At 39.3% G+C, this 55052-nt stretch carries 44 protein-coding genes (1 of these 44 only partly in view); 33 read left to right on the top strand and 11 right to left on the bottom strand.

What is annotated here, in order from left to right; translation table 11 throughout:
- Window positions 1–157 precede the first annotated feature (157 nt).
- From CLV38_RS05715 to CLV38_RS05705, 3 genes are all read left to right on the top strand, one after another.
- A complete protein-coding gene (locus CLV38_RS05715) occupies window positions 158–1336 on the top strand; it encodes a class I SAM-dependent rRNA methyltransferase (RefSeq protein ID WP_106192670.1) in 1179 nt (392 codons plus the stop codon).
- A gap of 174 nt (window positions 1337–1510) precedes the next feature.
- Window positions 1511–2215, top strand: a complete 705-nt coding sequence (locus CLV38_RS05710; RefSeq protein ID WP_106192668.1) for an ABC transporter ATP-binding protein — start codon at window positions 1511–1513, stop codon at window positions 2213–2215.
- Window positions 2216–2245: 30 nt separating this feature from the next.
- Window positions 2246–5230 carry an ABC transporter permease gene (locus CLV38_RS05705; RefSeq protein ID WP_106192666.1) on the top strand — a complete coding sequence of 995 codons (2985 nt, stop codon included), beginning with the start codon at window positions 2246–2248 and terminating at the stop codon, window positions 5228–5230.
- Between the two features lie 226 nt (window positions 5231–5456).
- On the opposite strand, the gene CLV38_RS05700 is transcribed toward CLV38_RS05705, so the two are convergent.
- Complete coding sequence (locus CLV38_RS05700; RefSeq protein ID WP_106192663.1) at window positions 5457–6425, bottom strand: Gfo/Idh/MocA family protein; 969 nt, start codon at window positions 6423–6425, stop codon at window positions 5457–5459.
- 230 nt (window positions 6426–6655) lie between these two features.
- On the opposite strand from CLV38_RS05700, the gene CLV38_RS05695 reads away from it, so the two are divergent.
- The 15 genes from CLV38_RS05695 (at window position 6656) to rlmD (ending at window position 25458) form a co-directional block, all read left to right on the top strand.
- Window positions 6656–7255: a glycoside hydrolase family 73 protein gene (locus tag CLV38_RS05695; protein ID WP_170068825.1), complete on the top strand. Its 600-nt coding sequence runs from the start codon at window positions 6656–6658 to the stop codon at window positions 7253–7255.
- A gap of 25 nt (window positions 7256–7280) precedes the next feature.
- On the top strand, window positions 7281–7970 hold the full coding sequence (locus CLV38_RS05690) for a beta/alpha barrel domain-containing protein (RefSeq protein ID WP_106192658.1): 690 nt from the start codon (window positions 7281–7283) through the stop codon (window positions 7968–7970).
- Window positions 7971–7995: 25 nt separating this feature from the next.
- On the top strand, window positions 7996–10071 hold the full coding sequence (gene pbp4, locus CLV38_RS05685) for a penicillin-binding protein PBP4(5) (protein WP_106192655.1): 2076 nt from the start codon (window positions 7996–7998) through the stop codon (window positions 10069–10071).
- A 106-nt stretch (window positions 10072–10177) separates the two neighbouring features.
- Window positions 10178–11530: a hemolysin family protein gene (locus CLV38_RS05680; protein WP_106192653.1), complete on the top strand. Its 1353-nt coding sequence runs from the start codon at window positions 10178–10180 to the stop codon at window positions 11528–11530.
- An 83-nt stretch (window positions 11531–11613) separates the two neighbouring features.
- Window positions 11614–12201, top strand: a complete 588-nt coding sequence (locus CLV38_RS05675) for a DUF2179 domain-containing protein (RefSeq protein ID WP_425427774.1) — start codon at window positions 11614–11616, stop codon at window positions 12199–12201.
- Between the two features lie 19 nt (window positions 12202–12220).
- Window positions 12221–13339, top strand: a complete 1119-nt coding sequence (locus CLV38_RS05670; protein ID WP_106192651.1) for a 5-(carboxyamino)imidazole ribonucleotide synthase — start codon at window positions 12221–12223, stop codon at window positions 13337–13339.
- 11 nt (window positions 13340–13350) lie between these two features.
- The gene (locus CLV38_RS05665; protein ID WP_106192648.1) at window positions 13351–13998 is read left to right on the top strand and encodes a GntR family transcriptional regulator; all 648 of its coding nucleotides are present in this window, start codon (window positions 13351–13353) and stop codon (window positions 13996–13998) included.
- A gap of 176 nt (window positions 13999–14174) precedes the next feature.
- Window positions 14175–16430 carry a DNA helicase PcrA gene (gene pcrA / locus CLV38_RS05660; RefSeq protein WP_425427773.1) on the top strand — a complete coding sequence of 752 codons (2256 nt, stop codon included), beginning with the start codon at window positions 14175–14177 and terminating at the stop codon, window positions 16428–16430.
- An 18-nt stretch (window positions 16431–16448) separates the two neighbouring features.
- Entirely contained in the window at window positions 16449–18470 is a 2022-nt protein-coding gene (gene ligA, locus CLV38_RS05655) for an NAD-dependent DNA ligase LigA (protein WP_106192643.1), read from the top strand.
- A 22-nt stretch (window positions 18471–18492) separates the two neighbouring features.
- The gene (locus tag CLV38_RS05650; RefSeq protein WP_106192640.1) at window positions 18493–19701 is read left to right on the top strand and encodes a CamS family sex pheromone protein; all 1209 of its coding nucleotides are present in this window, start codon (window positions 18493–18495) and stop codon (window positions 19699–19701) included.
- Window positions 19702–19732: 31 nt separating this feature from the next.
- Window positions 19733–20038, top strand: coding sequence for an Asp-tRNA(Asn)/Glu-tRNA(Gln) amidotransferase subunit GatC (gene gatC / locus CLV38_RS05645; protein ID WP_106192638.1), 306 nt, complete (start codon window positions 19733–19735; stop codon window positions 20036–20038).
- Entirely contained in the window at window positions 20035–21504 is a 1470-nt protein-coding gene (gatA, locus tag CLV38_RS05640; protein ID WP_425427775.1) for an Asp-tRNA(Asn)/Glu-tRNA(Gln) amidotransferase subunit GatA, read from the top strand. The genes gatC and gatA overlap by 4 nt, the downstream gene beginning before the upstream one ends.
- Window positions 21505–21507: 3 nt before the next feature.
- Window positions 21508–22941, top strand: a complete 1434-nt coding sequence (gene gatB, locus CLV38_RS05635; RefSeq protein WP_106192633.1) for an Asp-tRNA(Asn)/Glu-tRNA(Gln) amidotransferase subunit GatB — start codon at window positions 21508–21510, stop codon at window positions 22939–22941.
- 28 nt (window positions 22942–22969) lie between these two features.
- Window positions 22970–23977, top strand: a complete 1008-nt coding sequence (locus CLV38_RS05630; protein WP_106192630.1) for a diacylglycerol kinase — start codon at window positions 22970–22972, stop codon at window positions 23975–23977.
- An 89-nt stretch (window positions 23978–24066) separates the two neighbouring features.
- Complete coding sequence (rlmD, locus tag CLV38_RS05625; RefSeq protein WP_106192627.1) at window positions 24067–25458, top strand: 23S rRNA (uracil(1939)-C(5))-methyltransferase RlmD; 1392 nt, start codon at window positions 24067–24069, stop codon at window positions 25456–25458.
- A gap of 22 nt (window positions 25459–25480) precedes the next feature.
- Here rlmD and CLV38_RS05620 read toward each other — a convergent pair whose 3' ends face one another.
- Window positions 25481–26980 (bottom strand): recombinase family protein, encoded by a 1500-nt coding sequence (locus CLV38_RS05620; RefSeq protein WP_106192625.1) that lies wholly within the window; start codon window positions 26978–26980, stop codon window positions 25481–25483.
- Window positions 26980–27147, bottom strand: coding sequence for a hypothetical protein (locus CLV38_RS13720; protein WP_170068824.1), 168 nt, complete (start codon window positions 27145–27147; stop codon window positions 26980–26982). The genes CLV38_RS05620 and CLV38_RS13720 overlap by 1 nt, the downstream gene beginning before the upstream one ends.
- Window positions 27148–27849: 702 nt before the next feature.
- Here CLV38_RS13720 and CLV38_RS05615 point away from each other — a divergent pair.
- The 3 genes from CLV38_RS05615 (at window position 27850) to CLV38_RS05605 (ending at window position 29746) form a co-directional block, all read left to right on the top strand.
- Window positions 27850–28173, top strand: coding sequence for a helix-turn-helix domain-containing protein (locus tag CLV38_RS05615; RefSeq protein ID WP_170068823.1), 324 nt, complete (start codon window positions 27850–27852; stop codon window positions 28171–28173).
- Window positions 28174–28297: 124 nt separating this feature from the next.
- The gene (locus CLV38_RS05610) at window positions 28298–28633 is read left to right on the top strand and encodes a helix-turn-helix domain-containing protein (protein ID WP_106192620.1); all 336 of its coding nucleotides are present in this window, start codon (window positions 28298–28300) and stop codon (window positions 28631–28633) included.
- A gap of 90 nt (window positions 28634–28723) precedes the next feature.
- Window positions 28724–29746: a hypothetical protein gene (locus tag CLV38_RS05605; RefSeq protein WP_106192618.1), complete on the top strand. Its 1023-nt coding sequence runs from the start codon at window positions 28724–28726 to the stop codon at window positions 29744–29746.
- A gap of 1707 nt (window positions 29747–31453) precedes the next feature.
- Here the strand turns inward: CLV38_RS05605 and CLV38_RS05600 are convergent.
- From CLV38_RS05600 to CLV38_RS05580, 5 genes are all read right to left on the bottom strand, one after another.
- Window positions 31454–31807, bottom strand: coding sequence for a hypothetical protein (locus CLV38_RS05600; protein ID WP_106192616.1), 354 nt, complete (start codon window positions 31805–31807; stop codon window positions 31454–31456).
- A 482-nt stretch (window positions 31808–32289) separates the two neighbouring features.
- Window positions 32290–32853 (bottom strand): recombinase family protein, encoded by a 564-nt coding sequence (locus CLV38_RS05595; protein ID WP_106192613.1) that lies wholly within the window; start codon window positions 32851–32853, stop codon window positions 32290–32292.
- Window positions 32854–32865: 12 nt separating this feature from the next.
- On the bottom strand, window positions 32866–33552 hold the full coding sequence (locus CLV38_RS05590) for a hypothetical protein (RefSeq protein WP_106192610.1): 687 nt from the start codon (window positions 33550–33552) through the stop codon (window positions 32866–32868).
- A 305-nt stretch (window positions 33553–33857) separates the two neighbouring features.
- Window positions 33858–34289: a hypothetical protein gene (locus CLV38_RS05585; protein WP_106192608.1), complete on the bottom strand. Its 432-nt coding sequence runs from the start codon at window positions 34287–34289 to the stop codon at window positions 33858–33860.
- Window positions 34290–34313: 24 nt separating this feature from the next.
- On the bottom strand, window positions 34314–34571 hold the full coding sequence (locus CLV38_RS05580; protein ID WP_106192605.1) for a hypothetical protein: 258 nt from the start codon (window positions 34569–34571) through the stop codon (window positions 34314–34316).
- Window positions 34572–34816: 245 nt separating this feature from the next.
- Here CLV38_RS05580 and hsdR point away from each other — a divergent pair, with 245 nt between their 5' ends.
- From hsdR to CLV38_RS05535, 9 genes are all read left to right on the top strand, one after another.
- Entirely contained in the window at window positions 34817–37192 is a 2376-nt protein-coding gene (gene hsdR / locus CLV38_RS05575) for an EcoAI/FtnUII family type I restriction enzme subunit R (protein WP_106192602.1), read from the top strand.
- Between the two features lie 29 nt (window positions 37193–37221).
- Window positions 37222–38691 (top strand): class I SAM-dependent DNA methyltransferase, encoded by a 1470-nt coding sequence (locus tag CLV38_RS05570; protein WP_106192600.1) that lies wholly within the window; start codon window positions 37222–37224, stop codon window positions 38689–38691.
- Window positions 38692–40161, top strand: coding sequence for a restriction endonuclease subunit S (locus CLV38_RS05565; RefSeq protein WP_106192597.1), 1470 nt, complete (start codon window positions 38692–38694; stop codon window positions 40159–40161).
- Window positions 40162–40305: 144 nt separating this feature from the next.
- Window positions 40306–41253 (top strand): hypothetical protein, encoded by a 948-nt coding sequence (locus tag CLV38_RS05560; RefSeq protein WP_106192595.1) that lies wholly within the window; start codon window positions 40306–40308, stop codon window positions 41251–41253.
- Window positions 41254–41622: 369 nt separating this feature from the next.
- On the top strand, window positions 41623–42498 hold the full coding sequence (locus tag CLV38_RS05555) for a DUF6671 family protein (RefSeq protein WP_211295427.1): 876 nt from the start codon (window positions 41623–41625) through the stop codon (window positions 42496–42498).
- A 506-nt stretch (window positions 42499–43004) separates the two neighbouring features.
- Window positions 43005–43865, top strand: a complete 861-nt coding sequence (locus CLV38_RS05550; protein ID WP_106192592.1) for a DegV family protein — start codon at window positions 43005–43007, stop codon at window positions 43863–43865.
- A gap of 279 nt (window positions 43866–44144) precedes the next feature.
- Window positions 44145–45029, top strand: a complete 885-nt coding sequence (locus tag CLV38_RS05545; protein WP_106192590.1) for a DUF4085 family protein — start codon at window positions 44145–44147, stop codon at window positions 45027–45029.
- Window positions 45030–45298: 269 nt separating this feature from the next.
- Window positions 45299–46453, top strand: coding sequence for a macrolide family glycosyltransferase (locus CLV38_RS05540; RefSeq protein WP_106192587.1), 1155 nt, complete (start codon window positions 45299–45301; stop codon window positions 46451–46453).
- Between the two features lie 331 nt (window positions 46454–46784).
- A complete protein-coding gene (locus tag CLV38_RS05535; RefSeq protein ID WP_106192585.1) occupies window positions 46785–48305 on the top strand; it encodes a carboxylesterase/lipase family protein in 1521 nt (506 codons plus the stop codon).
- 203 nt (window positions 48306–48508) lie between these two features.
- Here CLV38_RS05535 and CLV38_RS05530 read toward each other — a convergent pair whose 3' ends face one another.
- From CLV38_RS05530 to CLV38_RS05520, 3 genes are all read right to left on the bottom strand, one after another.
- Window positions 48509–48949, bottom strand: a complete 441-nt coding sequence (locus CLV38_RS05530) for a phosphatase PAP2 family protein (RefSeq protein ID WP_170068822.1) — start codon at window positions 48947–48949, stop codon at window positions 48509–48511.
- A 126-nt stretch (window positions 48950–49075) separates the two neighbouring features.
- Entirely contained in the window at window positions 49076–51091 is a 2016-nt protein-coding gene (locus CLV38_RS05525; protein WP_106192579.1) for a right-handed parallel beta-helix repeat-containing protein, read from the bottom strand.
- Window positions 51092–51496: 405 nt separating this feature from the next.
- A complete protein-coding gene (locus CLV38_RS05520; RefSeq protein WP_170068821.1) occupies window positions 51497–52711 on the bottom strand; it encodes an HD-GYP domain-containing protein in 1215 nt (404 codons plus the stop codon).
- Between the two features lie 175 nt (window positions 52712–52886).
- Between CLV38_RS05520 and CLV38_RS05515 the strand changes: the two genes are divergently transcribed.
- The 3 genes from CLV38_RS05515 to CLV38_RS05505 all read left to right on the top strand — a co-directional run.
- Window positions 52887–53498 (top strand): N-acyl amino acid synthase FeeM domain-containing protein, encoded by a 612-nt coding sequence (locus tag CLV38_RS05515; RefSeq protein ID WP_106192574.1) that lies wholly within the window; start codon window positions 52887–52889, stop codon window positions 53496–53498.
- Window positions 53495–54253, top strand: coding sequence for a ThiF family adenylyltransferase (locus CLV38_RS05510; protein WP_106192571.1), 759 nt, complete (start codon window positions 53495–53497; stop codon window positions 54251–54253). The genes CLV38_RS05515 and CLV38_RS05510 overlap by 4 nt, the downstream gene beginning before the upstream one ends.
- A 387-nt stretch (window positions 54254–54640) precedes the next feature.
- Window positions 54641–55052 carry the 5' portion of a DUF7000 family protein gene (locus tag CLV38_RS05505; protein WP_106192569.1) on the top strand. It continues 92 nt past the right edge of the window, so the window shows 412 of its 504 coding nt (coding positions 1–412); its start codon is at window positions 54641–54643; the stop codon falls past the right edge of the window.

Here is a 55052-nt window from a genome sequence, read left to right as displayed (position 1 = left end):
GTGGCATGATAGACAGTTAATACTTAAAAATGTCTAAAAAAGCAGTGAGTTTAATAGAAATAGTTATCCACATTTAGAGGTATGAATAATTCAGGGTGAATTATGCTATAATGAAAATACCATCAAAAAATCGATTATAAATTTAAAGGGGTACTATATGATAACTTTACAAGTAAAAAAATTGGCAGCCGACCGCATTAGAAATGGCTATCCGGCTCTGGAAAGTTTCGACTTCAAAAACAAGCTGGACAATAACGAAGGCGATTTCGTCAGACTGACAGATACCAACAAAAGATTTGTTGGTTTAGGATACATTGGAGATGAAAAGAAAACGGTCGGATGGGTGCTCTCATTAGACGATTCTGACACACTGGATACTAACTTCTTTGATAGACAGTTTAGAGTAGCCAGACAAAAACGGTCAGCCTTCTACGCCGACACCAAAACAACAGCTTTCCGTTTCTTCAATGGAGAAGGCGATGGCATCGGTGGACTGACAGTCGATTATTACGAAGGGTATTACGTCTTTTCGTGGTACAGTGCAGGCATCTATCAGCATAGAGATATGATTTTACAGGCATTCAAAGTAGCTATTCCCGATTTCAAAGGGATATATGAAAAACTGCGTTACCCATCAGCTTCTGTAAAATCCAAGTTTGTTGAAGGGAAAAGAGCAGAAGAGCCGATGACCATTCTTGAAAATGGGATTCGTTACAATGTCTATCTGGATGAAGGCTGGATGACGGGGATTTTCCTTGATCAGCGTAACGTCAGAAATAAAATAATGGAAGAATGGGGTATGGGGCGTAAAGTACTCAATGCCTTCAGTTATACAGGTGCATTCTCAGTAGCAGCTGCTATGGGTGGTGCAGTCAAAACTGTAAACGTCGATGTGGCTAACAGAAGCAAAGAACGGACCCGTGAGCAGTTTGAGATCAATGGATTGAATCCTGACGATCATGAGATTCGTGTAATGGATGTTCTGGATTATCTGGATTATGCTAAGAAACATCAGCTGAAATTCGACTTGATTGTTTTAGATCCACCAACTTTTGCACGTGCCAAAAAACGCACGTTTAGTGTTGAAAAAGATTATACAGCTTTAGTAAAAGATGCGGTACAAGTCTTAGCTAAAGACGGTGTTATTATTACGTCAACTAATTCGTGGGCGCTTAGCAGAGACGAGTTTTACGATATGGTCAACGATGCATTCGAAGAACTGAATGTCGATGCCTACCTTATGAATGAACATGACTTGCCTGAAGATTTCGCTGTAAGCAGCGGTTACCCTGAAGGGCATTATCTGAAAATATTCGTATTACAGCGTACAAACTAAATAGTCGTCATCTAAACAGGTCATTGTCTGAGTATACTTTATTGTGTACTCAGACAATGCCTTTTTAGATAATATGATGTTTTTATGAAGATTTTAAGAGTATAGCTCTAGGTTTAGGGTCAATCTGACTTATTATGCTAAAATAGTTAAGTGAATAGAGAAAGGATGAAAAAAATGACTGCTTATATCAGTGTGAAAGATGAAGTGAAAAAATATAAATCGGGTGAAACGGTCGTGGTTGCAAACGACAAAATCACATTCGATATTGAACAAAATGAATTCGCAGTTATTGTAGGGCCAAGTGGGGCCGGCAAAACAACTGTTTTGAATATATTGGGTGGAATGGATGCAGCTGACGAAGGAGAAGTTATTATTGACGGGACTAACATTGTCGGTTTCGGCTCAAAAAAACTGACTGAGTACAGACGTAATGATGTCGGGTTTATATTCCAGAACTACAACTTGATTCCTAACTTGACGGCTAAAGAAAATGTTGAACTGGCAGCTGAAATTTCTCCAGATGCATTAGATGCAGAAGAGGTGCTGATCAGTGTGGGACTCGAACACCGTATGGATAATTTCCCAGCTCAGCTTTCTGGAGGAGAACAGCAGCGTGTGGCCATTGCCAGAGCGTTGGCAAAACAGCCCAAATTACTACTGTGTGATGAACCGACTGGTGCGCTGGATTACGAGACAGGCAAAAAAGTGCTGGATCTATTAAACAGATCAAAAGAAGAATATGGAGCAACGGTTGTTGTGATTACTCATAATAGAGCAATCGCGCCCATGGCAAACAGAGTGATCGATATCAACAATGCGAAGGTCAGAAAAGTGACCATCAATGAGCATCCTCAATCAGTAGAAAGCATTGAGTGGTAAGCCCATGCAGAAACGAATAGAGGTGTTTAAATGAAGTCTAAATCATTATGGAAAGATACGATAAGAGAAATCTGGCGAACGAAAACACGTTTTCTGTCTATTTTCGCGATTATTCTGTTAGGAGTGGCATTTTTTGCAGGTTTGAGTGCAACGGGTCCAGTCATGATCAACACGGCAGGAGAGTATTATTCAGATCAGAATTTGAGTGATCTCCATGTGTTCTCAACTATGGGACTTGAAGATGAAGACATTGAATTATTGAGTTCCCTGGAGCAGACCGTTCTTGACTATACATACAGCATGGATGTTGTGTTCCAGGAAACGGGTCTGTCCTCGAAAGTCATGGGCTTACCTGATCAGGACCTGGGAATCAATCAGCTTGTCATTGTCGAAGGCCGACTTCCTGAAGAGCCTGATGAAATCGCACTTGATAACGTTATGGATTACACTAGTGAATATCAAATAGGAGATACTGTTCAGATAGAAGAAGGAACACCCGATGAATTCGAAGACTCGTTTTCTCAGACTGCTTTTGAGGTAGTTGGATTCGTCAATCACCCCCAGTTTATTGAAAATGGAGACAGAGGGAACACTCAGGTGGGGACAGGCTCTCTTGCAGGGTTCTCAGTTGTCTTAGAAGAAGCGTTTGACATGGCTGTTTATACGGATGCCTATCTTTCGTTTGATAATGCACGTGACTATGATGTCTATTCTCCGGAATACGAGGGTGTGATCGAAGAAAAGACGGCTGAGGTCGAAGCCGTTTTAGCGGATAGGCCAGCTGAACGCTATGAAGAACTATATGAGGAAATCGAAGATGAAATAAACGAAGGATACGATGAAATTGAAGAAGCGAGACAGGAACTGGCTGATGCTGAAACCGAACTTGAAGAGGCTCGGATCGAGATCGATGAAGGCATGGAAGAGTATGAAGCCGGACTTGCTGAACTCCAGCAGGAAGAAGCAGATGCTCAAAGTGAAATAGACAGTCAGAGAAATCAGCTGTTGGCAGCTCAGTCAGAACTGGAAGACACTCGCAACCAGCTGGAAGCTGCACAAGTGGATGATCCTTCAACTTTGGCTGAAATCGATAGTCAGGAACAACAGATTCAGCAAGGACTGACGGAGCTTGAACAGGCAGAAACTGAATTGACTAATTCTATTCAGGAAGCGGAAGGTGAACTGGAAGCTGCCCGACTTGAATTGGAAGAAGCAGAATCAGAGTATGATGAGGGACTTGCTGAATTTGAAGAAGAACGGGAAACAGCTGATGAAGAGATCGAGGAAGCATTAGTCGATCTTGAAGAGGCTGAAGAAGCACTTGCTGATCTCGAGGAACCGGAATATTTTGTTCAGGACCGATCAGACCTGCAGGGATATTCAGAATTTGAAGAAAATGCAGAACGGATCAGTTCTATCGCGCAAATTTTCCCAGTGTTCTTCTTTCTACTGGCTGCGCTGATTTCACTGACCACTATGACCCGGATGGTCGATGAAGGCCGAAATCAAATGGGTACATTAAAAGCATTAGGGTACGGTAATTTTGCTATCGCAACCAAGTATTTTGTGTATGCCTTTATTGCTACAGTAACAGGTGGAACCATAGGACTGTTCCTGGGGTATTGGCTCTTCCCGAATGTGATTATTGACGCATACAGTTCGCTGTACAATCTCCCACCTGCTCAGACAGGGTTTTACTGGAGCTATGCGGTCATTTCCATCTTTGGAGCGTTACTGGCTACGGGGTTATCAACAGTTGTATCTGTTAGATTATCACTGAGAAGTAATTCAGCAGATCTGCTGAGACCCAAAGCACCCAAAAAAGGAAAACGGATTTTCCTGGAATATTTACCGTTTGTATGGAACAGATTTACGTTCACCCAAAAAGTGGCATCCAGGAACTTATTCAGATATAAACGACGCATGCTGATGACACTCTTTGGTGTAGCAGGAGGAACCGCGCTGCTCTTGACTGGTTACGGACTGTCAGATTCGATTGCCGATATAGGAGATATTCAGTTTGGAGAAATCAACTTGTATCAGGCTATTGTCTCGGAAAATACAGATGCATCAGATGCTCAAATAGATGAGTATAATGAGACTCTAGAGAGTATTGATGGATATGAAGGTGACCTATCAGTCATCCAGGAAAATGCGACAGCCGAAAGGGGAGAATCTTCTCAAGAAGTCAATCTGTTTATTCCAAGTGAGCCAGATCAGCTGAGTAATTTTATTGTGTTGAGAGACAGAGAAGACGAGTCGCGAAATCTGGAACTGCCAAATGAGGGAGCTGTCATTACGGATAAGCTGGCTGATCTTTTAGACAGCGATGTAGGGGATACTATAGTAGTAGAACCAACTGACTCTGCTTCATTTGAAGTGGAAATCACAGACATAGCAGAACAGTATGTGCAGCATTATATCTATTTGTCACCGGAAGCCTATGCCGGGCTGGTAGATGACGAAAATGATTTTAATACCAGATTACTAAGGTACGATACCGAACAGGTAGAGGATGATCAGCTTGGCCAAGCGCTTACCAGTGAAGATGCTGTCCAGGGAGTCGCTTTTGCAGGTTCAATACAAGAAACCTTTCAGGACTCAATGGATAGCCTGGATGTCGTGACATTGGTACTGATTGTGTCGGCAGCGTCATTAGCCTTCGTTGTCCTTTATAACCTGACAAATATCAACGTGTCAGAACGGATTAGAGAATTATCTACAATTAAAGTACTGGGATTTTACGATAATGAAGTAACCTTGTATGTTTACAGAGAAAATTTTGTGCTCACTGTACTTGGGATCCTGATAGGCTTTGTCTTGGGCGTCATTATGCACCGCTTTGTGCTGCAGACGGCAGAAATAGATATCATGCGCTTTTCGAGACAGATTTCGATGACCAGTTATCTGTATTCATTCCTGCTGATGTTCTTTTTCTCCAGTTTAGTCATGGTTGTTATGCACTTCAAACTGAAGAGAATCGATATGGTAGAAGCACTAAAAACTCAGGACTGATGGATTGATTGAGTGACAGACAGACTTGTCTGATCAATTATAATAACGAGCGGAGCTTTTAAATCTTTCACAGATTTAGGTTCCGTTCATTTTTTTGTCTTGATGTAGGATCAGAGATTTGCGAAAGAACAAACGGTTGAGCAAGAGATAGGCTAAGCATCTGAAAGTGAAGTGAGACACAAAACAAAAATGGAAGTCCCTTAAGAATCCCATTTCAATTTTCTATTTATTTAAACAGCCAGTTCATATTCCATTCATGTGCAGCCCAATCCATCAAGGCGTTGACGTCTCTCGTCAGACCAATATGAGTCAGATCAGTTCCAGTTAAAAGCGTTTCTGACAGATTGTTGATCTCATAGCTGAGTGCCTTATCATGCTCACCTGAGCGAATAATATCTGTCGTGCCGTCAGGATAAGTAACGACTGCGCTATCGGCTCTAGGGTAGTTCATTATGGTAATAAATGCATCTTCGCACACAATCACACCCTGCTTAGGCATTTTGGAACGAAAACTGATAGAAACAGTGCTTAGTTCATCATCCTGATTCAAGAATTGAAAACTGCTGCGCTCATCTACTCCACTCTCATGAAGTGAGACCAGGGTCTGCTTGTCTGTCGGTTGACTTGAAAGAAAATACCTCGTGAAAGACAAGGCATAAACGCCGATATCCAAAAGAGCGCCACCACCAAGTTCAGGATTGAAAAAGCGATTGTCTGGCTCATCAGGTTTAAGGCTGCCAAAAAGGGCATGCACCATTTTTAATTTGCCGAATTCATTTGCACGGATACGCTGTTTTATTTCTGCAAATAAGGGCATGTGATAGATGGTCATAGCTTCGGCAACGATGCAGTCTTGTTTTTCAGCAAAAGCGAGAACATCGTCTAATTCTTTTTTATTCATCGTAATCGCTTTTTCACAGAGAATATGTTTCCGTGCTTTTAAGAGCATCATCATATTATCCTTGTGATGACTATTCGGGGTGGCAAGATAGACAATATCTATTTCAGGATCATAAGCCAGTTCCTCATAACTTCCGTAAGCTTTCGGAATAGTATAGGTTTCAGAAAAATCGTAGGCCTTCTGTAGTGTACGGGAGCCTACAGCTACCAATTCAGCTTTATCTGATTGAAATGACTGAGCAAACTGATGAGCAATGTCACCAAGTCCGATCATTCCCCATTTGATTTTTTCCATGATTTCCCTACTTTCTTAATTCGTTTGATAATCATATTATAACAAAATTACTCTTGCATGAGGTGCAGGAATCTGATTGAGTCACTATCGAGTGAAAATAACTTGTGGTAAAATAGAAGAGAAAGTACGAATGAGAGGAAAGGACAGGTAGAGTGAGGATCCTCGCTTTGTATTGACAGAACTATTTAAATAAAGTAGAAGAACTGAACAGAAGTAAAGGAGGGACTACTTTGGCAAAGAAAAAAACGAAACACAAAGGAGTCAATCTATTAAGCAGTATACTTCTGATTTTTCTGGCATTTATCGGAACATTAGCCTTATTAGCTTCTTCAATCGAAAGAGGGGAGAGTCCTATTCCTTCCAGAACGTCTGGTTTAAATAGAGAAGAATTTATAGAAAATGTTGCATCATATGCAGTTCCTTTGCAGGAGACCCATGGGATAAAACCGAGTATAACCATTGCTCAGGCAATTGTTGAATCCAACTGGGGTGAAAGTGGGCTGGCCGTTAATGATCACAATTACTTCGGAATCAAAGGGGATTCAACCCAGCCATCCTATGCTACTTTAGAGTATGAAGATGAATGGGTCGAAATCCAGGCTTCATTCAGAAGTTATGCGTCGTTAGAAGAATCAGTCAAAGACTATGCAGAACTGATAGCTGGCGGAACAAACTGGAATCCAGATTTGTATAAGCCGGTGGTTGAAGCGGCGGACTACAAAGAAGCTGCACATGCACTAAAAGCGTCAGGTTATGCAACAGATCCAAATTACCCTATTAAGTTAATCGAAATCGTTGAACTTTACGACCTTGACCAGTACGATAATTAATCTTAAGAATGAAGAGGTAAATACTATGACCAATAAAAAATACCCACACGTGCGCACGCATTTGTTTAAAGACTATATCGCTGTACCTGAAGTGATCAGAAAATCAAGTGGGATTCTGATAAACGGGAAACGATTCAAAGCACTTATGTTTACAACTGATATCGCACTGATTATGAATAATGATGCGGATGCTATAATGGCTGTTTATCCATTCACACCTCATCCAGCGATTATTGAAGCGATTACTGCAGTGTCCACTATCCCGATCTTTGCAGGAATCGCAGGTGGAACAACTCAGGGAATCAGATCTGCCAATATGGCTTTGTTTGCTGAGTCTCATGGATGCAAAGCAGTGGTGATCAACGCTCCGACTCCAACTGAAACGATTGAGAAGATAAATGAAGTGATCGATATCCCTATTATTCTGACAGTTGTATCAGAATATACGGATATAGAAGAAAAGCTTCAAGCCGGGGTGGATATACTGAACATATCCGGCGCAAACAAAACGAGTAAGATAGTCAGAAAAATGCGGAAAAAATATCCTGATCTGCCTATTATAGCAACTGGTGGTCCGACGAATGAAAGTATACTGGAAGCTATTGAAGCTGGAGCGAATGCAATAACCTATACACCTCCTTCAAATGGAGAGTTATTCAGTCGCAAGATGATGGACTATAGAGAACGGGAGAAAGATCGATTTGAAGAAGATTAATCATTAAATCAAAGGAGTTGCTGAAGTGAAATCAACTAGAGGTGCAAGGACCGGTGGAAAATCAAAAAAATGGATCATCATCAGTTTAGTTGCTGTACTGTTAATGGCTGCTGCGATCGGTGGGTGGTTCTTCTACTCAAACTGGAGAGAAGAACAACGTGCCATCCAGAGGCAGGAAGATGTTGTGGCAACAGTAGAAGGGTACTTGTCTACACTAGCAGACGGAGATTTTGACAGTTTTGTGTCCTATCTTTCAGCTGAGTCTTTAGCTGATTACGACTATACGGAAACGGAATTAGCCGAACGGTACGAAACAGTGTTCCAGGGCATCGGAGCGAACACTATGTCTGTACAGGACTACACTGTCCAGCTTGATGAAGAAACGGATCAGTATTCGGTCCAGTACGTAATGACAATGGAGACTGTACTTGGGCCATTATCTGATCTTCAGTTTGAAACACGTGTGCTGGAGACTGAAGAGGATAGAGAGATCGAGTGGGCACCTTCCCTTATTCTTCCGGAGATGGAAGAAGGAGACAGTGTCCGCTTGTCCTTCACGGAACCGGACAGAGGATCAATATATGATCGTCATGGCAATATGCTCGCGGGTGAGGGAGATGCCTTTCAAGCGGGACTTTATCCTGTCATGATAGGTGATGGAGATGAACGAAGTGAAAACCTGGCAGCTATCAGTGACATATTTGATGTTTCTGTGGAACGACTGGAAAGCTTACTGGATCAAAGCTGGGTAACGGAAGAGAGTCTTGTTCCATTTGCGACTGTCAGCGATGGGGAAACACCTGAGGTAACGGGTGTGCGTTACCAGCGTACCAGTGACCGCTTATATCCTTTAGATGAAGCTGCGGCGCATCTCGTAGGGTACATTGGAGAAGTGACTGCAGAAGATATTGAACGTAACCCGACCCTTGCATCCGGTCAGATCGTGGGGAAAACAGGTCTTGAATCAGTATTTGATTCTCAACTGAGAGGGCATACTGGCGGTCAAATCACCATAGTGGATGCCGAGGATGAAGTAAAAGCCGTTATAGTGGAAAATGAAAAGGAAAATGGGCAGTCTGTCAGGTTGACGATTGACAGTGAAGTCCAACAGCTTCTATATGATTCATTCGAAGAAGAACCGGGCTCCGGTGCGGTCATGCATCCTGTCACAGGTGAAATCATAGCGTTGGTCAGTGCACCTTCATACAGTCCCCAGTCTTTTGCACGAGGGATTTCAACAGAAGATTATTCGGCCTATATGGATGACGAAAACACACCGTTTGTCAATCGCTATACAAGTCGTTATGCACCGGGCTCGACATTTAAAATTCTGTCTTCGCTTATGCTGCTCGAAGAAGGGGAGGTGACCCCTGAAGAAACCAATGAGATAGTAGGACTGCAATGGTCGCCTGAAACAGACGCTTTTGGGAATCATCAGATCACCAGGGTAAATGACAGTGTAAGTGAAGTTGATTTAGAAACTGCATTGATATACTCTGACAATATATACTTTGCGATGGAAGCACTAGAAATGGGACAGGAAGCCTATACTGAAGCAATGGATCGTCTGCCTTTCGGTCAGGACTTCGAGCTTCCATTCGACATGCAGCCTGCTCAGTATGCAAATGATAATACGATTGACCGTGACACGCTGCTTGCTGATACGGCTTATGGTCAGGGTCAGGTGCTAATGAACAGTATCCACCAGCTGGTATTTTATTCTCCAGCTGTCAACAGTGGTCAACTGACGTTACCTTCGCTGCTGCTTGAAGACAGTCAAGAAAACACTGATCAGTTATTCAGCGAAGAAACAGCTGACATCGTCAAGAACAATCTGATCAGCAGTGTTACTGATTCTAATGGAACGTCAACTAATCTTCAGTCATTAAGTTATGCCGTAGGCGCTAAAACAGGGACTGCTGAAATTTCCGGAGAAGAAGGAAATGACACTAACGGGTTTTTATATGTCTTTGATGCAGATGACTTGTCATACTCCTTCATAGGCTTTCTTGAAGGACAGCGAAGCGGGGATGTTATCGAGAGATTTGAACCGTTCCTAGAACAATTGAAACCACTGGTATCAGATTATGCGTCGAATTAAACAGCTGAAGAGCGTGCCTTTCAAAATAAACATTGTATAGGGTAAAGTAATATGATATAGTGACCTTGTTTTTTACAACGTACGTTAAACATAAAAGGAGATAGTTATGAACAGTGACCCCGTGAGTATACAGCCCTTTATTGGGCCGATTTTAATGGTAATTAGTTTGATTATTATACATGCTGTTTTTGCAGCGGCAGAAATAGCCATGGTATCGATGAATCCTTCTAAAATGATGGAACAGTCCATTGAAGGAAATAAGAAAGCAAAGCGTGTATTACAGCTGCTGGATCGATCAGATATTTTTTTAACATCAATTCAAGTCGGATTGACGTTGACAGCTTTGCTGATAAGTGGTTTTTCAGTTTATATTTTTTCAATGTTCTTTTCTATAATAGAATTACCTTTAATTATGAATCAAGGGATTACTCTAATTATCAGTTCTATCGCAGCAACGTTGATTCTGCTGCTTTTAGGAGATAAATTACCAAAAGCTATAGCCGCTCAAGAGCCTAATAATACAGCTATGGCATTATCAGGTACTGTGAACATACTCAGATTGTTTACTGCTCCTTTAGTATGGCTATTAGATATTGGACTTAGAGGATTAAAACGACTCATACCCATAGAGTTTAATGCAAATGAAGAATCGATTACACGTGATGAATTTCGCTCGTTCCTTGAACACAGTCATCAGCATGAAGTAATCGATATGGACGAATTTTCAATGCTCAAAGGCGTGCTCTCTCTGGATAATAAGATTGCCAGAGAAGTCATGGTTCCGAGAACCGATGCCTTTATGCTGGATTATGATGATCCAAATGAGGAAAACATTCAGGAAATGCTGGAAACACCTCATTCAAGAGTACCTCTGTATTTTGAAGACAAGGATAATATTTTAGGCATAGTGCATGTTAAGAATCTACTGAAAGCTTCTAAGCATAAACCTTTATACTCAATCGATTTGAAAGAAATAAGTAATGAGCCATTATTTGTTCCTGAAACGATTTATATCGATGACCTGATTTTTCAAATGAAACGAACACAAAATCAGATGGCGATACTGAACGATGAATATGGTGGAGTAGTAGGGATTGTAACGCTAGAAGACTTATTGGAAGAAATAGTTGGAGAAATCGATGACGAATATGATGAGTCAAACAATTTAATTGAAGAAATCGACGATATTCATTATAGTGCAGATGGAGCCACTCCACTCGACTATTTCAATGAATTTTTTGATACCAATATAGATTCTGAAGATGTTGATACTATAGCCGGTTACTTCATAACGGAGTATGGAAGTATTCCGAGTGAAGAAGAAGCGGCCTATATTGAAGTTCAGCTTTTGCGACTGACCGTCAGCAAAATGGAAGGGTCTCGAATCAGCAGTTTGTATGTAGAGAAATTAGAATTAAAAAATGAAGAAACAGAATTGAATGGAATGGAAGAAGAGTAACTAAGGGGACTAACCTGTACTCTTATTGTTGGCTGAGGCAGATTAGTTGCCTCAGCCATTATTCTTAACATGCAGAAAAGGTAGTGAATTTAGCAGTGGATATAAATTGGGGTATACCCATCGCAATTTTTGTCATCAACGTGGTGTACGTGACACTCAACACCATCAGAATGATGCTGACAATGAAAGGGTACCAAACGGTCGCGCCCTTTGTGGCGATGGTAGAAGTTGCCATATATGTTGTGGGTCTAGGACTTGTTCTGGATAATCTGGACAATGTCATAAACGTAGTTATTTACGCAGTGGGATTCGGTGTAGGCATCTATGCCGGAATGAAAATTGAAGATAAATTGGCATTAGGTCATATCCTAGTCACAACGATCATGCCCGAGAACGGGTGGGAAATAGCCGAGGAGATTCGGGGTAATGGATTTGGTGTAACAATATCACAGGCATATGGTAGGGAAGGAAACCGGTTTGTACTGGAAATTTTGACACCAAGATCTAACGAACGAAGTCTTTATAAGCTCATTCACCAGATAGAACCACGGGCCTTTATTATTTCGTATGAACCTAAATACATTAACGGTGGATTTTGGACTAAACGAATGAAGACAAACAAAAGACAAGTAAGAGATAATCCACAAGAAAGTCCTTTTAGTGAAGAGTAAATTATTGGAGTGAAGAGATATGACTAATTGGATTCAGCCAGGGCATACCATTGGTATTATAGGCGGAGGTAGTGTAGCCCGATTACTGGCTATTTCAGCGAAGAAATTAGGATATGCTGTAGGAGTGATTGATCCTGAGCGAAATTGTCCTGCAGCAACAGTAGTTGACTGGCAGATAACTGAAGAAGTTAATGATTCAAAAGTTTTAATGGACTTCGCAATGAAATGTGATGTCATACTATATGAATCTGAGACTGTGCACCATGATGTGATTAAAAAGCTGCAACGGACAGTTCCGGTCCCGCAGGGAGAAGAAATATTGACGGTCTCACAAGACAGAGTCCTTCAGAAAGCATTTCTTGAATCTGTGCGTGTCAATATTGCACCTTACGCGACGATTGTCTCTATAAGTGATATTGAAGAAGCTATTCAGGGAATTGGTTTTCCTTGCGTTCTGAAAACAAACACCACAAACGAACGGGTCAAAGATCATCTTGTGCTGCACGAAGAAGCAGATATTCAGAAGGCTAAAAGACTGTTGAGTCATGGGACATGTGTACTTGAAGCATGGATTCCGTCTGACAAAGAGCTGTGCGTAGGAATATTAAAAGATAAGGCAGGAAAAATTGTGACTTATCCTGTCAATGAAATGAGATTTAAAGAGAACCGATTAAACCAGTCTATCGTACCTGCACGAATAAGCGAGGACATGAAACTGGAAGTCGAGCGAATCGGCACTGCTATTACCGAAGCGTTAAATTTTGTCGGTGTGATAGCTGTAGAGCTGTTCAGCACTGAAAGTGGGGCACTCTACGTCAATGAAATCATTGCCCATCCGCATCGTTCTAATCACTACACAAGTGACTTTCCTGATCTGTCACAATATGATACGCACATTAAAGCTGTAACAGGCTGGCCACTGACTGTGAAGCATCAGTTGCCACATACACTAATTACACAGATACTGGGCAGTAAGCATGAACAGTCAGCCTTTACTCAAGCTCAGATGAACCCTGACTGGACATTTAGATTTTTTGAAAACCTCGCGAGTGGATCAGCAAGAGAAATAGGATATGTTACGCTTAAGACCGACGATGTAAGTGAAGCGATTCGTTCATTAAACGAAATCTTTGAATAGAAGGATTGCCTATGGGACGCAGACGGAAAGTAGAAGACAAAGCCTATGATTATATAAAACGTCAGATAACGACTGATAGTTGGCTTGAAGGCAGGCAGATCAAGGAAATGGATATTTCTGTTGCATTGGAAATCAGTCGCACACCTATCAGGAATGCTTTTTTAAGATTGGAAAAAGAAGGGCTAGTTGTGATTGCACCAAACAAAGGCGTATTTGTTGCAGGGCCTCCGATTGATCTAAAAGGTGTCAAGGAGAGACTCTACTATCTTGAGGTGCTGCTTCATCATGTTCTCTATACGCTTGAGTTATCTGAAACAACAATCAGAAATCAAGATTACGCTGACAGTGTTGAATTGATGGAAAAGAACCTGACTAGCCCGTCTGTTCGGTTTGAACAGCATGAAAAGCAGTTCTGGCAGACTATTTTAAGTCATCATGATAATAAATATATGAACGAGTCTATCCTCAATACTCTGACGTCACTTGTGTCAACAAATGACTATGCAGGTGAAATCTTTAGAAACAGCAGATCAGTTAAGCTTGATCATTATAAAAACCTCACCAGTCTGATCGGTAGAGAGGATTACATTTATGCGAGAAGAGAAATTCGGATATTACTCAACCAGTTACTGATCAATCTGATCCAGGGCATGGAGTGACAACTGTATAATAATAGAAGAACCCCTCTATATGGTAAAGGCTACCTTTAGAGGGGTTCTTTTATGCGTTGGAAATGGGCGAACACTTAATGACGAATGTGTAAACTATACAATACAGTTGTGGTAAGAGCCCCTTATTTTCTGTATAATAAGACAATGTATGAAGACTTGAAAGGATGAATAAAGTGGTACTGCGAGACGATATATTAACGGGGATGAACCCGAAGCAAAAAGAGGCAGTAAAGCACACTGACGGCCCTTTATTGATTATGGCCGGAGCAGGATCTGGTAAAACAAGAGTCTTGACACATCGAATCTCTTATCTGATTCAGGAAAAAGGAGTCAATCCCTGGAATATTCTGGCAATCACCTTCACTAATAAGGCTGCTTCAGAAATGAAAAACAGAGTGACTAAGCTTTCACAGGATGGTGGAAGTGATGTCTGGGTATCGACATTCCACTCGATGTGTGTGCGTATCTTGAGAAGAGAGATTGACCGAATCGGATACAGCTCGTCTTTCACGATAGCCGATCCCTCAGAACAGCTGACATTAATGAAAAAAATACTAAAACGACTGAATATAGATCCTAAAAAGTATAATCCGAGAGCTATCATCTCAGAAATCAGTAACGCTAAAAATAAACTGCAGGATGCTTCAGAGTACAGTAAGGAGACTCACGACTTTTTTGGAAAAATCGTGGCAGACTGTTACACTCACTACCAGAGAGAACTGAGGCAGGCAGAAACAGTTGATTTTGACGATCTGATCATGCTGACTGTTAAACTGTTTGAAGACCACAAAGATGTACTTGAATATTATCAGAGTAAATTTCAGTATATTCATGTTGATGAGTATCAGGATACAAATCATGCGCAATATAAACTGGTCAAAATGATGGCAGACCGTCTGCGTAATATTTGCGTAGTCGGTGATGCGGATCAGAGTATCTATGGCTGGCGTGGAGCAGATATGGAAAATATCATGAATTTTGAAAAAGATTACCCAGATGCCCGTGTTGTTTTTCTAGAGCAGAACTACCGCTCAACTCAGACAATACTTAAAGCAGCTAATGATGTTATCTCACATAATCTTAACCGTAAAGACAAAAGTCTGTGGACAGACAATCATAGTGGTGAAAAAATCACATATTATAGAGCAGGAAATGAGCATGAAGAGTCACGGTTTGTCGTACAGCAGATTCAGAAAGAATTAGAAAATGACTCCAAAAAGCAGTACGGAGACTTTGCAGTGCTGTATCGAACCAATGCTCAGTCACGTGTGATGGAAGAAACGCTGATCAAGACTAACATTCCGTATAAAATGGTTGGTGGACATAAGTTCTATGACCGTAAAGAAATTAAAGATACGCTGGCTTATTTGACACTGATTGCAAATCCTAAAGACAACTTGAGTTTTGCGCGGATCGTCAATGAACCCAAACGAGGAATCGGAGCAAGTACTGTTGATAAACTGGCAGCAGCTGCTGAAGAAATGGGCTGGAGTCTTTACGAAGCTGCACTGAATGCCTCAAGTATGAATTTATCTGCGCGTGCTGCAAAAAAAGTTGAAGGATTCGCACTGATGATTCAGGATTTCCGTAAAATGGCCGAATTTTTACCTATTACCGAATTAACTGAAGAAATTCTAGACAAATCTGATTATCTTCCTACGTTAAAAAAAGAACGCACGTTGGAATCTGAAACACGAATTGAGAATATCCAGGAACTACTGACGGTTACAAACCAGTATGATGAATCAGCGCAGGAAGATAAGAGTCTGATCGACTTCCTCACTGATTTGTCGCTTATATCAGACATTGACAGACTAGAAGAAGAACCGACAAGTGAATTGACTCTGATGACACTGCATGCAGCTAAAGGTCTGGAGTTCCCGATCGTCTTTCTGATTGGGATGGAAGAAGGGTTATTTCCGCTATCAAGAGCTGAAATGGACGAAGATGAAATGGAAGAGGAACGGCGATTGGCATATGTCGGAATCACGCGAGCTGAAGAAAAACTGTTCCTGACAAATGCATCGACCCGAACATTATATGGACGCGTCCAGTCTAATAGAATCTCACGTTTTTTAGATGAAATAGATGAAGAAGCAGTTCAGAGAGAAGAGTCAAACTCTATCAGACCGTTTTCAAACGGAATGTACAAAGGATTCGGAAGCAGTGTCAATGATCCGTTTTCCAAAACGGCTAAAAAAGAAAGAGCCCCTAAGATTACTGCTCACCCCACCGGAAACAGTGGAGCTGAGAAGCTGGACTGGACTGTTGGCGAAAAGGTTCAGCATAAAGTCTGGGGTATTGGAACGGTTGTAAAAATAAGCGGGACTGGAGACGATCTTCAGCTGGATATTGCTTTCCCAGGAATTGGAATCAAGCCATTACTGGCTAGTTTTGCCCCGATCAATAAAATCATTTAGAGAAAGAAGGGACTTCACATGGCGTCTTTTGAGATGTCTTTTGACGAGGCTAAAGAGCGTGTTGAAGAGCTTGTCAGTCTGCTGGACCAGTACAGTCATGAATACTACGTGTTAGATCAACCGTCTATTCCTGATGAAGACTACGACAAACTGTACAAAGAATTATCAGAGTTAGAGGAACTGTATCCAACATTGATTCAGAATAATTCACCTACGCAAAGAGTGGGCGGTGCATTGCTGGAAGGATTTGAAAAAGTCCCGCATGACAGCCCGATGTTGAGTCTGGATAATGCATTTTCAGAGGAGGAACTGATTGCTTTTGACCATCGTGTCTCTCAATTAGTGTCCGGACCTTATACCTATCACTGTGAACTTAAAATAGATGGATTGGCTGTTTCTCTTAAATACGAAGAAGGCAGACTGGTTCAGGCTGTTACTAGAGGTGACGGGACGGTTGGAGAAAATGTAACGGCCAATGTCAGGACCATCAAATCCATACCACTTAAACTAAAAGAACTGCTGACGCTTGAAGCCAGAGGCGAAATATATATGCCTAAGTCTTCTTTTATAAAATTAAATGAGAAGAGAGAAGAGCAGGGAGAAGCTGTATTTGCCAATCCGCGTAATGCAGCCGCAGGAACCCTTAGAAATCTCGACCCTCAAGTCACGGCTTCTAGAAATTTGAATGTATTTCTGTATTCTTTAAACGCTAGCTCGAAAATCTCGGTATCTACTCAGGATGAAGCTTTAAACCTGCTGGATAAAGTAGGATTAAGAACAAATCCTGAAAGACAAGTGTTTTCGTCAATCAGCGATGTGCTGGCTTTTGTGGAAGAGTACCAAGAGAAGCGTGCAACACTCCCGTACGAAATCGACGGTATAGTGATAAAAGTAAATGAGCTGGATAATCAGCAGAAAGCCGGATTTACGGTTAAGGCACCTAGATGGGCAATCGCCTTCAAGTTCCCGGCTGAGGAAGCTAAGACGGTCATAAGAGACATAGAATGGTCTGTTGGACGGACTGGCGTGGTCACACCTACAGCTATAATGGATCCAGTTCAATTAGCTGGGACAACTGTTCAGAGAGCAAGTCTGCACAATGTTGATCTGATGATCGAAAAAGACATTCGACTGGGAGATACGGCTGTAGTCAGAAAAGCAGGCGATATCATTCCTGAAGTCATCAAAATTGACGAAGATTTACGTGATCAAAATAGTCAGCCTTATGCATTTCCGACACATTGTCCGGCTTGTGACAGTGAACTGATGCACCTGGAAGAAGAGGTTGCTCTTCGCTGTATGAACCCTAAGTGCAGTGCACAGGCTAAAGAACGATTGAGTCATTTTGTCTCGCGGAATGCGATGAATATTGATGGCTTAGGTGAAAAAGTAGTCAGTCAATTATACGAACGCGACCTGGTAAACGACGTTGCTGATTTATATTATTTAGAAAAAGAAGCAGTACTGGAACTGGATAAAATAGCAGAAAAATCGGCCACCAAAATGTTGAGCGCTATCGAGGACTCGAAAACGAATTCTCTTGAACGACTGCTTTTCGGATTGGGAATCAGGCATGTGGGATCAAAAGCCGCACGACTGCTTGCTGAAGAATTTGAAACTATGGATCAGATTAAATCAGCGTCTCTGGAATCTATCGTTGAGATTGAAGGAATAGGCGATAAAATTGCAGACAGTATCCATTCGTTCTTTAAACTGGAAGAAGCGGAAGAACTATTGAACAAACTGGAAAAGGCTAATGTCAATATGGTCTATAAAGGCAAAAAGAAAGAAGAGCGACTTGAAATGGATTCGTTCTTCAGTGGAAAGACTGTCGTGATCACAGGTAAATTAAATCAGTTCACCCGTAATGAACTAAAAGACAAACTCATTAGCTTAGGCGCAAAAGTGACAGGCAGTGTTTCAAAGAATACAGACTATTTGATAGCTGGAGAAGAAGCGGGTAGTAAACGTGTGAAGGCACAGGAATTAGATGTTACAATAATCGATGAAGCAAAAGTAATAGAGGAGATTGAAGAATGAAAAGAAATGAGAGTGGCAGCGAGTGAGAAAGAATAAGCTATACAGCCTACTGTTGACCAGTGCTTTGTTTCTCTCAGCATGTGGTTTTTTCCCGGATCCAGTCGATCCTGATCAGCCTGCTCAAGAGGACTTGGATCAGGTGGAAGAAGGCCAGGAAAATGACGAGACTGAAGATGAAACGTCTATTGTAGAAGTACAGATCGACTCAGGGTACTACCGTCCTGTCATTAATGAGGATGGAACCTATGCACCCAGTCAGTCTAGAGGGATCACTAAAAATCTTAATTCCAATATAAATATTAAAACCTTTGAAAATGACTTGATGCGTCTGTCCCAAAGATATTTCCCGACAGATACCCATTTTTTTCAGGAAGGTCAGTATATTCCATCTGACTTAGTGACCAGCTGGTTAAGACGTCAGGAACCTGAAAATGACGAGCAATCTGAGGATTCTGAAGAAACAGAAGAAACAGTTGATCGGGGTCTTAACCCTGAGGCGACAGGCAGTACTGATCCAAATGAACGTAATCCGAATTACTTGAGTTCGATTCTTGAACACAATTTTTATGTTCAGACAGAAGATGGACTTGAATTATCCGGAGTGAGTATCGGTCTTGCTTTGAATTCTGTAGACTATTACCCTGAATACCAGTTTGGTCCAACGCTCGAGCAGGAAATTCCAACAGATGAACTGCTACAGGAAGGCAAGAGAATGAGTGATGAGATTATCTCTCAAATGAGAGAAATCAGCGGACTCGAAGACGTTCCAATCATGGTGGCCTTGTTTGAACAGTCGAGACAAGATAACCTGGCAGCGGGTACTTATATTGCTGAAGGGATCAGCGAGAATGGTAATACATCGATATCTAACTGGACGTCTGTCAACGAAAACCGTATTGTCTTTCCTTTGGAAAATATGCAGAGCGCTGAGGGTAATAATTTTGCCAACTTCCGGTCTGAAGTAGAGGGATTCTTTCCTAACGTAAGCGGGATCACGGGTGTGGCTCATTATGTTGAAGAGCAGCTTGTTCATTTACAGATCGACATTATGACCCAATTCTATGGAAAAGGTGAAATTATCGCCTTTACACAATTCATTAATGAAGCAGCGACGAATTTTCTTCCTGCAGATGTACCGGTTGAAATCAGACTTGAATCCTTGAATGGCATGGAGTCATTCCTTTACAGAGACAGCGGTGAAGAGGACTATGAAGTCTATATCTTTAATTAAAAACAAGTGCGCATAAGAAAGGAAGAATAAGATGGCGATTAACGAAGAAACAGTCAAGCAAGTAGCAAAATTAGCTAAACTGGAGATAAAAGAAGAGGATATTCAAACGTTTACAACAGAAATGGATTCAATTATCGACATGGTAGAGCAGCTTGAAGAGCTGGATACCGAAGGGGTAGAAGGAACCTATCATGGTATTTCTCACCATAATGTATGGCGTGAAGATAAGGCTGAAGAAGGTACAGATAAAGAAGCACTATTTAAAAATGTCAAAACACGCAAAGACGGATATATTGAAGTCCCTGCAATGTTTGATAATGGAGGGAGCGAAGCCTGATGAATTTTCTTGATTATACTTTAGAAGAACTGCACGAGAAATTAGTAAACAAAGAAGTGACGGCTGTTGATCTAGTTGAAGCGTCATATAAGCGCATTGAAGAAACAGATGAATCAGTCGGTGCTTTCCTTGGTCTGAATAAAGAAGATGCACTAAAAGCAGCCAGGGAAACAGATGAAAAAGGAATCGATCCGGACAATATTTTGAGTGGGCTTCCTATTGGAATAAAAGACAACATCTTAACTAAAGATGTTGTTACAACCGCTGCTTCTAAAATGCTGGAAGACTTTGTACCTGTTTATGATGCAACGGTTGTTGAAAAACTAAAAGCAGTTGGGATGATAACGATTGGCAAACTGAACATGGATGAGTTTGCCATGGGAGGATCCACTGAGAACTCTGCTTATAAATTGACTCGAAATCCATGGGATCTGAATAAAGTACCTGGAGGATCATCTGGTGGTTCTGCTGCGGCAGTTGCTGCAGGACAAGTTCCGGTTTCACTAGGGTCTGATACTGGTGGATCTGTACGTGAACCAGCAGCTTTCACTGGCTTGGTAGGTGTTAAACCTACATATGGTCGAGTATCCCGTTATGGACTGATTGCGTTTGGTTCAAGTTTGGATCAGATCGGGCCTTTTACACGTACAGTTAAAGATAACGCATTAGTATTAAACGCGATCAGCGGTTATGATTCAAAAGATTCAACGTCTTACCACGGTGAGACAACTGACTTTACTGAAGGCATTGATAAAGGCGTAAAAGGCTTACGCATCGGTGTTCCAAAAGAGTATTATAATGAAGATGCGAAAGAAGACGGCGTCATCAAAGCTGTGCGTGAAGCACTGGACTTGTATGAAAAGATGGGTGCAGAAATTGTTGAAGTGAGCCTTCCGCATTCAAAATATGGGATACCCGCTTACTACATTATTGCCTCTTCTGAAGCCTCAAGTAATCTTCAGCGTTTTGACGGGATTCGTTACGGCTATCGTTCTGAAAACGTTGAATCACTGGAAGATATTTATGTTAAATCCCGATCAGAAGGATTTGGACTGGAAGTTAAACGACGTATTATGCTGGGCACATTCTCATTGAGTTCAGGTTTTTATGATGCTCACTTCAAGAAAGCGGCACAGGCACGTACACTAATTAGAAATGATTTTGACAAAGTATTTAAAGAAGTCGACGTTCTGGTCGCGCCGACGACAACGACAACTGCTTTTGATATTGGTGGCAAGATCGACGACCCACTGGCGATGTATATGTCAGATATTTTAACGGTTCCTGTGAACCTGGCTGGTGTACCTTCATTATCCGTTCCGTGTGGTTTCTCAAACGATATGCCGGTTGGCATGCAGATTATTGGAAAGCATTTCGATGAACAGATGATGTACCGTGTAGCTTATGCATTTGAAAAAGAAACGGATCATCTGTCGAGAAAACCATCACTTAAGGGAGGGGCATAAGACATGAATTTGGAAACCGTTATAGGATTAGAAGTACACGTTGAGTTGAAGACTGATTCAAAAATGTTTTCACCATCTCCGGCTCACTTTGGTGCCGAACCGAACACGAATACCAATGTAATCGATTGGGGACACCCTGGTGTCTTACCAGTCGTCAACAAACGGGCCATTGAATTTGGAATGAAAGCTGCATTGGCTTTGAACTGTAAAATCGCGACTCATACTAAATTCGACCGTAAAAACTATTTTTACCCGGACAACCCGAAAGCTTATCAGATTTCTCAATTCGATCAGCCGATTGGATATGATGGATGGATAGATATCGAAGTCAACGGGGAAGCAAAGAGAATCCGTATTGAACGTGTGCATTTAGAAGAAGATGCCGGTAAAAATATGCATGGAGAAGATGGCGCTTCTTATGTCGATTTAAACCGTCAGGGAACACCTCTTATTGAAATCGTATCTGAAGCAGATATGCGTTCACCAGAAGAAGCGCACGCTTATCTGGAAACTATTAAGCAGCTTATACAGTTCACCAAGGTATCAGATGTGAAAATGCAGGAAGGATCAATGCGTTGTGATGCCAATATCTCTCTTCGTCCATTCGGGCAGGAAGAATTTGGAACAAAAGCTGAAATCAAGAATCTGAATTCATTCTCCTATGTTAAAAAAGGTCTGGAATACGAAATCAACCGTCAGGAAAAAGTGTTGAATGCCGGTGGGGAACTACAGCAGGAAACAAGACGATATGATGAGACTACCGGTGGAACACTTCTTATGCGTACGAAGGAAGGCTCAAGTGACTACCGTTACTTCCCTGAACCAGATATTCCTAATCTGGAAATCAGTGAAGAATGGATTAGTAAAGTAAGAGCGTCTCTTCCTGAAATGCCTAAAGAACGTCAGGCTCGTTATGTTAAAGAATATGGCATTCCAGAATATGATGCGGTTGTTTTAACCGCTACAGTTGAAATGTCCGACTTTTTCCAGGAAACAGTCGAATACGGCGCCGATCCTAAACAGGCATCAAACTGGCTGATGGGTGAAGTATCAGCTTACGTGAATAGTGAACAAGTCGAGCTTTCTGAGACAGCTTTAACACCTAAATCATTAGCTGAGATGATCAATCTGATTGCTGACGGCACGATATCTTCTAAAATTGCAAAAAAAGTCTTTAAAGAGCTGGTCACTAAGGGCAGCGATGACGTTAAAGTATTTGTTGAAGAAAAAGGACTGGTTCAATTAAGTGATCCATCCAAACTTCTGCCATTGATAACGGACACGCTAGATAAAAATGAACAGTCGATCGAAGATTATAAAAACGGAAAAGACCGCGCACTAGGATTCCTTGTCGGTCAAGTAATGAAACAGACTAGAGGTCAGGCTAATCCGGGAATAGTTAATAAACTGTTAAAAGAAGAGCTTGATAAAAGATAAGTATAACTAAAGGAGAGGGGGCGAGTACATGAGACAAAGAGCTAGGATAATCTATAACCCGACTTCTGGAAGAGAAACACTCAAAAGAGCCATCCCGGATATTTTAAATGTCTACGAAAGAGCTGGTTACGAAACAAGTGCATTCTGTACAACGCCCTCTCCCTTAAGCGCTCAGCTGGAAGCAGACCGCTGTACACTTGACGGCTTTGACTTGATTGTAGCAGCAGGTGGAGATGGAACAATAAATGAAGTCGTAAATGGGATTGCACCACATCAACACAGACCTAAACTGGCCATCATCCCGGCAGGAACCACCAACGATTTTGCGCGCGCTTTAAAAATTCCGCGGAACGATTTTGTCCGGGCATCAGAACTGATTCATGCTCATCAATCTGTCAAAATGGATATCGGTAAAATGAAAACTGCATTCAATGAACGCTACTTTATGAATATAGGAGCGGCAGGCTTTCTAACAGAAGTAACGTATGATGTGCCTGCCAATATGAAATCGATCTTTGGTTCATTAGCTTATTTTGTTAAGGGGGCAGAGTTATTACCGCAAATTGGAAAAGTCCCTGTCAAAGTGACCTATGACGGTGGCGTTTATGAAGGCAATGCCTCTTTGATATTTGTCGCTTTAACAAATTCAGTTGGAGGTTTCGAGAATATTGCGCCGGACAAAATGCTTGGAGACGGAAAATTCACACTGATCATCGTGAAGACAACTAATATTGCAGAAATTCTGAGATTGTTGACGCTGATTATAAATGACGGAAAACACGTCAATCATTCCAAAATCATTTACACTAAAACATCAAATGTAGTGGCAGAAACGCTCAATGATAAGCAGCTGATGATTAACATAGATGGAGAGTATGGCGGAGATGCTCCGGCAGAATTCATCATGCATCAGCAGCACATGGATATCGTAGCTGATCTGAATCGTATGCATCTGGCCATTGACAGCCGTGATGCTGTAACAGTTGAAAAAGAAAGTGAATTTATTCAGGGCGTTTCTCAATTAGAGGACGACTGATTCGAAAGTCAGCGCACAGTATTTGTCTGTGCGCTTTCTTAATAGGCAGTGTATACTGAAAAGAGATAGACAAATTGAGGAGACAAATAATGACGAATAATAAACAAACTGCACCAGTAGCTAAAAATGATGTACTCGAAGGAGAAATCATTGATTTAACTCACGAAGGATTAGGTATAGTAAAACTAGGAGGGTATCCACTATTTATTGAGGGAGCTCTTATTAACGAAACAGTGGAATTTAAAGTCATCAAAGTAGGAAAAAACTTTGGTGTAGCTAAACTAATTAAAATAATAAAAGAAAGTCCAGATCGTGTTGAAGTGACGGACAGAGCATACGCTCAAACAGGCACTATGCCACTGCAACATTTAACATATGAAGCACAATTGACATTCAAAAAAAATCAGGTTGAAAATGTATTGACAAAAATCGGAAAATTACCGGATGTAAAAGTTAATGACGTTATCGGTATGGACAATCCGTTTGGGTACCGTAATAAAGCCCAGATTCCTGTCCGTAAAATCAAAGATAAACTGGAAACAGGCGTATTTAGAAAGAACAGCCACGACCTGATTCCTATGGAAGATTTTAAAATCCAGGATCCGGAAATCGATAAAGCAGTTGTCGCCGTTCGTGACATTATGCGTAAATATAGTGTGAAGCCTTATAATGAAAAAGATAACACAGGAAACCTGCGTCACATACTTGTACGTCGCGGCTATCATACGGGAGAAATGATGATCACCCTTGTGACTCGTACACCTAAACTGTTCCCACACAGCAAAATTGTTCCAGATATCTTGGAGGCACTTCCTGAAGTGGTCAGTATCATCCAGAATGTGAACCCTAAAAAGACAAATGTAATCTTAGGTCAGGAAGTGATCGTCCTTCATGGAGAAGACAAATACCAGGACAAATTGCTGAACCACACATTTGAAATATCTCATCGCTCATTCTTCCAGGTCAATACGGCACAGGCAGAAATCCTTTACAGCAAAGTTTTGGATTTCGCTGAACTCACTGGAGAAGAAACGGTCATTGATGCCTACTGTGGTATCGGTACAATTACGCTGGCATTAGCTGAAAAAGCGAAGCAGGTTTACGGAATTGAATTGATCGAACCGGCAGTTTTAGATGCGAGACGTAATGCAGAACTTAATGGGATTGAAAACGTGACTTATCAAGTAGGGGCAGCTGAAGATGTTATGCTGGACTGGAGCAAAGAAGGCCGCGAAGCTGACTTACTAGTTGTTGATCCTCCTCGAAAAGGACTGGAAGGACAATTCATCGATGCAGTTATCAAGATGCAGCCGAAGAAAATGGTTTACGTCAGTTGTAACCCGTCAACCCTAGCACGTGATCTGGCTTTGCTTGTTGAAGGTGGCTATACTGTCAAAACAGTTCAGCCAGTGGATATGTTCCCGCAGACTAGTCATGTGGAGACGATAGTAGAACTTGTTTTAAAAGGTACAGCTGGTTAGAGCTATACCTTGACTTAAACTCTTATGGTAAAAATTTATAGTGAATTACGATTTCTTGATTTTCATATACAAGGATTTTATCTATGAGCTGTCGGAGTACACTCTTCAGGATATCCTTATCACGTATATCAAGTTTCAAAAAGCGGTCGATAATTCGTTCAAAGGCATGGATGTTCGCTTCCATGTCTTTTTTCTGTTCTTTTTCTCTTTCAAGCTCCATCTTTCGTTCTAGTATTTCTGATTGTTGTGTTTGTATATCAGTGTTTTTGTTCAGTAGTTGAACATCAGTACAAAGATCCTTTTTATGAAGAGAGACATAATACTCAAAGTCATCGTCTAATGATTTATATTCTTTATCAAGAATGGTTATTTGCTGATTTATAGTGGTTTGCAGAGCAGATGCCTTCATCTTTGCAAGGTCATAGAAGGCATTCCTATTATGCTGTCCCTCAACCATCGAAGATACATCTTGGCTAATTGTCTCAATCAATTTTGCTTCTTCAATAATATGAGAAGAGCAAAACTTTTTGGTGTGTTTAACATACCCACCACACACGTAAGCACCCTTTTTTCGTCGATCAGCTTTATAGTTCATGCCTATACCACAGTCAGCACAGAAGGCAATATGAGCAAACAAACTTTCTTTCCCATTGCTTCTATTCTGTTTCTTAGATTCTATTAAATTTTGTACTTCTTGAAATTGTTTATGGCTAATAAGTGGAGGATGAGCATTTTCAATGCTCACTTGATTGTTCTCTTCCACACTGTTTCTCAATCTATAAGATTCAGACTCGGCTAGGAATTTTGATGTACTAGTTCTGTGTTGGACCAGCATACCAGTATAGTGGGGGTTTTTAAGAATTCCACTTACTGTGTTCTGATGCCATCGATTTCCTCCCCCAGGGGCTTTAATGTTATTTTCCATCAGATAATTCCCTATCTTACTCATCCCCCAACCATTGTACAAGTATAGATTAAATATCTCTTGTACAAAAGGACCAGTCTCTTCATCTATTTCCAATCGTTTGGATTTTTCAATGAGCCGATATCCAAATGGAGCTACAGAACCAGTAAAATTTCCCTCTCGTGCACTTGCTCTAATGCCTAGCTTTATCTTCTCAGACATCTTAACAGACTCATGTTCAGCAAATAAAGCCATTAGATTAAAATTAAAAGTATTGTCACTATCGTCTGAATCATAATGGTCTTCTGGCATAATCAATCTGACTCCTAAACGCTCAAGTTGATTAGCAATTTCTTTGCTTTTAACTAAATCTCTACTCAAGCGAGATACAGACTTGACAATAAGCACTTCAAAAACACCGTTTCTTGCATCTTTCAACAATTCTTGGATAGCTTTTCTATTTTTTAAAACTCTTCCACTCACGCTTTCAATATATTTCCTTTCTATAGTCATCCCCATATCAGTAGCTAATTTTTGTGCAATCAAATCTTGATTATGCAAGCTGTTCTTTTGTTCTTCCCTATGTGTACTAACTCGTGCATATAATGCTGCTTTCATTATTTGGCCACCTCTTTCGAAGTAGCACTTGCCATAGGTAAATCATATGAATTACCAATTGATTTGTCAATTACGTATTCTGCAAGGGCAAGTAGTATTCCATCTAATTTCTCTTCACCTGTAAAAGTTCTATCCAATATTTGGATAGTAGTTTGCTTGTTTGACATCGTTGTTTCCTCCGTATTACGAGACTTGCTTATAAAATTTCTCTAGAGTGTATGCATGTCATTTGTATAGAATGAGTAAGACCATACAAAAAACGACTGCAATAAGAAAGATCCCCTCAGCATTTGATGAGGGAAAGGTAGTCTTATCGCAGTCGCGTTTTATCTAAAAGTGTGTTTTGGAGTATGTAAAGTATACAGTACTTCTTATCATAGTGTAATTTGTCGACAAAGATAAAAATACACTGTTTTTTAATGGATGTCAATACAAAATTTAAAATTACCGGCTCATTCAGACTATTAGCGGGATATCCATATTGTTAATCTCACTGGACAATAGGATGAGTAAGATGGTTAAAGCTATGCAGTCTTATTGTTCGGTATATGGTGGAGGTGCTCTCAGCCTTTTCATATCAGTCTATAAAGCAGTTAGCATCGAGTTAGCTCTTTGGATAATTACTGATATTCTTGGATAGTTAAATATCTAATCTGAAAATTGACTTGACAGTACGACGTTAATAGAGTAACCTCTATTTTGTCACAACACAAATCGATATACACGGATTTATATAAAAAGACAACAGAACACACTACACTTAAGATAAAGCGCTCAGGCGTCAAGAATATAGGTTTATTTACTGAACCCTATTTTTGATGGCTGGGCGTTTTTTGTTCATTAAAACAATATTAAGAGGAGGAAATAGAATGGACACAGCTACACAGCAACAAGACAGCAAAGAAAGAGGCAAGAAGAATGAGGAATGGGTACAAAGAAAAGAACGATGGGTAGAGGTTAATAGGGAGATGAAGATAAGTGAGGCTCAGCAACTGCGAGAGAGTCGCGAGAAACTCGGTGTGACAAGAGAGGAGATGTCCAGGTTAATGGATGTGAGTGTTAGTTGCTTAGGTCGTCTCGAAAGAGGGGACTCTATAAAAGATTTTAGAGTAATCAAGAAATACTATGAATTTATGTTGGACAACATTAAAAGAGAGATAGACTTTTTTAATGACATTAGAAACTTATATTGATGGATGTAAGATTATTGTCTTCCAATAAAATAAGTCTGTTTTCATAAAATGAATATCCTTCGTGTATATAGAGATTTCTAAAAGTAATACATTTATAGAAATATTAATACACGGAGGGATTATTATGTTGATGTTTGATTGTACCAAACTAAAAGAAGGCAGAGTTTTGAAAGGCTATACCTTACAGGAAGTAGCTGACCAACGCCAGATTGATATACACGCTTACTGGCGGTTGGAGAAGGGTAAAACCGATTTGAAAGTATTTCATCTGCTTAAATTAACAGATATTTTAGACCAACCTATAGAATACTTTTTAACCGCTCAGTATACCCAGGAAGATTTTAGAAAGATCATCTGCACACTAAAATTTTTACACGAAAATACAGAGAATAATCAGTTGACCGACAGGCGTTTTAATGACGGTTTAGAGCTTCTCGAACAGTCATTGTCCATTAACTGAGAAAAATTTGTATTTCATACTAAATATAGCTGTTTTTGAAGGTATAGAGTTAAAAGATACAAGACATGAAAATGAAAAGGAGAGAAGGAAATGCTACACACCTTTGAGTTAAAGCTTAAAACAACTACTCGTCTAGTAAGAGAACTGGAAGAAGAGCTCAGCCAACCATTGATTCACTCAGCTAACAACACAGTGGAGCTTCTTAACCCACTCTTTACACCGGGTATACGAAAAATTAAAGTAACTAATGCCAGACAGGGGAGCTTCTATATTACATTAGAAATAGAACCACAGGCACTACTCACAAAGCAACTGACAGTGGATTTGTATGCCTGTACAACTATGAATAATGAAGCGCTAGTTTCTTCTTTGAACAAACACATTAAAGACTTTTATGGAGGCCTTCCTGCTTTACACGACGAATGGTACATGTCCAGGATAGATTATGCTATACAGGTTCATACGGATCACACACAAGCGTTTGTACAGCTTGCCAAGAAGTCAAAGGCCCCTTATCACTACGAAGACAAGATTAAGAAGCAGGGAAGCATGTATCTCCAGTCAAAAAGTATACGATACAATTTTTATGATAAGCATGACTATATGAAGAAGCAAAACCTCTCTCAAGCACTAATAGACAGAAGCGAAGGTCTTTTTCGGGTAGAAGTTCAATATCGTGCTACAAAAGCTATCAGGCATTTAAGGAACAAGTATGAAGCTCATGAACTATTTGCTTTGTTTGATTCTGAAATAGCTTTAGACGTGCTCTCCACAGCTTATACAAGAACAGTTGGCCTAGAAGACTTTCATAGCTATGACCAAGCCAAACATTCTATTATTAGAAGCACAGCCAACGACTCTATGAAATCGAAGCTAATCAATCTGTTAGATTTTATAGGAAAAGTCAGTAACTTGAGAGAAGCTATTGTGTTGCTTGAAGAAAACAGTAATAGCTCGCCTAACTATTATCACAGTAATAGACAATTATTTAACAATCATTTGAAAAAATTAAGAGAGTTAGGAGTCAATCCAATACTTATCTCAAATGAAACGGATCAAACTAAGCTAGTCAATCCCTTTAAGCTTAAGAGAATACATTGTATGGCTCATTAATGAGCATGAAGACAATGAAATAGACTGGCAGTGATGGTTTGACTTAATAGCAAGTCACCAACAGTTAATAGACTTAGAATAAGAACATAAATTACCTAATGCGGGAGCAGTTTGATAAGTGATAATTCTAAGTCCTGTTGTACTATCAGAAAGATTCTAATAGGCATGTATGAGTGGATACTAGTTATCCGCTCTATTTTTATACTATCAATCAGACGCCTACTCTGTTCTTAATAAACAATGCGTTAGACTGAGTGGGCAACCGTTGCCCACTCAGTTTATAACTGTTATGGAGGGGTTTCTATTGTCAACAGCCCCAAACTTAATCAATTATAGCTATACTCATACTTAGTTATCAATTGTGTAGGACTACAAGCCTCTTTCATTCTACATTGATTTATGTGTTACAGTTTTTGGTTTTATCAAGCTCGCGTAGACTACCTTTTAGTAACAGTTCTTATATACAAAGGATAGTAATTAAAAAGCCTCTACATGTGTAATATCCAGTAAACGCATAGTAACGGTACTCTGTAATACACATGATTCGAGAAACTTATACATATTGTAACTTCAGCCAGTAAACCTTATATATTATAGATAGTCAGTCTATTATGGGTGGATAGAGAGCCCTTGGAGCGTGTGATAGCTTATTTATGAAAAACGACGTCTCAGATTACAGATTGAGATGTTCTATTATAGTAATTGATTCCAAACTAACTAGGTACAGCGAACCATTTATTTCAATTTCATTGTTATTTTGCAATACGATTCAAAGCAGAGTATGTGATTAAAAATAGCTCGTAAAGATTCTCAAACGTCTTCTGAGAGAAGATGGAGCTGCATTCAAATATTTACTTGCATAGGAGACTCGTTATCATGAGTAAGCTTGTGTGTTGCTTGCTGCAAAAAGCGGAAGCTTAAGTCAACGTATAAAAATTAAATTAAGACAATGATTAGACCAATGAGTTCTTTGGAGAATTCGATTGATAAACAATGTTACTATGTGTTCTGCATATATTAAATAGGATTCTATAGTCCCTTCTGTAAAGCTTGCAATGGGTTAATATATCTTAGAACGACACATAGTCCATTTTATCCACTAGCGAACTTCACAAGGCCTCTCCAGCGCTCTGGTGCTTAGAAATGAGTAAGGTACTTGAATCAGTTAGTAAAACACATCAACAAATGTATCACAATAAATGGGTGCTTAAATAATCGACTAATCAAAATCTATAGGTATATTTCACGATATAGTTTCAGGTGTTCTAGTATAACTATATATATTGAAAACAAGTGAACCTTCAGAGAAGACTTCTCAGCGCCAGTATAGGTCAATACACCTTAGTATAGGGCTGATTGCTATACGCGACTTGAGGAGGTGCGGTGGACGTTCTGAATGAATAAATATGGTGTATCTATTAACCAAAACGATTCATTGGTCGCTGCTGCGTATATGCATGTTTTGTATTACATTACTTCTTAAATATAATGTTCTGTGGGCTAGTTGCTTAATACTTTTTTGATATACCTATTATGCCTATTTTGAAGTGGGCACTCAGTACCCACTTCATTTAAGCCTATCACTGCAATTTTTCCGTCCCTACCATGCAGGTCTAGGTTTCCTTGAATGTAGGAGTGCTTGTAGGATCCGCTACTAGACATGCGGGCACCGAGTGCCCACTCGTTAATAAGCTGTTACTAAAGCTTTTACTCTTCAATTACCAACGTAGTATTCCATGGCTCTATCACAACTAAAATGTCTTTAGTATCGATTTGGATATCTTGTGATAAGTCTTCTTTTAATAAACCTATCAATCCTTCTTCATAGGTTTTCAAAGGGATTCTCACTACTTCATTTACGTTAGTATCGTACATGACTATATAATCTTCAATTTGGATTTCTCTTCTTCCAACGTTAGGATAGTAGACTGACTCCTGATCGAACTCAATAGGGGATAGAGATCTTTTAAAACAGCTGCTGCATGAGTGAATGTGTTCTCCTTTGAATGTTCCAGTGAAAGCTTTCTTTAATGAGGTTGAACAAAATTGACAAGTATACATAAAATGACTTCCTTTCGATTTTAAGTGATGTGTTTAACGGACAAAGATTAAAGCACTAATACCTTTCTTGAAGTTTAGGATATAACAATAATAGTATGAGGGGGCTCTTCTGGGGCTAATCAAGGGGCTTCGGGGACATTTGCTGAGTATACAGATAGTTTTAGTGGCCCGAAGGGAAAGCTAGATTAATAGAATGACCACCCCGGGGCTATAATTAGAGTAAAGGGACACTAATGTATAACCTAGTAGGGGTCAGAAATATTTATAGATTTTAATTCTCTGTAGCTTTTTACAAATTGTACAATTGTATAAGAGCTTATTGAGTGTAATACAACAAAAAGCAAAGCAATGGACAAGTAACTTGTGCATTGCTCTGTACAGAAGGAAATCATGATTTGATTTTGTAATGGCTAGTTACCAGTATATGACAAGCAAATATTTCAGGGTAAATTTTACCTTGAATTATTTGCTTGTTAGATTGTTTAGTCGTTCACTACAACTTTAGACTCCTTGTATCGCCATAAGGTAGTCTTACTGATACCTGTTAATTCATAGACCTGCTTATAGCTATGCGTATTTAGTAGTTTTAATGCATGTTCTAGCTGTGTTTTTGAAAACTTCTTGGGTCGACCTTCTCTGAAATTGGGATTTTGTTTGGCGATTGCTTTACCTTCTTGAGTCCGCTCGATAATCAAATCGCGTTCAAAGTCTGCAAACGCACTGAAGACTGTAAAAATCAGTCTACCAGAAGGCGTATTCTCGATTCGTCCTAGATTAAGTATATCAATTTTGACATCTCGCTCGAACAAATCTTTTATGATGGTTAGCGCTTCTTGAGTGCTTCGAGCGAATCGATCTAATTTAGTGACTACTAATGTATCTCCTGATTCAATAGTATTTAGTAGCCTTTGAAATTCAGGACGTTCAGCAGTTGTTCCAGTCATCTTCTCCGCATATATAGTGTCACAGTGCTCTTGTTTCAATTTTTCTATTTGACTGTTCAAGTCTTGTCCTCTCGTGCTTACTCTTGCATATCCGTATTTCATTTTATCCCATCCTTACTTCATTTCGTTAAGACAGTAGCTAATTAAGCTAAGCATTCTGAAATAAAAATATTCCTTCTGATGATCTGAGTGAACTAGGGTTTTTCCGTTTTCGAAATGTCTTATCTGATAAGAGTTACCGATAGCCGTTAATTCGTTGAACTCATCATCTAATACCTTTTCAGCCTCAGCAGAGCCATTACTGACGGCGGTAATTAGCTCTTTAACTGAAGCTTTCTTATCCTCTCCGTAAACAGTTTTTAACCTCTCAAAGCCATCCCAAATTTTTTCTAAGGCAATTTGTTTCTTATCAGAGTCAGTATCTCTTATGTAGAGCTTTGATTCTTCGATTTTATTGTTCACAATTTCGTCTATTGATTGAGAAGTGCTTTGCTCCAATTGTTCGCTTGCTTTGTTTTCTATCTTTTCGTTCGTACCTTCTTCTACTGGATGAACGATGAGATATGCTAATATAGCTTCTTTCAACTGTGTAAGCTCTGGTCGAAAGTCGGGCTCCAAATCTACTGATTTGAATTTTGCTGACTGTCTTACGTGTGCCAATATACCTGGTAGTAAGATAGGATATTTGCTCTTGAGTTTAGCCCATAAATTCTGTGAACCATTTCTGGAAGACATTGCTTGTTCGATCCTTGGAAGATCTTTCTGTATTTCTTCGTATACCTCTTTTTTAATTTGTCTCATGCAAGCACTCCTCATATTGATATTTATGTATTACTATTTTATCATATGCTTATGAAACTAAGTAATGAAACCTTTAAAAGACTGACAGAATAACACTTCAAGTTTCGTTTTAAAACTGTTAAGTTATGAAACTATAAACGTAGAAGTTGAATGCTTTTAAGAAGTGTATACAGTGTTTCACAGTATAGAAAACCACCTCCCCACTTAATATCCAGTAGAGAGGTGGTCTATGGTGCTATATACTTCAGTGCAATAATGCGTCCTAGAGAACTACTATTCTAGACTCACTTCAAAAAGAGCGGTATTTATAATTCGTTATTTATATCTTCTATTTGGCCTACTGAAGGATAGTAGACACCATTAATAGGGCCATTAATATACCCCTTACTCCAAGCTTCATCAAAACGATTTAGTCCAGTATCATAGCTAGGTACTTGAAGTCTTAAAGATAAATTAATCACTTCTTGACGGTCTAGTAAATCTTCACTACCTAATAACCTTAGGAGTCTAATCAGACCATCGTTACCTAAGAAAGCAAATAAATGGTTTCCAGGTGTACTGCTGTTCTCATTGTTAAAGACTCTTTGTTCATCGTACATACATTCCTTAGTTTGATGAACTATGTGGAAATTGTGCAACTTGTTGCTCTTATTGTCTCTATACCATTCTACATAGCCTTCCTCTGGTGTGTTAATATATTCTGAACATTTATCGCAAACCCATCTAGTGTTATCCATTATTGCCTCCTATTATAATTAGTTTTAGACCTTTTTAGAGAACTCAACAAGCAAATCAAGTAACTCTTTCTCGTTTTTACCTACACCGTTGAAAAGCGTATTCACTCTACAAGATAGCATTAGAGATACTTTGGCAATAGGTTTAGTTGCATTGTTTTTATAGACGTGTAACTGTTGATTTGGCTTTGCACTATTAGACGTTCCAAAGTCTGTCGAGTATCCACCTCCTAAGCTGTTAATATCGTTGATTAGTTTTGTTACATCCTGCTCTCGTGCACCCATTATGCATTCCTCCTATTGCTTAGACTATACCATGCTATTAATCTCTTCTCACTAGTAATATTAATTTAAATGCTTTTTTATTATGACAACTTGGACAAATCACGAATCTAAGACCCTCACAGTATGTTATAATTGCTATAATAATGCTTTGCCATAACCAGTTTCAAAGTAAAGGAAAAGCATATTATTGTATCAGTATACTTCATATAACTAATTGTTAATCTTACATGAGAGGGGTAAGGAAAATGGGGAAAAGCCATCTGTCTGAAGAGGATATAAAAGCCAGATATATAACTAAAGCAGTTATCAATGCTGGATGGGATATTAATAAACAAGTCCGCTTTGAATATCCATTTACAGCAGGTCGTATTATATTACGTGGAAATATCACTGCCAGAGGTAAAAGGAAACGAGCAGACTATGTTCTGTCATATAAAAACAACTTGCCTTTAGCTATTATAGAGGCTAAGGATAACAATCACTCTGTCGGTGCTGGGCTACAACAGGGAATAGAATATGCTAAAGCTTTGGATGTACACTACGTCTACGCATCAAATGGAGATGGGTTTGTTGAACAAAACCTGCTTACAGGGGAAGTAAGAGAATTAAAATTAGAAGAGTTTCCTTCTCCAGAAACGTTGTACCAACGATACAGAGTAGATAAGGGTATAGACGAAGCGGAAGAAAAGGTAATGCTTGAACCATATTATTACATACCCAATTACAAGAAGCCGCGGTACTATCAACGAATAGCGATCAACCGTACTGTAGATGCTGTGGCAAAGGGACAAAACCGAGTGTTAGTGGTCAGTGCAACTGGTACTGGTAAGACGTATATGACGTTTCAAATGATTTATCGGCTATGGAAGTCAGGTTTAAAGAAGAAAATTCTTTTCTTGGCAGATCGAAATGTACTGATTGATCAGACTATGACTGGTGACTTCAAACCGTTTAGTGGAAAGATGACTAAGGTTCAGAATAAAAATCTAGATAGTTCCTATGAAATATATCTAGCCTTGTATCAACAGCTAGTCGGTGAAGACGGTGAGGAAGCTTACAGACAGTTCCAGCCAAACTTTTTTGATCTCATAGTGATAGATGAGTGTCATAGAGGAAGTGCTAAGGAGGAATCTGCCTGGCGTAAAGTTTTAGATTACTTCACCGAAGCTACCCATATTGGCTGTACAGCCACTCCTATCGAAACAAAGGAAGCCTCCAGCTTTACTTACTTTGGGGAGCCAATATACGAGTATTCGTTGAAACAAGGTATTGACGATGGTTACCTTGCTCCTTATAAAGTTGTGCGTATTGGATTAGATAAGGACCTCGAAGGATACCGTCCAGAAGCTGGTAAACGAGATAAGCATGGACACGAGATAGAAGACCGAGAGTACAATGCTAAAGACTTTGATAGACATCTTGTTATTGATGATAGAACGAGAGTAGTAGCCTCAAAGATAACAGAGTTCTTGAAAAAGACAGACCGTTTCAGTAAGACGATTGTATTTTGTGTCGACATTGAACATGCGGAAAGAATGCGTCAAGCACTCATTAATCAGAACAAAGACCTCTATGCAGAAGATGACCGTTATGTCATGCGGATAACAGGGGACAACGATGAGGGTAAGGCACAACTTGAGCATTTTATTGACGAAGAAAGTACGTATCCTGTTATTGTAGTCACGAGTAAGTTAATGACAACTGGTGTGGATGCAAAGATGTGTAAACTGATTGTCCTTGAGAACAACATCAATAGCATGACAGAGTTCAAACAAATCATCGGTAGAGGTACACGCCTTCTGGAAGATTATGGCAAGAAATACTTTACTATCATGGACTTCCGTAATGCTAGCAGACTCTTTGCAGACCCCGAATTTGATGGCAAGCCGGAAGTGGTACTAGAGCTAGGAGAAGACGATGCCGTAGAAGAGCCAGATAAGCCTACCGATGAAGAAGAGTCGTTCGGTGAAGACGCAGGAAATGAAGGTATCAATGATCCAACAGAACCATACGGACCTGGCGACTTTCCACCCTTTGATGATGAAGGAGATGACAAGCCAAGGAAGTACTATGTTGGGGATGTAACAGTTCGCGTGCTGTCAGAACGCGTTCAGTACGTTGACAAGGATGGAAAATTGATAACCGAAAGCTTAATTGACTATACAAAGAAAAATATACTTGAGCAATACTCTCGGTTAGATGAATTTCTTCGGACCTGGACAACAGCGGAGAAAAAGCAAGCTATCATTGATGAGCTTCAAGATGACGGGGTGTTGCTGGATGCAGTAAGGGAAGAGTTAGGTCAGGATGACTTAGATGACTTTGACTTGATCTGTCATATTGCTTACGATAAAGCACCGCTAACCAAGCAAGAGCGGGTTAACAATGTAAAGAAAAGACATTACCTCTATAAATACTCTGATACTGCTAAGGAAGTCATTGAGGCGTTACTTAATAAGTACGCAGATGATGGAATTAGAGAGATAGAAGACACTAGGGTACTTAACCTAAAAGAGTTTGCACAAATAGGTAGTCCCATGAAAATTGTCAAAGCCTTTGGAGGCAAAAAAGGTTACTTAAAGGCGGTTAAGGACCTGGAAAACGAGATATATTCCGCATAAATTGAATGTAGAAAAGGTAGGAAGTACTAATGGCGAACAGTAGCTTTGTAAAACGAATTCAAAATGTTATGAGAAATGATTCAGGGGTTAATGGTGACGCGCAGAGAATTGAACAAATTGTCTGGATTTTATTCTTGAAAATATATGATGCTAAAGAAGAAATGTGGGAATTTCATGAGGAGAGCTATCAATCAATAATCCCAGAGGGTCTAAAATGGCGAGACTGGGCTGTTGATGAAAAAGATGGCGAGGCGCTCACTGGAGACAGTTTGCTGGACTTTGTTAATAATACTCTGTTCCCAACACTTAAGAATTTAGAGATTGATGACACCACACCAATTAGACAAGTCGTTGTGCGGTATGCTTTTGAAGATGCCAATAACTATCAAAAAGATGGTGTGCTATTAAGACAAGTAGTCAATATTATTGATGAAATTGATTTCACAGAGTATAAGGAACGTCACGAGTTCGGTAATATTTACGAGTCTTTTCTTAAAGATCTTCAAAGTGCCGGTAATGCAGGCGAATTCTACACACCAAGAGCGGTCACAGACTTCATGGTGAAAGTGGTTAAACCAGTCTTAGGTGATAGAATAGGAGACTTTGCGTGTGGTACGGGTGGGTTCCTTACGTCTGCATTAAACGAACTGGAGCGTCAAGTCGGCAACTCCTTAGAAAATAGAGAAGTGTATAACCAGTCAATTTACGGGATTGAAAAGAAAGCTCTCCCGCACTTGTTATGTGTCACGAATATGTTGATACATGATATTGATGACCCGAATATTCTTCATGGAAATGCCTTAGAAACTGACTATAAAGAATTGCGTAAAATGGATCCATTCGATGTGATTTTAATGAACCCGCCCTATGGAGGAAGTGAGAAAGAAAGCGTCAAGGTCAACTTCCCAACGGAACTTAGAAGCTCTGAGACAGCCGATTTGTTTATGAATGTCATTATGTATCGACTAAAGAAAGAGGGAAGAGCTGCGGTTATTTTACCTGATGGGTTCTTGTTTGGTACAGATAACGGCAAGTTCAATATTAAGAAAAAGCTGATGAGTGAGTTCAACCTTCATACGGTAGTCAGAATGCCACATAGTGTCTTTGCGCCATATACTTCTATAAGAACAAACATTTTGTTCTTTGATAACACAAAACCGACCAAAGAAACCTGGTTTTACCGTGTGGATATGCCTGAAGGATATAAGAACTTCTCCAAGACAAGGCCAATGAAACTAGAACACTTCAACGCGGCCCTCAATTGGTGGGATAATAGAGAAGATATTGAAGTAGACGGTTTTCCTAAGTCTAAGAGGTACTCCATCGAAGAAATCATGGAAAGAAGCTACAACATTGACCTATGCGGTTTCCCTCATGAAGAGGAAGTAATTCTTGACCCTATGGATTTGATTCAAGAATACCAAGAGAAACGGGCTACTCTTAACGCAGAAATTGATCATGTCTTAGAACAGATTACTTCTATGCTTGGAGGTAATTAAATGAATGCACAGGACCTAAAGAACAGTATTCTTCAACTAGCCATTCAAGGAAAACTTGTAGAGCAGCGTGAAGAGGAAGGCACTGCGAAGGAACTACTTGAAAAGATTAAATCGGAAAAGAAGCAGCTTATAAAAAGTGGTCAAATCAAAAAGTCCAAGACACTCCCTAAAATCTCAGAAGATGAGTTGCCATTTGATATTCCTGAGAGCTGGGAATGGGTCAGATTATCAGACATAATAGATGTACGCGATGGAACTCACGATACTCCAAAGTATGTTGCAAGTGGCGTTCCATTGTTAACAAGCAAAAATTTGAAAAAAGGTGAGCTAGACTTTGATAATGTCAAACTTATTTCCTTGGAAGATTCAAAAAAAATCAATATGAGATCCGGTGTTGATGATGGAGATCTATTATTTGCAATGATTGGATCAATTGGAAATCCTGTACTCGTAAAAAAAACTAGAGACTTCTCAATTAAGAACATGGCGTTATTTAAACCAATTAAACATAATATGTTTGATATGGAGTATCTTCTTAATTACTTAATGCTTGAACAAGAAAGTATGAAAAGAAAATCTGCTGGCGGTGTACAATCGTTTGTTTCACTAACCTTTTTAAGGAAATACCTAGCACCGCTCCCACCATTCGAAGAACAAAAGCGTATCGTAGAGAAGATTGAAGAGCTAATGCCATTTATTGATAAATACGATGCAGCCTATTCTGAAGTGCAGGAGCTAAATAAAAGCTTTCCAGAAGATATGCAGAAGTCTATCTTGCAATATGCTGTGAAAGGTAAGCTTGTCGAACAGCGAGAAGAAAAAGGAACAGCTGAGCAACTCTTTAATCAAATTCAAGAAGAGAAGAGACAGCTGGTTAAGCAGGGTAAGATAAAGAAAACTAAGAAACTTCCCGAAATTACTGACGATGAGATTCCTTTTGAAATTCCTGCAAGCTGGAAATGGGTAAGGTTGGGTGATTTACTGACAAAATTAACAGATGGAGCACACCATACTCCGAAATATACAATTACTGGCATTCCGTTCATATCTGTTAAGGACATTAGTGGTGGAGAAATTGATTTTACAAATACCAAGTTTATTTCCCAAGAGGAGCATGATTCTCTCTATAAGAGATGTAATCCTGAACAAGACGATATACTATTAACGAAAGTTGGAACTACTGGAATACCTGTAATCGTTAATACTAATAATCAATTCAGTCTTTTTGTTAGTGTTGCGCTTTTGAAATTTAATACAGATTTGCTATTTAATAAATACTTAAAGTACGCTATTCAATCTCCTTTAGTACAGACTCAAGCTAGAGAAAATACCAGAGGAGTAGGCAATAAAAACTGGGTTATGAGAGACATCGCTAATACAATCCTGCCATTACCCCCATTGAGAGAACAACAGCGTATTAGTGGTGAATTAGATAGGCTACTATTACAATCAATAAAATTAAAAAAGTAATTCCTATGAACTAAAGTATGTACCATGGCAAGTACTACTCCAGTATTTTTGAATTGTTCGTACTATTATCTCAACACACAAAGATAGTGTACTGTATTTTACACAATATTATGGACTTGACTTAATAAATAAAAGGAGGAAGTTATGCGATTAAGAGAAGTACAAAAGGTAATAGCTGATAATTTGCCAAATCTTTTAAATATTGAAGGTGAAGACTTTAGTAGAAGTGGTACTTCATACAAGAGAGTACATGCGTATGATATGATAAGAGCTTCTACTATTAATTTGCTGAATACAGGTCTGTTTGAGCCAGAAAAGGAAATAATTGAATCAAAAGAGTTATTAAGTTTGGTAAATTCTAATACTATGACATTTGATAAAAATTCCTATATTGAGTTCATAAGAGTTATAAATAGAGTTGCATACAAGTCTGAGGCTATGGAAACTCTAATCACCAGTAGTCTCCACTCCGAATTAGAAAATGATTCATCTCTAATAATTAACCTTCCTTCTAGAGAATTATCTATAATTGAATTCAATGAAATTATCAATATTTTAGATAATGTCTTTAAGTTGCTACATGGTTCAATTAAGGATTTTCAATCAGAGGTAATTATAGAAAATTTTGACGTAGGATCGGAATGGCTTATACTATCTTTATTATCAAATTCAGCTGTTAAACTATTTGGATCTTTAGTAACCATTGTACAAAGGGCTCAAGTTGGAAACAGACAAATTAAAGCCCTGGATAGACAACTAGAATCACTTGATTTGACAGAAGATACTAAACAAAGAGTGATTGAAGCTCAAGTGGAGTTTAATCTTGCCTTGTATGGAAAACTAGCCGATGAATATCTTGATACTAATGATTTAGAAAATCAAGCTGAAATTCATTCAAGAATGACTAAAGTCTTAGAGAATATGGATAAGTTATTGAGTAAAGGGGTTGGTTTTGAAGCGGCTATAAGTGCCTCTAATGAAGTGGCTAAGACATTTCCTCCAATACAAGAACAAAAATTACTAGACCAAGCCAAAATTTTAGATACGCTTAAGAATTTACCTGTCAAGGGAAGCGATCAAGCAACCGATTAACTATTTAAATTGCAACATGTCCAATGAAGCTTATTAAGACTTTTTATATATGTAGTATCATGGCAAGTACTACTTATATTTTTGATTTGTACGCACTATCATCTCAACACATGTAGAGAGCGTTACGTTACTGACTAGAAAATAATATTATTGGGCTTGAATACAAAAGTTGTAACCACAATTAAATATGCGATAAAAAAACAGAGCAGATCAGTCATTGTTCTTGCTGCCTTTTTTAAAAAACAGGGAATTTAATGATAGTGTTATAAATGGGATGCATTGAAGATTCTATACTGGTATGATATAAGAAATTAACTGACTTCAGAATTAGAAAACGAAGGTTAGAATGTTACAGAAGGAGAGAAACGAGTGACTAAGAAAGAATGTGGACTGACAATGTTTACTGGCAGAGAAGCGGTCATTGCGACGATGCACAAGAAAGAAACTGTCATCGCTCCTATACTGAAAGAAACCCTTGGCATTGAGCTTATTGTACCTGAAGGGTTTAATTCAGATCAGTTCGGAACATTTACTGGAGAAACAAAGCGAACAGGAAATCAGATGGAAGCAGCTAGACTCAAGGCTGAAGGAGCAATGAATCAGTTTGGTCAGACGCTATCTATTTCAAGTGAAGGATCGTTTGGTCCTCATCCGATGATTCCATTTCTCCCGTATAACCGAGAAATCGTTTTATTGATCGATAAGGAAAATGACATTGAAATCAGCGGGGTAGCAGCGACTACAGAAACAGCTTTTAAGCATAAAGTGGTCAGAAATCATTCAGAAGCACACGCATTTGCTTTATCCGCAGGATTTCCTGAAACAGGAATGGTGGTTAAAGTCAGTGAGGGGACTAAAGATCCAGAAGATATCTTCAAAGGAATAACTACACACCGGCACTTAGAAGAATCAGTCCATGAGGCATTACTCAAATCAACGGATCAAACCATATTCATTGAAACAGATGTGAGAGCTTTATTTAATCCAAAACGGATGAAGACTATCGAAACGGCAACAAAAGATTTAGTCAAGAATGTTCTTAGCTTATGTCCACAGTGCAGCTGGCCAGGGTACAGTGTGACGGATTCCAAAAAAGGGTTACCTTGTGGATGGTGTAAAAGACCGACAGAATTAACGCTCTCGCTTCATTATGAGTGCAGCAAATGTAATTATAATGAAGAGAGGTTATATCCGCTAGGAAAAGAACAAGCAGACCCTGGGCACTGCAGTTACTGTAACCCGTAATAAACGTTCTTTAGGACTTTTACCGGAGCAGTAAAGACTGTGAGAATGATATCTTATAAAAAAAGGAAAAGGGTGATAGCATGTCCAGGATTTCATACTAATATCAGTATGGCAAGTACTGCTTCAATATAATTGTCTTGTACGTACTATCATCTCCACACATGTGGAGAGCGTCACGTTATTAGTCAAATAAGATAATCTTAAAACCCTTGAAACTGTCATTATACGGTTTCAGGGGTTTTATATTGTGTATTAAGTAGACTTTTTTTATCCAACTTTTCAGTATTAGTGGTAATATATACGGTATAATATAATTGTATACATTATAAGGACAACATTACATTCCGATAGGGACAGTAAAGTGTTTTTTTAAAAGAAAATCTGAAAGATTGCATAGAAAAATTAGTCTGTTATATAGCTTTTAAAGTACAATTATTATATATAAAATAATCATAGACTAGAGTTAATAGAAGCACTATAATCCACCAAATTAATGGAGGTTAATTATGAATAAATATATCCTGACAACCGAAAGTGGTTCAGATTTATCTAAAGACTTAATCGATCGGTATAATATACAAGTCATCCCCATGCATGTGACAATGGGAGATCAAACCTATTCTGATGGTAGTTTTGATGTGCAGAATGCTTTTGATTATTATGAGAAAACAGGAAATCTACCTAAAACATCTGGGACTTCACCTCAAGATAATGCCGAGGTTTTCAAACGTGTTTTTGCAGAACATCCAGATGCTTCTATCATCCACATCGGATATTCTGCCGTTACAACTGTATCCTTCAATGCAGCAACTATTGCAGCTCAAGATTTTAATAATGTCTATCTTGTAGACTCCAAGCACGTTTCTGTTGGAGCAGCCGCTGTTGTGAAGGCCACAGCTCAATTTATTGAAAATAACCCTGATACAAGTCCAGAAGCAATTATTTCTTTTGTCGAAGAGATAAGAGAGCGTACGCACATGGTGTTTATGCCCAAAACACTTCACTATTTGAAAGCTGGGGGACGAGTGTCAAATCTGGCTTTTCATAGCGCAAATTTGCTGAAGATTCAACCATCCATTGTCTTAGAAAATGGATACTTGGTGTCTGGGGCGAAATACCGAGGATCGTTTGCTAACTGCTTGAAAAAAATGATTAATGAATTTTTAAAAAACGATACTATAGACCCGGATACGGTTTTAATAGTAGGGGCTCCGGGTGTTGAAGACAGTCAAAAAGAGACAGTTTTCGAGCTTCTGAAAGAAAACGGTATTCAAAATGCGACTTGGATGAAGGCGGGAGCTGTGATTTCCAGTCATGGCGGACCGGGAGCAATCGGCATCGCGGGGATTAAAAAAACGGCTGATTAAAGTGGGTAGCTTAGGGATGAATTCAAAGAAAAAGTAAAACACTGTATAAAGAGGTTTGCTAAAGATGGACTCTTTCCTTCAGCTATTAATCGTGCAGTTTGTTAACTGAAAATAAGTAGTTATTAATCGTATTTATTTAGCAACCTCTGTGGGACACTTTTAATAATAGATGTTCAGCAGGGGTTCTTTTTGATGGATAGTATTTGACGACGGGGTAGACCCTTTGTCGTCTTTAGATTTATCGGGAAGCCTAATGTGTGTTTAATGAAAGGATAAACTATGAGATATTTAACTGAGGAATGGTATAGAATAAGTCAGCATACAGACCTTCATTTTGACATGAGAATTCATAGCGGTGCTGAGGATTACAACGACGCGCTATATTCACGGCTCTATAAAAGAAAAGAGAAAAAATTTATAGAATTTGAGCGTGAATTGTACGATGAAGATCCACGTTTTATGTTGGAAAACGATGAAAGTACATTAATACCTCTTGATGCGTTTCTAGAGGAAGAAGGTATAAAAGATGAAGACATCATCATTTATCATATGTCGCCCGAAGAAAAAGACCATATTCAAAAACTGATAGAAGAGTACGACAGTCGTCCACCGTTTGATGAAGAAAAATGCAGAGAGCATTTTAAATTTATTCATGAATTGAAAATAAAAGAAACAGCTGATAAACTGTCTCCCGAACTTTATCAGCAAATTTTAGATATACGGCTATTTTCTTTAGGGTACTGCACGAAAAATATGAAAAAACAGTTAAAAGCTTTCAGTAAAGAAAATGAGAATGAAATGAACCGAATTTTTAAAGAGTATATGAAAGTACAGGAAGAGGAAAGTATTCCTCACATCATTAAAGAAAGGTTTGGATTTCACGATTGTGAGACGATAGATTTTATAGTTGGTAAAAATAATGTGGTCCTGCTACTGGATACAAGCGGAGGATTTACCGATTTTAATGAGATTACGTTTGTGGCATCTAAAATCATAAAACAGAAAGGGCAAATTGTTGGAAGTATATGTCTGTATGAAGAGCTATATCGTATTGAAGACGGGTATGAGGTACATATGCTATTCACTGGAGACGGGGAAGGAATGCCCGAGCTTATAGTTCAGTGTCAAGATATTTTGATCGAAAAAAATGATCTAAGCCTCTGATGATTATTCTCTTTAGTTAAGAGGTCTATACCTATAAAAGGCTGAAAGACAAAGAGATGAGAAATAAATGCAAGCTTGTCTTATATTTATTTCCTTACTGAAAATAACTTCTAAAGAGAGTAGGCTGATGAGAGAATTCAATAATAGAAGACAGAAATAGGGTTAATTATTTTGCAGGACATCGGATATGAAGCACAGGAGCTGGTTGTTTTGACAGAGAAGACCTTTGTGAGAAAGGTAAATAAGATGTCCAAGGAGAGAAATGACTAATGAAAATTGCATGGTTTTGCATTCCAGCGCACGGTCATACGAATCCTACTCTGGATATTGTTGGAGAAATGACAGAAGCTGGACATGAAATAGTTTACTTCTCTTTTGAAACATTTAAAGAGAAAATAGAGAATGCAGGAGCTACGTTTATATCCTGTGATGGGTATGACTTTGATATGGACGATAAAGAAAATGCTGATAGAGTTGGAAAAGACATCGCATTTGCCGTTGAACTTATGGTTAATTCAACCTTGGCACTGGATAAAATGATTACAGCAAAAGTGAAGGAGATTAACCCAGATGTAATTATATCGGATTCAGTCGCTTATTGGGGAAAGATGGTTGCTACAAAATTCAATATACCTTACGTATCCTCAACAACTACATTTGCCTTTAATCAATATTCATCGAAATATATGGTTCATGGGATTAGTGATGTGTTTAAGTTAATTTTCTCTATGCCGAAAGTGACTAAACAAATCAGGAGATTGAAGGGAAATGGCTACCCTGTTAAAGGGATTATGGATATTGTAAAAAATGATAATAATACACATACAATAGTCTATACATCTAAAGCGTTCCAGCCCTGTTCAGAAACATTCTCAGATAACTATTGTTTTATAGGACCGTCCATTAGACCTATCGAAAAACCTATGGAAAAAAAGGCTTTAAGAACGATATATATTTCTATGGGAACTGTAGTAGAAGATTCTAATTTCTTTAGAAATTGTATTGAAGCTTTAAGGAATACCGACTACCAAGTTATAATATCCCTTGGTCAGCGAGATGAACCCCTTTCTGATTTGCCAGATAATATTGAAGTATATGATTTTGTAGATCAAATGGCTGTTTTAACTATTACGGATGTTTTCATCACACATTGTGGAATGAATTCCGTGTCAGAGGCTCTATATTACCAAGTGCCACTCGTCATGTTTCCTCAGACTAGGGAACAAGGGGCTGTCGCTAAAAGGACAAGTGAATTGGGAGCCGGAGCAATACTAAACTCATCTAATCCGTCGGCTATTGCTAAGTGTGTTAGTGACGTTATAGGTAACACAAAGTACAAAGAAGCGACCGCTGATATTTCTAAAAGTTTTAAAGAGTCTGGAGGAAAAGAAAAAGCAAAAGAATTTTTGGAAGCTTTACTTTGATTGTGTAATGTCGTCTTCGTTTAAGGTGGTTATACTATTTATCCTTAAATTCTGACCCAACCTGGTTTGCTAATGAAAAAAGTTATTTAATTGGGCCTATGTTTAAAAATCTATCCATTGTTTTCTTTAAAAGGGAGTATAGAGTGAATGTAAGGATTAGCTTGTGTGGTAGATTATTATTAGTCATACATTAATTAAAAATAAAATCCCTTTACTAAACTATTTATGAAGATGCTCTATTATAGTCTTACAATTCTGCAATTTCTTTAGTTTAGTACAGTATAGCCGGCACTTTTTACCAAGTATCAATTATTGAGAGGAGAAATTATAAATGCTAAGAAAAGTGAAAATAGAAAATGGAATAATTCAAGGTCTGCCAGCTGCAGATCCTCGTATCACCACGTTTAAAGGCATACCGTTTGCAGCTCCACCTGTAGGACAAAACCGATGGCACGCGCCACAGCCTGCTCAAAACTGGGAAGGGACATTAAAGGCTTTTGAATTTGCACCTATTTCTATGCAGGCTACACCGGGCTTAAATAAAGATGATTTTTATGCAAGAGAATGGCACGTGGATCCGGATGTTCCCATGGACGAGGACAACCTCTATCTTAATATTTGGACACCAGCCTCCAGTAGCGATGAAAACCTGCCAGTTTATGTGTGGTTCTTTGGCGGGGCATTCCAGTATGGCTATACATCCGAAATGGAATTTGACGGAGAACGATTAGCTCGCAGAGGAGCGATCATCGTCACAGTGAACTACCGCTTAAATTCATTTGGCTTTCTAGCTCATCCTGAACTGACCGCAGAAGCGCCCGGTGCACCTACAAATTTTGGTTTGTTGGATCAGCAAGCGGGTATAAAGTGGGTCAAACGAAATATTGCTTCGTTTGGAGGCGATCCTGATAATATCACAATTGGGGGACAGTCTGCAGGTGGAGGTAGCGTTATGCATCACTTAACGGCTCCTCAAAATAAAGGGCTCTTTAATAAAGCTGTTATTCTCAGTGGTATTTTTGCAAACGTTTACGGAAGTGGAGGGATTCCGGGTAGCGGAAGAACGCTTTCTCAAGTGGAAAATGAGGGTGTTACGTTTTTTGACTTCCTTGGTGTCTCATCCCTGGCAGAGGCTCGTGAGCTTGATGGTGAAGAACTTCGACAAAAAGCGTTAGAATACAAGTCCTTTTGGGGACCAGTCATAGATAAACAGTTTGTTATGGGAAATGCGCTCACCCTTTTTCTTGAAAACAAACGTCTAATGGTCCCTGTATTATTAGGGCACACATCAGATGAGTTTTATAGTAAACCGAACGTCGACAGTCTGGACGAGTTTAAGAAAATGGCAATTGAGCGGTTTGGATCCGATGCGGATGACTATCTAAATCTGTGTCAGTTTGAATCGGGTAATTTAAATGACGTATTAAGTAATGCTTCTGTCAGAACGATTGAATATGCCATACGTATAGCGGGTCAGGCAAATTCTGATAGGGGAGCGGAAATGCCTCTTTATTATTATAATTTTGATCCAGAAATACCTGGTTGGGATAATCCTGGGACATTTCATTCTGCAGATCTGTGGTTCTTCTTCGAGACTCTGGCGAAAGGCTGGAGACCCTTTACAGGTAAACATTATGACTTGGCTCGTCAGATGAGCAATTACCTGGTCAATTTTATTTCTTCCGGAAATCCGAATGGGAAAGAGACTAATGAGGAAGATATGCCAGAATGGGAACCCTATACAGCCGAAGCGACATACGCAATGGTGTTCGGAGATACTGCTAAGTTTTTAAAAGAACAGCCTGATGAACTCATGGCTTTCCTTGTCAAGCAGTATTTCAAAAAGGATTAGGTACTTGATACTTATCAGTGATGACTGGCGTTTTTTAAAAATTAAACGTTCTCTGCAGTGGTAGATAGTAGCGGATTAAAAATATGTTACCTTTCTATGCAGTCTGATAGTATGAAAAAAGCGAAGGTCCAAGTCTGAACAGACCAGGGACACTTCGCTGTTTACTCTAATTACTCTAAACAGAGGAGACTTTAACGGAGCATTTAGAAATAGAACCCTAGCACCCCAGAGATAATACCGATGATCGCTCCAGCTATAACATCTCTTGCATAATGAACGCCACCTATGACTCTTAATATGGCTAAAACACAGCCCATGACCATCAGGACTATACCTAACGGTTGGGATATGAAATAGAATGTCGTTGCAATAACAAACACAGAGAAGACATGGCGACTGGGAAAAGATTTACCTTGAGTATCTTTTTGTATAATAGGCGTAACGCCGGTCACTTCATAAGGGCGGGGAGCGTTAATCATATTTCGAAACACACTTACCAGTACAAAAGAAATGGAAGGCGCCAGCAGCACTCTCCAAAATCTTGAATCTCCCCAATAAACCAGCAGTATGAGAACGACAGGATAAGTCGCATAGACTGAACGAGTAATGACTCGATTTAATTGATTGATTACTTTTGCATACATAATAGTTAACATCCTACTATCTTTAAATTAGTTTACATTATATGATTGTCAGCTTTAGAGGACACACTAAGTCATATAAATGATTGAAAAAGATCAAGTTAATATGGAAGATAAATAATATTATCCTTAACAGTCAAACTCAATAGGATCATTTCCATATAATACAAATGGACCCGGTATTGCAACTACTTCAGGTCTGTTTTGACCGAAGAAATCAGAATTGAAGCAGTAAGGCGTACTGTCCGGCTGCTCATGTTTCATATCGGCATGATACGTTTTACCTAGAGTATCAGTAGTGATCAGGGCTGCAGAGGCTCCAGCAATTATTGAGGGCTCATTGATCTGAACTTGGACCGTGCCTTGCTTAGTATTGGTCTCAACGATAATACCCTTGTGTTTAAACACTTTTGCTTCGGGCTCATGACTGCTCGGAACCGCACTGTTAAGATACAGGTTTCCATCCAATCCTACTGGAAGGACTGCATTTCCAATAAGGAAGGGTTTTGCAGCACCTTCCAAGTTAGCAAGTTCCTCTTTAGTGTATTCCCACCATTTCTTGTCGCTGACATTAGGGTGCTCATTGTATCCACCCAGTCCTACGGGATGCAGATAGCAGATAGAATCCTCAGGAACACCGTCCATTACAGCTTTTCCGCCTTCTCCAGTTTCCTCTCTAGGTTTGAGAGGAAGATGCTCAAAGAAAGTGATCGGGACGGGTTCTTTATTTGTTTCAGCATCGCCTAAAAAGATATTGTTATAATACCGGTCATCTCCACCCGTAATATTAGAATACCCAGCCATGGCAGTTTCGTGTGGGAAATGGTAGGGTGTCGTGCGTGTGACCTCGGACTGTACTACAAATTGACCGGCAAATAAGTTGTGGACAAAAGCACCTCCTTGAGCCATATCTCTGAAATTAATTGGTGAAAGGAAGAGATTGTGGTCAACCAGATAAGGACCGTGGCAGACTTCAACGAATAAGTCTTCGGATATATTATCAAAAAACACATTGCGGTTAATACGCGTGCCTTGTGCCTGCCCGTCTAGCCAGAGTCCACGGTAGGAGCTGTAGATTTTGTTTCCGGTAATGTGAGTATCCAGAGCTGCGTGAAGCTTGATTCCGCCAACTTCAGCACCATGTCTGAGACGCTTGTGGTGGATATTGTAAATACGGTTCTGTGAAATCTCGCTGAAAACAGCACCCATATGGCCTACAATACCAGCCTGTTCACAATCGTGTATAACATTTCCGCGAACAATATGACTCCCAACAGTTTCTTTATGCCAACCAGAACGTAAAGCTTTCAAGATAACTTCCTGTTCACGTTGAGTGCCACCTTTACTTTGTTTATCTATGTGACCAGTACCAATTTCAGTGCCCAAACTGATTCCGACGTTTTTGGATTCGCTGATAATATTATTTTCAATAATCCAACCTTTGCTCCAGTGAGGACCAATCAAGCCTTCCTGGAATTCAGTAGGAGCTGCCCATTGGGGGGATGCTTGACGAAGCGTGAATCCACTAACAGTAATGTAATCAAGACCAGGTTTTTCAGGCCAGAAACCATGTGGACGGACATTGATTTCCACGTTCTCTCTGCGAGGATCTTTTCCACCAAAGTTTGCCCAAATTTTAGTAGTGTCAGGACCGACTTCTCCATACCATTTCAGCAGTGAATCATCTGGATACTTTGCTTCAGGCCAGATTTCGGGTTTATGTACGTTATCAATACTCTCGCATTCATATAGAGATTTTCCATCTATATAGACCTCGCCGAGATGAGCAGTCAACTCTCCATCAAAGAGCCAGTCACCACTCAATTCTGTTTCAAACGGATTACGCTCAGTAAACAGAGTGTTCGGAACTTCTGCTTTCCAGACATCGCCTTCTTCAGCCGTCCAGTCAGCAATACGTTCTGCCCCTGAAATGACGACTTCACCGTCTTCTGCAGATTTGTAGAGTATTCTCTGGTCTTGGGTTCCTCCATTAGCCGGGTTAACCCATTCTCTATAGACTCCGGTATGAACAGTAACTGTATCCCCTGGCAGAGCCAGGGCAGCAGCTTGTGATATTGTCTGAAAGGGCTGATCAGCTGTTCCTTTGGCCTGATCATTTCCTTTTATTGACACAAAATAATTCATGTAATCGCTCCTTATTCTTTTTTAAAAGTGTATTATCCTATTAAAAGTGTGACTGCAGTAATTGATCAGCCGCTTACTATTTGATTGTATTGATGTCATCCAGCATAAAAATGTCATAATTAATGAAGAAGTGGCTAGTGTAAGCAGATAGCTATATGTATTATATAAAAGAAAGGGGTTTAATTGCAATTTTAGTATGAAAATAAAAATAGGTTACACATACTATCTTTAAAAAATCAAAAATGAAGCAACGCAGATTTGAGTCAGGTGGTAGAGTAATTGAAAGATTATTGTAATTATCAGGTGCATATAAGAGTTAAATTATCCGTTTCTAAAATTATACCCATAAAAAAACTTATGGAAGGCAATTTTCATTGCCCTCCATAAGTGAGGGGTGTGATGTATTTATAAAAAATCAGTGAGTTTTTCAAATTCTTCCAGCGGATCGTGAGAATCGGCATAGATCTTTAAAAATTCATTCTTTGTCGCTTTAATGACTTTAGATAAATTAGGGTCATACTGTGTGCCTAATCCTTGCTCAAGGTGATTAAATGCTTCTTTAACCGATATTTCGTCCCTATAAGATCTAGTAGATGTCATCGCATCGAATGAGTCCGCCACGGCTAATATTCGGGCCTCTAACGGGATTGAATCTCCTTTAGCTCCAGTCGGGTATCCTTTCCCGTCCCATCTTTCATGATGATAGAGAACGCCTGGTTTTAGTCCTTTTAATCCTTCAATCTTCTCGACCATTTGAGCGCCAAAAGTTGTATGTGTCTTGATTTCATCATATTCTTTTGGTGTTAATGTAGTGGTCTTCGTTAAAATGTGTTCAGAGATACTGATTTTGCCGATATCATGAAGGAGACCACTTAAACGCAGGTGTTTTAATTTTTGACTATCCTGATACTCAGGCAAGTGTTTTGCCAGCGCAACAGCATATTGACTGACACGTTCACTGTGGCCGAATGTGTAATGGTCTTTTGCTTCCATAGCCACAACAAAGCTTTGAACAACTTGTTCAAGTGTTGTTTCCATGGAATGAATCACTGTGTTGGCTTGCTTATTGTAAAGTGAATTTAATTTGGATAGAAGCAGATAGCTGAATGTCGCCACAATAATATAGAGTAAAATGCGGTTGGAAATATCTATACCATCAGTCGTGTAATACGTCTCTAGAGGCAGTACAATACTGACGAAAGATAAACTAAGCAGCCCCATTACTGAATAGACAATCGATAAGATTCGTTTGCCATATAAACTGGTTACAATTGGTATAAGAAGGAAATAACTCCAGGCTTCTGAATACCCTGAGCCATAATATAAACTGATAATGACAAACACAACGAGCATTAAGACAATATGTGTCCTTATTTTAAGAGGGAAGCCAGTAAAACGGAAGAGAAGAAAAACGGCTGATAAGGCAACAAAGCAGAGCATGAGGACACTTATCGTTGCTCTTGAGTAGGGGAAATTGAACCACCTAAAAACCAGGTTCCATCCAATACTGAGAAGAATATAGATCATAATGATCTTTAGTATCTGGTCATTCAAACGCTTATCATAATTCTGAGTGAGACTCTTTAATAACTGTTCTTTTTTATTTGTGATTTTATTCACTATATGGATCATCCTAATTCTTGTTTTTATTTTATAAGCCTATCCTGTAAGAGTTTATCATTTATTTGACTGAATAACTATACATTCTATAAACGTTTTGTGAACTTTACTACCAATTCAAAGGGAATTAACGTTTAATAGGAAGGTACGGATATTAAAATAAGGGAGTGTTAAGATGGAGAACGAAGAAAAATATATTTTTAGAGAAGCGGAAGGGGTATTGTCGAAAGAAGCAATAGCTTTACATCATCAGCGTTATCAGGACGTGGGATTTCACAAACAGGATGAGGATGATCCTTACATAAACTATTCTACTTATTTTGTTGTACAAACTCCAGATATGGAAGAGGTCGTGGGTGTAACTAGACTGATCTTTATGTCACTGAACGATTTACCGACCATGAAACATTTTACTATTTTCGATATTGAGAAAATGAAGCTTGCGGGTATAGAAAAAAATAAATATGCAGAGATCAGTGCATTTACTAAAATGCCAAAACATGATGTCGGTTTGGGCCTGATCAAAACAGTATTGAATTATTCTTTAACCAACGGTTTGACGCATTGGGTCTGCTGTATAGATGAGAGAGTTTACAGATATATGCACCGAATATTTAAATTTCCTTTTGAGGTTATCGGAGAACCAAATATTTATTTAGGTTCTAAGACTATTCCGTGTGTTCTGAATCTTTCAGAATGTTTAGCCACTCTTAAAGAGAAACGCCGCACATTATATGACTATTTAATGAAAGATGACACTATTGAACTGGAGGAGCTATCATCATGATTAATGAACAATTCAGTCGGAATTTAGGAATAATGTCTGAAGAAGAAGTTCAGACATTACATGACGCCACGATTGCTATAGCGGGTTGTGGCTGTATAGGAGGATTTTCAGCTGAACTACTCACGCGAATGGGTGTGGGCAAATTGGTCCTAGCTGATCCGGATACGTTCGATGTGTCTAATATCAATCGCCAATGTGCAGCCACACATCTGACAGTCGGACAAAGAAAAGCTGAAGTATTGAAAAATCACTTGCTGACTATAAATCCCGATATGGAGGTAGTCTGTTACAATGAAGGCGTAAGTGAAGAAAATGCGCCAGCTTTTGTCGAGGGAGCTGATTATGTAATTGATGCCATAGACTATTTTGCATTTCCTGAGGCGGTTGCTCTCCACCGTGCAGCTCGACTGAAGAACTTATTTATAACAACTGCGGTCGCGCTTGGATTTGGGACTTCTGTGATGACATTTTCTCCTAGGGGGTTAAAACTTGAGGAATATGTGGGAATACCCGAAGATATATCGATCGATAACTTGAGAGGACAGACTTTTCCACCAGCATTATATACTCAGAATCTCCCAGATTATGCCACAGAGGAAAAAATAGCAGGCTGGCTTAAGAATCGATCTATCCCAACGATTAGTGTAGGACAGGCATTAGGTCCTGGAGTACTTGTTTCAAAACTGGTATTACACTTATTAGATCGAAAAGAGCCTAAAATCGTCCCAGATTACTTCCAGTTACAATTAGAATAACTGAACAAAGTTAAACTGGACTTTACTTAATGCCCCGGACATATCAGTTCGTGGGCATTTTTTTACACAGTCACTATGTTAAGTTCGAATGGTTTACTTGACCTGAAGAGAGGGAAGCAGGAGACGCTTAATAGAAAAAAAGTGTAAAAAGAGCAGAGAATTGGTATGCTATGGAAATAAAAGAATCATGATCAGGAAGGCACTAAATTACAGTTAGCGAGTACTGTATTTAATAGTTCCAGCTACTAAAATGATGTGCACATCCTAAAGTCGTTCACTAACTATCGCTTTTTCTCCAGAGAAGAGAGAAGGCATTGTCTCGCTGACTGGACTTGTAAGTGATCGCTTATTTTACTGACTGGATATATGTGAAAGGATGGGGTAAATATGGACTCTCTTGACAAACACTTATGGGAATTTCGTACTGTATTAAAGGAGACGAACAGTCAACAGGCTTATAAAGGATTAATACTATATATTAAAGAGCTGAGAAACTATTTTAAAGAGAATTATCCTGAATATGACGTATCTTCGAATTTTTATCAGGGGTATATGGACTTAACTTTCTTCACTCTAAGAAGTCAGTTGACTAAACAAAAAGATTTAAAATATATCGTCGTGTTCACTTATGAACATATGCAGTTTGAAGTATGGCTTGCTGGAAGAAATAGAGCCGTCATGTCTAACTATCATACTAAATTCAGCCACTATCAAATGAAAAACTATACGTTAACTGATAATAGAAAAGGAATGTCAGCCATTCTGGAAAATGTAGTGGTTGAGCACCCAAATTTTGATC

The sequence above is a fragment of the Alkalibacterium olivapovliticus genome, from assembly GCF_003003275.1.
Taxonomy (GTDB): Bacteria; Bacillota; Bacilli; order Lactobacillales; family Carnobacteriaceae_A; genus Alkalibacterium; species Alkalibacterium olivapovliticum.
Note: the sequence above shows the minus strand (reverse complement) of the source record. Positions and strands in the feature narration are given on the sequence as shown.

Excerpts from the sequence above, each read along its gene's own strand:
- CLV38_RS05605 (WP_106192618.1), top strand. The coding sequence starts at position 28,724 with ATGCTACACACCTTTGAGTTAAAGCTTAAAACAACTACTCGTCTAGTA.
- CLV38_RS05710 (WP_106192668.1), top strand. The coding sequence starts at position 1,511 with ATGACTGCTTATATCAGTGTGAAAGATGAAGTGAAAAAATATAAATCG.
- CLV38_RS05515 (WP_106192574.1), top strand. The coding sequence starts at position 52,887 with ATGGAGAACGAAGAAAAATATATTTTTAGAGAAGCGGAAGGGGTATTG.
- CLV38_RS05690 (WP_106192658.1), top strand. The coding sequence starts at position 7,281 with ATGACCAATAAAAAATACCCACACGTGCGCACGCATTTGTTTAAAGAC.
- CLV38_RS05705 (WP_106192666.1), top strand. The coding sequence starts at position 2,246 with ATGAAGTCTAAATCATTATGGAAAGATACGATAAGAGAAATCTGGCGA.
- CLV38_RS05560 (WP_106192595.1), top strand. The coding sequence starts at position 40,306 with ATGCGATTAAGAGAAGTACAAAAGGTAATAGCTGATAATTTGCCAAAT.
- gatB (WP_106192633.1), top strand. The coding sequence starts at position 21,508 with ATGAATTTGGAAACCGTTATAGGATTAGAAGTACACGTTGAGTTGAAG.
- CLV38_RS05620 (WP_106192625.1), bottom strand. The coding sequence starts at position 26,980 with ATGAAAGCAGCATTATATGCACGAGTTAGTACACATAGGGAAGAACAA.
- CLV38_RS05540 (WP_106192587.1), top strand. The coding sequence starts at position 45,299 with ATGAAAATTGCATGGTTTTGCATTCCAGCGCACGGTCATACGAATCCT.
- ligA (WP_106192643.1), top strand. The coding sequence starts at position 16,449 with ATGGCGTCTTTTGAGATGTCTTTTGACGAGGCTAAAGAGCGTGTTGAA.
- CLV38_RS05590 (WP_106192610.1), bottom strand. The coding sequence starts at position 33,552 with ATGAGACAAATTAAAAAAGAGGTATACGAAGAAATACAGAAAGATCTT.
- CLV38_RS05585 (WP_106192608.1), bottom strand. The coding sequence starts at position 34,289 with ATGGATAACACTAGATGGGTTTGCGATAAATGTTCAGAATATATTAAC.
- CLV38_RS05535 (WP_106192585.1), top strand. The coding sequence starts at position 46,785 with ATGCTAAGAAAAGTGAAAATAGAAAATGGAATAATTCAAGGTCTGCCA.
- CLV38_RS05570 (WP_106192600.1), top strand. The coding sequence starts at position 37,222 with ATGGCGAACAGTAGCTTTGTAAAACGAATTCAAAATGTTATGAGAAAT.
- CLV38_RS05510 (WP_106192571.1), top strand. The coding sequence starts at position 53,495 with ATGATTAATGAACAATTCAGTCGGAATTTAGGAATAATGTCTGAAGAA.
- rlmD (WP_106192627.1), top strand. The coding sequence starts at position 24,067 with ATGACGAATAATAAACAAACTGCACCAGTAGCTAAAAATGATGTACTC.
- CLV38_RS05600 (WP_106192616.1), bottom strand. The coding sequence starts at position 31,807 with ATGTATACTTGTCAATTTTGTTCAACCTCATTAAAGAAAGCTTTCACT.
- CLV38_RS05630 (WP_106192630.1), top strand. The coding sequence starts at position 22,970 with ATGAGACAAAGAGCTAGGATAATCTATAACCCGACTTCTGGAAGAGAA.
- CLV38_RS05670 (WP_106192651.1), top strand. The coding sequence starts at position 12,221 with ATGACTAATTGGATTCAGCCAGGGCATACCATTGGTATTATAGGCGGA.
- CLV38_RS05615 (WP_170068823.1), top strand. The coding sequence starts at position 27,850 with ATGGACACAGCTACACAGCAACAAGACAGCAAAGAAAGAGGCAAGAAG.
- CLV38_RS05715 (WP_106192670.1), top strand. The coding sequence starts at position 158 with ATGATAACTTTACAAGTAAAAAAATTGGCAGCCGACCGCATTAGAAAT.
- hsdR (WP_106192602.1), top strand. The coding sequence starts at position 34,817 with ATGGGGAAAAGCCATCTGTCTGAAGAGGATATAAAAGCCAGATATATA.
- pcrA (WP_425427773.1), top strand. The coding sequence starts at position 14,175 with ATGAATAAAGTGGTACTGCGAGACGATATATTAACGGGGATGAACCCG.
- gatC (WP_106192638.1), top strand. The coding sequence starts at position 19,733 with ATGGCGATTAACGAAGAAACAGTCAAGCAAGTAGCAAAATTAGCTAAA.
- CLV38_RS05680 (WP_106192653.1), top strand. The coding sequence starts at position 10,178 with ATGAACAGTGACCCCGTGAGTATACAGCCCTTTATTGGGCCGATTTTA.
- CLV38_RS13720 (WP_170068824.1), bottom strand. The coding sequence starts at position 27,147 with ATGTCAAACAAGCAAACTACTATCCAAATATTGGATAGAACTTTTACA.
- CLV38_RS05530 (WP_170068822.1), bottom strand. The coding sequence starts at position 48,949 with ATGTATGCAAAAGTAATCAATCAATTAAATCGAGTCATTACTCGTTCA.
- CLV38_RS05595 (WP_106192613.1), bottom strand. The coding sequence starts at position 32,853 with ATGAAATACGGATATGCAAGAGTAAGCACGAGAGGACAAGACTTGAAC.
- CLV38_RS05565 (WP_106192597.1), top strand. The coding sequence starts at position 38,692 with ATGAATGCACAGGACCTAAAGAACAGTATTCTTCAACTAGCCATTCAA.
- CLV38_RS05610 (WP_106192620.1), top strand. The coding sequence starts at position 28,298 with ATGTTGATGTTTGATTGTACCAAACTAAAAGAAGGCAGAGTTTTGAAA.
- CLV38_RS05665 (WP_106192648.1), top strand. The coding sequence starts at position 13,351 with ATGGGACGCAGACGGAAAGTAGAAGACAAAGCCTATGATTATATAAAA.
- CLV38_RS05525 (WP_106192579.1), bottom strand. The coding sequence starts at position 51,091 with ATGAATTATTTTGTGTCAATAAAAGGAAATGATCAGGCCAAAGGAACA.
- CLV38_RS05545 (WP_106192590.1), top strand. The coding sequence starts at position 44,145 with ATGAGATATTTAACTGAGGAATGGTATAGAATAAGTCAGCATACAGAC.
- CLV38_RS05550 (WP_106192592.1), top strand. The coding sequence starts at position 43,005 with ATGAATAAATATATCCTGACAACCGAAAGTGGTTCAGATTTATCTAAA.
- CLV38_RS05580 (WP_106192605.1), bottom strand. The coding sequence starts at position 34,571 with ATGGGTGCACGAGAGCAGGATGTAACAAAACTAATCAACGATATTAAC.
- CLV38_RS05700 (WP_106192663.1), bottom strand. The coding sequence starts at position 6,425 with ATGGAAAAAATCAAATGGGGAATGATCGGACTTGGTGACATTGCTCAT.